Here is a 56,415-nt window from a genome sequence, read left to right as displayed (position 1 = left end):
GAAGTCCTCGAAGTGCAGGAGCGCGTCGGGGAACGTGGACGACGCCGTCTCCAGGTACTTCTCGATGAACGCGTCGTAGTCGGCGCCGCGGACACGGGGGTGCCGGTTGCCCAGATACAGCGGGTCCTCCAGCAACGATGCCCGATCCGTGCCGACATCCAGCGACACGGGAACGACGCGGCGCGGGTCGATGCCGGCGGCCGCCGTGTACACCGCGAGCTTGCCGACCGAGATCAGGATGCCGCCCACGCCCCAGTCACCGATGCCCAGGATCTCCTCCGCGTCGGTGCACACGATCAGGTCGACGTCCTCCGGCCCGAGTTGAAGCGTGGCGAAGGCCCTCTGCATGTCGTCGGGCCGGTCGATGGACAGGAAGATGCCGCGCGGGCGCCGGTACTCGTGGGAGTACTTCTCGATCGCCTCGCCCACGACGGGGTCGTAGACGATCGGCAGCAGCTCTTCGAGGTGCTCGGTGAGGAGCTTGAAGTAGAGGGTTTCGTTGCGGTCGTGCAGCTGTTCCAGGTAGACGTTCTTGGCCAGGTCGCTCCCCTGGACCTGCAACTGCCGGTGGGCACGTTGAGCCTGCCGTTCGAGCGCGAGCACTCCGGAAGGCAGCCGTCCGGTGAGGCCGAGGGCCTCCCGTTCCTCCTGTGTGAAGGCGACGCCTCGGTTGCGCAGCGGATCCACCAGGACGCTGGGGACAGCGGGGGCCCGCGCGTGGCTCTCGGTCATGGGATCCTCCTCCATGCGATGCCGTCTCATCTCCGACCGGGACGACCTGGGGCATGAACGCTCCCGCGCAGACGCAGCCACCGGCTCACGGCCCGGCCCAGCGTGAGTTCACGTGAGTTCAGCAGTGTGAAGGTTCGTCAGGACGGCGCGGCGCCGGTTGCTCGACCGCTCGCCGGAGCGGCGTGTGGTGAGACGCCACCGATTCCGCCGCGGCGCCTCATCCGCGGCTCCGTCTTCAGGCTAACCACCAGCCGACCGGCCAGCGACTTCAGCCAGGACGGTGTCCCTGGTCGTGGTGCAGCCGATCACGGTGAGGACCTGCGCCGGGGGCGCGTGTTCGCGTGGATACCGCTCCGTGCCGTGGAGCGGGCCCTGATGAGACTCTCCGACGTTCGGTAGCGCGGTCAGAAGCCGTCGACTTCGACGACGGCCGCCGCGAAGGCCTTCGGAGCCTCCTGCGGAACGTTGTGCCCTGCCTCCAGGGTCTTGTGCGCGTATTTGCCGGCGAACTTCTTGCGATAAGCCGATCCATTTCCCGGAGGCGTAAATGGATCGTGTGCGCCGTCGATGGTGATCGTCGGCACCTTGATGACAGGGGCTGTGGCGAGGCGTTCCTCGAGGGCGTTGTACCGGGGCTCGCCCTTGGTCAGGCCCAGTCGCCAGCGGTAGTTGTCGATCACGATTTTGACGTAATCCGGGTTGTCGAACGCGGCGGCCGTGCGATCGAAGGTCGCCTCGTCGAAGTTCCAGGTCGGGGAGTTGAATTTCCACACGAGCCTGGCCAGGTCGCGCCGGTACTTCTCGAGGCCGAGCACGCCCCTGTCGGTGGCGAAGTAGTACTGATACCACCACGCCCATTCACTCTTCGGTGGCGTCGGCATCTTGTTGGCCTCAACGTTGACGATCAGATACCCGGTCGTCGAGATCAGTGCCTTGCAGCGCTCCGGCCAGAGGGCCGCGATGATGTCGGCCGTCCGTGATCCCCAGTCATATCCGGCGAGGATGGCCCGGTCGATCCTGAGGGCGTCCATCAGGGCGATGAGGTCGAGAGCAAACGCCGACTGTTGGGCATTTCTGGGCGTTTCATCCAAAAGGAACCGCGTGGTGCCATGGCCGCGCAGATAGGGGACGACCACCCTGTACCCCTTCGCCGCGAGCAGGGGCGTGACCGCGACGTAGCTGTGAATGTCGTAGGGCCAGCCGTGCAGGAGTACGACCGGCCGTCCGTTCGCAGGTCCGGCTTCGACGTATCCCACGCTCAGGTCGCCGGCATTGATCTGCTTCACCGGACCAGAGAATCCACTGGTCCCCGGACTAGCCGCGGGAGACGCCGCAGGTGTTCCGGTTTCGGACTGCGCTTGCGCGTCACCGGGCATACCGAGTTGGGCCGCCACGGCAGTCGCGGCAGCGGCGCCAAGGAATTTACGACGGCTGTGGGTGATTCCCTCGGGCATTTCCATCGATGGACCTCCTCGCCTGAGGCGACACCAGGGGCCCGCCGATCGCGTGACACGGTGAACGTGGCACGGTGAATCGGCTGGCAATCGCGATTCGCCTGACGTCCGTACCCGGTTTCCGTCATTTTCGTGGGCCCTCGCGACGGCGCCTCGCCTCTGCCATGCAACACCCGTCGGAGTGACGGCGCAACAGCGGTGAGTGATGCGCGGATTGCGGGGGAGAGAGCGCCCGGAGCGGCACGAAGGGGGCGGGTGGCCGAGCCTGTGCTCGGGCGCATCCTCACCGGCCGCTGTCCCGCCCTTCAGGCCACGGCGGCCTGAAGGGCGGTGGACAGTGCCCAGGCCACGGTGAACCAGAGCGCGGCGCGGCGGCCCCTGGCGGCGAGCAGCGCCAGGTCGCCCGCGCCGAACCAGGCGAGTTCCAGGACCGCGCGGGCCTGGCCGTGGAGCGGGTGCGTCGCGGTCGGCGCGCCGAACTGCCCCCAGACCACGGCCAGGAGCACCACCGCGCCGGTGGCCAGCGCGAGGCGGAGGGGCAGGCGGGCGGTGCGGGTGAAACCCCAGTAACCCGCGGAGACGTAGACGGACATCTCCAGTAGGAACGCGAGGGTCGCGCTCGCCGCGGCGATGACCGCCCCGGCGGTCATCGGGCGATCCAGACGGCCGAGGCGAGGTGGAGGACGGCGAAGGCGCCGGCGCCGAAGGCCATGCCGCGGTTGCGGTACCGGGCGCCGATCGCGGAGTCGCCGACCTGGGCGAGCCCCGCGACCACCAGCATCGGCCACGCGGCAGCGTGGGACGCGCCGGCCAGCAGAAGCAGCGCGGTGGCCAGCCCGAGCGGGACGGCCCGGACCGCGTAGGCGCGGGCGTAGAGCTCGGTCCCGGCATTGACCGGCTCACCTGTCGGCAGTGCGAGGCCGGGGCGCAGCACCCCCGCGACACTCGAACCGGCACTGACGAGCGCCGCCGCGGCGTTGGCGACGAGCAGGACGTCCATTGAATTCCCCCAAGAATCATTCTGACTGTGAACGATAATTTGACGGTATCATTCTCTGCATGAGTGATGTCAAGGGAGCAGCCGGGCTGCGCGCCACGATCGCCTTCAACCTGGGCACGCTCGGGGCCCTGGCCGCCGAACGCTTCGCCGAGCGGATCGAGGCCTTGGGCCTCAAGCCCAAGCACGCCGGCCTGCTGGCCGCACTCGACGCGGGACCGGCCGCCTCCCAGCAGGACCTGGCCAGGCGACTCGGCGTCGCCCCGAGCCTGGTCGTCGCCCTCGCCGACCAGCTCCAGGAACTCGGCGCCCTGGAACGCATCCGAGACCCTCAGGACCGCCGCAGGCAGGTCCTCAACCTCACCCCCGAGGGCCGCACCCTGCTCTCACGCTGCGCCCACGCCGCCCGGAGCCTGGACGACGAACTGACGGCGGACCTGAGTGACACTCAGCGCAGCGCACTGGAACAGGGCCTTCGGCTCCTCGGCGGGCAACATCTCCCGCACTGACCCGGCCGCTCGCGCGGGCGCCGGGCGGCCCGGGCTGATCCCGCTCACCCGGCCCGAACTGCGCGACCTTCCGCGCGTCACCGTCCTGCCCGAGCCGCGGCGCGACCTGCCGCCCCGCCCGGGCTGCGGCTGATGCGGCAGCAAAACAAGCATGCATGATTGCTTTTTCCTCCGGCCGGTGCCACGCTGCTGCCCGGCGGCGCTCGTGCGGGGTGTCGTCAACCCACCGGCAGGGGAGGCGCATTGGCGCGCGCACGCTCGGTACTGCGGATCGGCAATGCCTCGGGGTTCTACGGGGACCGCTTCGCGGCGGTGCGGGAGATGCTCACGGGTGGGCCGCTGGACGTGCTCACCGGGGACTACCTCGCCGAGCTGACCATGCTGATCCTGGCCCGGGACCGGCTGAAGGACCCGTCGCTCGGGTACGCGAGGACCTTTCTGCGTCAGATGGAGGAGTGCCTCGGCCTGGCGCGCGAGCGGGACGTGAAGATCGTGGTGAACGCGGGCGGTCTCAATCCGGCCCGACTCGCCGACGCGTTGCGGGAGTTGGCGGAGCGCCTGGGCATCGGGGCGGACGTCGCCCACGTCGAGGGTGACGACCTGCTGCCGCGCCGGTCCGAACTGGGCTTGCCCGATGGCCTGTTGGCCGCCAACGCCTACCTGGGCGGTTTCGGCATCGCCGCCTGCCTGGCCGAGGGTGCGGACGTGGTGGTCACCGGACGGGTCACCGATGCCGCGCTGGTGGCCGGGCCCGCGATCGCCCACTTCGGCTGGACGGCCGCCGACCTCGACGCCCTGGCCGGGGCGGTGGTGGCCGGGCACGTCCTGGAGTGCGGAGCGCAGGCCACCGGCGGCAACTATGCCTTCTTTCGCGAGCACGACGTGACCCGCCCCGGCTTCCCGCTGGCCGAACTGCACACCGACGGCTCCAGTGTGATCACCAAGCACCCCGGCACCGGCGGCGCCGTCACCGTGGGCACCGTCACCGCCCAACTCCTCTACGAGACCGGCGGATCGCACTACCTCGGCCCGGACGTCGCCGCCCGACTGGACACCGTCCGGCTCGTCGAGGAGGGCCCGGACCGGGTGCGGATCTCCGGCGTGCGCGGCGAGGCCCCGCCGCCCACCCTGAAGGTCGGGCTCAACCGCCTCGGCGGCCACCGCAACGAGGTGGTCTTCGTACTCACCGGCCTGGACATCGAGGCCAAGGCCGACCTGGTGCAACGGCAGGTCGCCGCCGCCCTGCCGCCCGAGGCCCGCCCGGCCGAACTGCGCTGGACCCTCGCCCGCACCGACCACCCGGACGCAGCCGGCGAGGAGACCGCCTCCGCGCTGCTGCGGCTCACCGCCCGCGACCCCGATCCGACCAAGGTCGGTCGCGAACTCGGCAAGGCCGCCGTCGAATTGGGCCTGGCCGGATACCCGGGCTTCCACCTCACCGCCCCGCCCGGACCGGGCGCGCCGTACGGGGTGTTCACCGCCGCGTACGTCGACGCCAAGGCCGTCGAGCACACCGCCGTCCTGTCGGACGGTCGCCGGATCGCCGTCCCGCCCGCGCCGGTGACCTCCCAACCAGCCGAAGCCGAACCGGAGTTGCCCGAAGAGCTCCCGACCGGCCCGACCCGCCGCGCCCCGCTCGGCCTGGTGGCCGGCGCCCGTAGCGGGGACAAGGGCGGTGACGCCAACCTCGGTGTCTGGGCCCGCGGCGAGGACGGCTGGCGCTGGCTCGCGCATACCCTCACCGTCGACAAGCTGCGCGAACTCCTCCCCGAAACAGCCGGGTTGGCCGTCACCCGGCACCTGCTGCCGAACCTCAGGGCGGTCAACTTCACCGTCACCGGCCTGCTCGGCGAGGGCGTCGCCGCCCAGCACCGCTTCGACCCGCAGGCCAAGGCCCTGGGGGAGTGGCTGCGCTCCCGCCACCTCGACATCCCGACCACCCTCCTCGACAGCCCGACCGCGCCCGTTGACCCGACCACGCTCCTCGACAGCCCGGAGGCGCCGCTGTGACCGCCCTGACCACCCGCGTCGACCCGGCCGGGCCCGACTACGCCGAGCACCGCGCCTCGATGGTCGCCAAGCTCGCCGAGCTCGACGCCGAGCACGCCAAGGCGCTGGCCGGCGGCGGCCCCAAGTACGTGGAGCGCCACCGCAAGCGCGGCAAGCTGCTGGCCCGCGAGCGGATCGAGCTGCTGGTCGACCCGGACTCCCCGTTCCTGGAGCTGTCCCCGTTGGCCGCCTGGGGGAGCGACTACCCGGTGGGCGCGGCCCTGGTCACCGGCATCGGCGTGATCGAGGGCGTGGAATGCGTGATCACCGCCAATGACCCGACGGTGCGTGGCGGCGCCAGCAACCCGTGGACCCTGCGAAAGGCCCTGCGGGCCAACGAGATCGCGCTGCACAACCGCCTCCCGTTGGTCAACCTGGTCGAGTCCGGCGGCGCCGATCTGCCCAGTCAGAAGGAGATCTTCATCCCCGGCGGCGCCCTCTTCCGCGACCTCACCCGGCTCTCGGCCGCCGGAATCCCCACCGTGGCCGTGGTGTTCGGCAACTCCACGGCCGGCGGTGCCTACGTGCCGGGCATGTCCGACCACACCGTGCTGGTCAAGGAGCGCGCCAAGGTGTTCCTCGGCGGCCCGCCGCTGGTGAAGATGGCCACCGGCGAGGAGGCCGACGACGAGTCGCTGGGCGGCGCCGAGATGCACGCCCGGGTCTCCGGCCTGGCCGACCACTTCGCGGTGGACGAGGCGGACGCGCTGCGGATCGCCCGCCGGATCGTCGCCCGGCTCGACCACCGCAAGCCCGGCCCGGGTGTGGACCCGTTCGCCGAGCCGCCGAAGTACGACGAGGAGGAGCTGCTCGGCATCGTCCCGGGCGACCTCAAGGTGCCCTTCGACCCGCGCGAGGTGATCGCCCGGATCGTCGACGGCTCCGACTTCGACGAGTTCAAGCCGCTCTACGGCACCAGCCTGGCCACCGGGTGGGCCCGCCTGCACGGCTACCCGGTCGGCGTCCTGGCCAACGCCCAGGGCGTGCTGTTCAGTGCGGAGTCCCAGAAGGCCGCCCAGTTCATCCAGTTGGCCAATCAGCGCAACACGCCGCTGCTGTTCCTGCACAACACCACCGGCTACATGGTCGGCAAGGACTACGAACAGGGCGGCATCATCAAGCACGGCGCGATGATGATCAACGCCGTCGCCAACTCCAAGGTCCCGCACCTGTCCGTGTTGATGGGCGCCTCCTACGGTGCCGGCCATTACGGCATGTGCGGCCGGGCCTACGAGCCGCGCTTCCTGTTCTCCTGGCCGAGCGCCAAGTCCGCGGTGATGGGCCCGCAGCAGCTCGCCGGGGTGCTGTCGATCGTCGCCCGGCAGTCGGCCGCGGCCAAGGGGCAGCCGTACGACGAGGACGCGGACGTGGCGATCCGGGCGATGGTCGAGCAGCAGATCGAGGCCGAGTCGCTGCCGGTGTTCCTGTCCGGCCGGCTCTACGACGACGGCGTGATCGACCCGCGCGACACCCGTACGGTGCTCGGCCTGTGCCTGTCCGCGATCCACAACGCGCCGGTCGAGGGCGCGCGCGGCTACGGCGTCTTCCGCATGTGAGAGGGCTACCGACGATGACTTCCAAGACTCCGATCACCAACCTGCTGGTCGCCAATCGAGGCGAGATCGCCCGCCGGGTGTTCCGCACCTGCCGGGAGCTCGGCATCGCGACCACCGCCGTGCACTCCGATCCGGACGCCACCGCCCCGCACGTGCGGGAGGCCGACGCCGCCGTCCGGCTGCCCGGCGCCGCGCCCGCCGACACCTACCTGCGCGGCGAGCTGATCGTGCGCGCCGCGCTGGCCGCCGGGGCCGACGCCGTCCACCCCGGGTACGGATTCCTGTCCGAGAACGCCGAGTTCGCGCGGGCCGTGCTGGACGCGGGCCTGGTCTGGGTCGGCCCGCCGCCGGCCGCGATCGCCGCGATGGGCTCGAAGACCGCCGCCAAGCGGTTGATGGTCGAGGCCGGGGTGCCCGTCCTGGGGGCGCTGGCGGAGCCGACCGAGGCCGACCTGCCGGTGCTGGTCAAGGCCGCGGCGGGCGGCGGCGGCCGCGGCATGCGGGTGGTCCGTCGACTGGCGGACCTGCCCGCCGAGTTGGCGGCGGCCCGGGCCGAGGCGGCCAAGGCCTTCGGCTCGGACGAGGTGTTCTGCGAGCGCTACCTGCCCACCGGGCGGCACGTCGAGGTCCAGCTGCTGGCCGACGCGCACGGCACGGTCTGGGCGGTCGGCGACCGCGACTGCTCGCTCCAGCGGCGGCACCAGAAGGTGGTCGAGGAGGCCCCGGCCCCCGGTCTTCCGGCGGACGTCCGGGCCGAGTTGCACGCGGCGGCGGTGAACGCAGCCCGGGCGATCGGCTACGTCGGCGCCGGGACGGCCGAGTTCCTGCTCGCCGAGGACGGCCGGTGCTACTTCCTGGAGATGAACACCCGCCTCCAGGTCGAGCACCCGGTCACCGAGGCGGTCACCGGGTTGGACCTGGTGGCGCTTCAACTCGCCGTCGCGGAGGGGGAGGAGCTCCCCGGGCCCACCCCGCCGCCGACCTCCGGCCACGCGATCGAGGCGCGGCTGTACGCCGAGGACCCGGCGAAGGACTGGCAGCCCGCCACCGGCACCCTGCACCTTCTCGAACTCGCCCACGAACACCAGGAGTTCACCGGAGCCGGAGCCGGAGCCGGAGCCGGAACCGCCGCCGGTTCCGGCCTGCGCCTGGACTCCGGCGTCGAGTCCGGCAGCGAGATCACCCCGCACTACGACGCGATGCTCGCCAAAGTGATCGCCTGGGCGCCGACCCGCGCCGCCGCCGCCCGCAAGCTGGCCGACGCGCTCGCCCGCGCGAGGATCCACGGCCCGTCCACCAACCGGGAGTTGCTGGTCCGAGCGCTGCGGCACCCGGCCTTCCTCGCCGAACGCCTGCACACCGGCTTCCTCACCGAACACGCGGCCGAGCTCACCGCCCCGGACACCAAGGGCGTCGGACGCGCCGCGCTGGCCGCCGCCCTCGCCGACGCCGCCGCCTGCGCCACCGCCCTCCCCTCCGGCTGGCGCAACCTGTCCTCCCAGTCGCAGGTCAAGCGCTACCGGGCCGCCGACGGCACGGAGTCGGAGGTCCGCTACCGCCACACCCGGGCCGGCCTGCTGGCCGAGGACCACCCGGACGTGGAACTCGTCGAGGCCACCGCCGAGCGCGTCGTGCTGCGCGAGGGCGAGGTCCGACGTCCGTACCGCGTCGCCCGTTACGGCGGCCGGGCGCAGCAGGTGTACGTCGACACCCCGACCGGCAGCACCGGGCTCACCGCCCTGCCGCGCTTCCCCGACCCGACCGCCCAGACCGACCCCGGCGCCCTGCTCGCCCCGATGCCCGGCACCGTGCTCCGCACCACCGCCGCCGTCGGGGACGCCGTCACCGCCGGGCAGCCGCTGCTCGTGCTGGAGGCGATGAAGATGGAGCACCGCGTCACCGCCCCCGCCGACGGCATCCTCGTCGAACTCCTCGCCACCCCCGGCCGGCAGGTCGAACTCGGCACCCTGCTGGCCGTCGTCCAGACCACCGAAGCCTGAGGAAGGACCCCCGTATGTCCGCCATCGGCAGTCAGCTCCTCGAAACCCCCGAACGCAAGGCCCTGCGCCAGGCCGTCGGCGACCTCGGCCGCCGCTACGGCTCCGCCTACTACCTCGCCAAGGCCCGGGCCGGCGAGCCCGCCGAGGAACTGTGGTCGGAGGCCGGCAAGGCCGGCTACCTGGGCGTCAACCTGCCCGCCGAGTACGGCGGCGGAGGCGGCGGCATCACCGACCTCGCCATCGTCCTGGAGGAACTCGGTACCGCCGGCTGCCCGTTGCTGCTGCTGATCGTCTCGCCGGCGATCTGCGGCACGGTGATAGCCCGCTACGGCACCGAGGAGCAGAAGCGGCACTGGCTGCCCGGACTGGCGGACGGCAGCCGCAAGATGGCCTTCGGCATCACGGAGCCGGACGCCGGCTCCAACTCGCACCGGATCTCCACCGTCGCCCGCCGGGACGGCGAGGACTGGCTGCTGACCGGCCGCAAGGTGTTCGTCTCAGGCATCGACCACTCCGACGCCGTGCTGTTCGTCGCGCGTACCGAGGACGCACGCACCGGCAAGCTCAAGCCCTGCCTGTTCGTCGTCCCGCGCGACACCCCCGGTTTTGAGTACCGGGCGATCCCGATGGAGCTCGTCGCCCCGGAGAAGCAGTTCCAGGTCTTCCTGGACGACGTCCGGCTGCCCGCCGAGGCCCTCGTCGGCGACGAGAACGCCGGCTTGCTCCAGCTGTTCGCCGGCCTCAACCCGGAGCGGATCCTCACCGCTGCCTTCTCGCTCGGCCTGGCCCGCCAGGCCCTCGGCAAGGCGGTCGAGTACGCGAAGACCCGGACCGTCTGGTCCACTCCGATCGGCGCCCACCAGGGTCTGGCCCACCCGCTGGCCCAGTGCGCGGTGGAGATCGAGCTGGCCCGGCTGATGACCCAGAAGGCCGGGCTGCTCTACGACGCGGGGGAGGACCTGGCCGCCGGGGAGGCCGCCAACATGGCCAAGTACGCCGCCGGGGAGGCCGCCGCCCGTACCGTCGACCAGGCGGTGCAGACCCTCGGCGGCAACGGCCTCACCCAGGAGTACGGGCTGGGCGCGCTGCTGGCGGCCACCCGGGTCGGCCGGGTCGCGCCGGTCAGCCGGGAGATGGTGCTCAACTACGTGGCCCAGCACACCCTGGGCCTGCCCAAGTCGTACTGACCGTCCTGAGGCGCCGCCGTCCCGGCCAGGGTCACCGCAGGGCGATCAGGTGGGCGAACACCACGGTGTTGGACTCGTACCCGGTGCGCGGGTCGAACTTCCCGCCGCAGGTGATCACCCGCAGCTCGGCCCGGTTGGCGGCGCCGCCGTACACCTGGGCGTCGGGGAAGTCCCTCTTCGGGAACACCCGGACGGAGCCGACGGTGAACACCGCGGTTCGCCGGTCCTTGCGGGCCACCTCCACGGCGTCGCCCGGGCGCAGCAGCCCGAGCCGGTAGAACACCGCCGGCCCGATGCGGTCGTCGGCGTGTTCGACCACGATGGCGTTCCCGGCGGCACCGGGCGCGGCGCCGTCCCGGTACCAGCGCGGTGCCGGTCGGCGGGTTCTGCTCGATCGTCCAGTTGACCTGCCGGACGGTGTCGAAGGTGAAGGCGTCCAGGTAGAACTTGCAGACCTTGGGTTCGTCGCGGGTGTCGGTCACCGGCGTGGTGTCGCGGTGGACCTTGACGTCGCCGTTGTCGCCCGGCGCGGCCGGCGCGGCCGGGGCCCCGCCGAGGGTGAGCGCGGCCGCCACCGTGGCGGCGGCGAACAGGCGGTGGGCGGACGGCAGGGAGGAGGTGGTGGGTCTCACGGGGGTGCTCCAGGCTCCGGGGCTGCACCCGGGGGCGGGCGGCCGTGGTGCACACCGTCCGGGCGGGCGCCCCCGGTAGCAACTGTGCCACGCACGCTCCTCCCCCGGTTCCTCACAATGGACCAGCGACTCCCCTGACTGTCCGTATGCTCCTGAGCGCGCCCCGTACCGACTCCGTCACCGGTTTTGTTGCTGCATCAACTTCCTTGCTGGAGGCTCACCTTGGTGTTCCGAAGTGAATTCCCGGACGTCCCCGTGATCGACCTGCCGATCCACGATGCGGTGCTCGGCTCCGCCGCCGAGTACGGTGAGCGGCCGGCCCTGATCGACGGCCTCACCGGGGAGGAGGTCAGCTACGCGCGGCTCGCCGCCTCGGTCGAACGGGTCGCCGCCGGACTGGCCGGAGCGGGGGTGCACAAGGGCGATGTGGTCGCCCTGTTCAGTCCCAACTCGATCGTCTATCCGATGGCCTACTACGGCGCCACCCGGGCCGGCGCCACCGTCACCACGGTGTCCTCGCTGTCCACCCCCGTCGAACTGGCCGGACAGCTCCGCGACAGCGGCGCCCGCTGGCTGATCACCGTCTCCCCGTTCCTGCCGACCGCCCGTGCGGCCGCCGAACAGCTCGCCGCCGACGGCCGCCCGCTGACCGAGATCATCGTGCTGGACGGCGCGGACGGCCACCGCTCGCTCGCCGACCTGCTCGCCGCCACCGGCCCCGTCCCCGAGACCGTGATCGACCCGGGCGAGGACGTCGCCGTGCTGCCCTACTCCAGCGGCACCACCGGCTTGCCCAAGGGAGTGATGCTCACCCACCGCTCGATCGCCACCAACCTCGCCCAGACCGACGCCCTCTACCGCCCCGCCGTGGGCGAACGGGTGCTCGCCGTGCTGCCGTTCTTCCACATCTACGGCCTGTCGGCCCTGCTCAACCAGCCGCTGCGGTGCGGCGCCACCGTGGTCGTCCTGCCCCGCTTCGACCTGGAGCAGTTCTGCCGCGCGATCGAACAGCACCGGGTACAGGCCCTGGTGGTGGCTCCGCCGATCGCGCTCGCCCTGGCCAAACACCCGGTGGTGGACGGCTTCGACCTCTCCTCCGTCGAGTACCTGCTGTGCGCGGCCGCCCCGCTGGACCAGGCCCTCGCCGACGCCTGCGCCCGGCGCCTGGGCCTGCCGCACCTGCTCCAGGGCTACGGCATGACCGAGCTGTCCCCGGTCACCCACGTGGTCTCCCCGACCGAGCACGACCCCTCACCCGGCTCGGTCGGCCGGATGGTCCCCTCCACCGAACTGCGGGTCACCGCCCTGGACGGCAGCGGCCGGGACCTCGGCGCCGGCGAGCGCGGCGAGCTGTGGATCCGCGGCCCCCAGGTGATGAAGGGCTACTTCGGCCGCCCCTCCGACACCGCTGCCGTGATCGACGCCGAGGGCTGGCTGCACACCGGCGACATCGGCTGCGTGGACGAGCGCGGCTACCTGCACATCGTCGACCGGGTCAAGGAGCTGATCAAGTACAAGGGGTACCAGGTCGCCCCCGCCGAGCTGGAGGCCGTGCTGCTCGGCCACCCGCAGATCACCGACGCCGCCGTGATCGGCGTCCCGGACGCCGACGGCACCGAGTGCCCCAAGGCCTTCGTGGTCCGGGCCCCCGGCAGTGCCCTGACCGCCGAGGAGGTCACCGGCTACGTGGCCGGGCAGGTCGCCCCGTACAAGAAGGTCCGCGCGGTGGAGTTCGTCGACACCGTCCCCAAGTCCGCGGCCGGCAAGATCCTCCGCCGCGAACTGCGCGCCCGCGAGGCCGCACGGGCCGAGGCGGCGAGCTGAACGGGGGCCCTGACCGGCGAAGACCTCGGCGCGTCTGTGAGGATCGATCCGCCGCGCCCCGACCGGAACAGGAACCGCCGCCCGCCATGACCAGCCACCCCGCCGTCCGCACCCCCCAGCAGGACCGCAGCCGCGCGACCCGGGCCCGGCTGCTCGCGGCCGCCGTGGACTGTCTGGCCGAGCTCGGCTGGCAGGGCTCCACCGTCGCCGTGGTCGCCGAGCGGGCCGGCGTCTCCCGGGGCGCCGCCCAGCACCACTTCCCGACCCGGGAGGACCTGTTCACCGCGGCCGTCGAGTACGTCACCGCCGAGCGGCTGGCAGCCGTCCGCGCCCACGCGGACGAACTGCCGGCCGCCGGCCCCGACCGCACCCGGGCCGTGGTCGACATGATCGTCCGCCTCTACATCGGCCCGGACTTCCGCGCCGCCCTGCACCTGTGGACCGCCGCCGCCACCGAGGAGGCCTTGCGCGAGCGGATCGTCGCCCTGGAGGGCCGGGTCGGCCGGGAGGCCCACCGGGCCGCCGTGGAGTTCCTCGGCGCCGACGAGACCCGCCCGGGCGTGCGCGAATCGGTGCAGGCCACCCTCGACCTCGCCCGCGGACTGGGCCTGGCCAACCTGCTGACCGACGACAGTGTTCGACGTTCCGGAGTGATCCGGCAGTGGGCGGGCCTTCTGGAGAGTACGCTGCGCCCGGTACGCCCATGACGCCCGTGCAACCGGAGCGGCCGGACACCCCTCACCAAGGGGTCGCCGGGCGGCCGATGTCCGTGCAGTCTGGAGAAGAAACCCGGCCGGCACGGACCGCGAGGCCCACCCGGCCGGGCACGAGCCGAACCGGGGTGCTGCCTGAATGCACGGACACGAGTGGGACGCGACCGACGCCGCCGGCCTCGCACCGGGCGGCGCCTTCGCGCGCCCGGAGGGCCACCGACTGGTCCCGCTCGCGACGGCCCTGCTCCAGAGCGACGGCCTGATCCTGCACTGGAGCGATGACGCCGAGGCCCTGCTCGGCTACACCGCGGAGGAGGCCGTCGGCAGCTACGCCGCCCGGCTGCTCACCGACGACACCGACCGCCCCGAGGTGCTCGACATCTTCCGGCGGATCATGGCGGGCACCGGCACCTCCTTCGTCTTCCCGGTCCGCCACCGAGACGGCCACAAGGTCGAGCTGGAGTTCCGCACCTACCCGATCGCCGGCCCGAGCGGCACCCTGCTGCTGCTCGCCACCGCCTCGGACACCCGCGCCCTGCACGAGATCGAGGCCGACCTGGCCGTCCTCGACGGCATCTTCGGCCGCTCGCCGATCGGCATGGCCGTCTACGACACCCAGCTGCGCTTCGTCCGGATCAACGAGGCACTCGCCCGGATGAACGGCGTCCCGGTCGCCGGCCACCTCGGCCGCCGGATAACCGTCGTTCTGCCCGGCATCAACAGCGTCGAGATCGAGCAGACCATGAGACAGGTCCTCAAGAGCGGCAAGCCCGTCGTCGACGCCCGCTCGCACGGCCGCGTCCCCGGCGACCCCAAGCGGGACCGTGCCTGGTCCGCCTCCTACTTCCGGCTGGAGGACTCCACCGGAAAGGTCTTCGGCGTCGCCTCCTCGATCATCGACGTCACCGAGCGCTTCCAGGCCGAGGCCCGCGCCGCCCGCGCCCAGGAACGGCTGGCCACCATCGCCGAGGCCACCGCCCGGATCGGCACCACCCTCGACCTCCAGCGCACCGCGGAGGAACTGATCGAGGCCGTCGTCCCCCGGTTCGCCGACTTCGCCACCGTCGACCTGCTGGAACCCGTCCTGCGCGGCGCCGAGCCCACCGCGATCCCGTCCGACCGGTCCGTCACCCTGCGCGCCGTCGCCGTCGGGGAGAGCTACGAGTCCGGCCTCGCGCACGCCGTGGACGTCGTCGGCGAGACCTCCGAGTACGCCCCCGACCGCAGCTACACCCAGTGCCTGCGCAGCGGGCGGCCGTTGCTGCGCGCCCACGTGGACGAGGAGGTGCTGCGCGGACTGGTGTCCAGCGAGGACCGGATCGCCCCCGGGATGGCGGCCGGCATCCACTCGTACCTGATGGTGCCGATCACCGCCCGGGGCATGGTGCTCGGCGGCTCCGAGTTCATCCGGATGCGCAACCCCGAGCCGTTCACCGACGCCGACGTCGCGCTCGCCGAGGAACTGGTCGCCCGCACCGCGCTGGCACTCGACAACGCCCGGCTCTACCGGCGCGAGCGGGAGACCGCCCTCACCCTGCAGCGCAGCCTGTTGCCGCAGGAGATCCACCGCACCCTCGGCCTGGAGATCGCCTACCGCTACCTGCCCAGCAGCGTGGTCAGCGAGGTCGGCGGCGACTGGTTCGACGTGGTGCCGCTGTCCTGCGGCCGGGTCGCGCTGGTGGTCGGCGACGTAATGGGCCACGGCATCCGGGCCGCCGCCACCATGGGGCAGCTGCGCACCGTCGCCCGCACCCTGGCCACCCTGGACATGCCGCCCGAGCAGGTCCTCACCCGACTGGACGAGACCGCCTCGGGCATCGGCGAGGGCCAGTTCGCCACCTGCATATGCGCGGTCTACGACCCGCTGGAGCGGACCGTCCAGGTCGCCTCGGCCGGGCACCTGCCACCGGTGTGGGTCGACACCGACGGCACCGCGCGCACGATCGAGGTGCCGCCCGGCGTGCCGCTGGGTGTCGGCGGGGTCGCCTTCGAGTCGATCGAGTTCACTCTCCCCGAGGGCAGCATGCTCGCCCTCTACACCGACGGCCTGGTCGAGCGGCGCGGCCAGGACCTGGACGACGGCATCGACCTGCTCGCCCGCACGCTGTCCCAGACCGGCCGGACGCTGGAGCAGAGCTGCGACGCCGTCCTCGCCGCGCTGGTCACCGACGGCACCGAGGACGACATCGCGATGATCATGGCGCGGGCGCTGCCGGTGGCCGCCGACCGGATCGCCACCCTCCCGCTCACCGGCGGCGGCAAGCTGCCCGGCAGGGCCCGCCGCTTCACCCGCGCCACCCTGGAGGGTTGGGGCCTGAGCGCGCTCTCCGACTACGCCGAACTCATGGTCAGCGAGCTGGTCACGAACGCCCTGCTGCACGCCGAGGCACCGCGCCGACTGCGGCTGTTCCGCGACCGGGTGCTGACCGTCGAGGTCTCCGACGCCGGCGGCCAGACCCCGCAGCTGCGCCCCTTCGCCGAGCAGGACGAGGGCGGGCGCGGGATGTTCCTGGTCAGCGAGCTGGCCCAGCGCTGGGGCAGCCGGCTCACCCGGGACGGCAAGGTGGTCTGGGCCGAGCTGGAGCTGCCCTTCGGGGCGTCCTGAGGCGTGTTCGCAGGCCCCCGGGAACGGGCGTTCCGCAGACGAGAACGGCCGTTCCCGGATGGAAACGGCCGTTCTCGTTCGCGTTCCTACGCGTCGGCCTTCTGCGGCTCGGCGACCTCGACCGGCGCTGCCGCCGTCGGGGCGGACAGCCCGCGCAGCAGTCGCCAGGCCAGGACGGCCGCGCCCACCAGCAGCGCCCCGGCGACCAGCCCGGCGCTGTTCATGCCGTGCACGAAGGCGTCCTTGGCGCTCGCCAGCAGCGGCTGGGCCACCTCGGCCGGCAGCCCGTGCGCCGCCTCCACGGCCGAACCGAGCGACTCACCGGCCCGGGCCGCGGTCTCCGCGGAGGCCCCGGCCGGCACGGACAGCCCGTTCGCGTAGATCGAGCCGACCACCGAACCGACCAGCGCGATGCCGAGCGCGGTGCCCAGTTCGTACGCCGTCTCGGAGGCCGCCGAGGCGGCCCCGGCCTTGTCGGCGGGCGCGGCGCTCAGCACCAGGTCGGCGCCGAGCGTGTAGACCACGCCCTCGGCCGTGCCGGTCAGCAGGAAGGAGACGGCCAGCAGCAGGTAGGTGGTGTCCTGCTGCAGCCAGCCCAGCACCCCCGCGGCCAGACCCATGGCGAGCAGACTGGCCGTCAGCGCCTTGCGGACGCCGAAGCGCCGGGCGATCCGGGCGGTCAGCAGACCGCCGACCGCCGAGCCGACGAAGGCCGGTAGCTCCGCCAGGCCTGCCTGGAGCGGCTCGTAGCCGCGGACCAGCTGGAGGTACTGCGAGACCACGAAGATCACGCCGCTCAGGCCCACCAGGGAGATCAGCGAGGCGGTGACGGCGGCGGTGAACCGCCGGTCGCGGAACAGCCGGACGTCCAGCAGCGGGGTCTCCAGCCGCAGCTGGCGGCGGACGAAGACGGTCAGCGCGGCGGCGCCCAGGAGGAAGGTGACCGGGACGTCCCAGCGGGCGAGGCCGTGTGCGGCGCCCTCCTTGACCGCGTACACCACGCCGATCACACCGGCCATCGACAGCGCGACGCTCAGCACGTCCCAGCGGCCCGGCTTCGGGTCCCTGGACTCCGGCAGCAGCCAGGCGCCGGAGATCAGCAGCAGGAGCAGGACCGGGATGTTCAGCAGGAACACCGAACCCCACCAGAAGTGCTCCAGCAGCACCCCGCCGACCACCGGCCCGAGCGCGGCGCCGGCGGTGGCGGCCGCGCCCCAGATGCCGATCGCGGTGGCCCGCTCCCGGTCGTCCGGGAACAGGCCGCGGATCAGCGACAGGGTGGACGGCATGATCGTCGCCCCGGCGACGCCGAGCAGCGCGCGGGCCAGGATCAGCCAGCCCGGGCCCGGCGCGTAGGCGGCCAGCAGCGAGGCGGCGCCGAAGGCGGTGGCGCCGGACAGCAGCAGCTTCTTGCGGCCGATCCGGTCGCTCAGCGCGCCCATGCTGACCAGCAGGCCGGCCAGTACGAAGGAGTAGGAGTCGCCGATCCAGAGCAGCTGGGTGCCGCTGGGGCGCAGCGACTCGCTGATGGACGGGATGGCGAGGGAGAGCACGGTCGCGTCCAGGGCGACCACGGTGACGGCCAGCACCAGGACGGCGAGGCCGGTCCAGCGCTGGCGGGCGGTCAGAAGGGTGGGAGCTGTGAAGCTCATGGGATATCGGTTTCCGGTTTCCGGTCCGAGGTGCTGTGGGTCGGGCCAACGGGGATGTGGGCCGTGGGGGCGGGGGTGTCCGGCCGGCGCAGGGCGCCGCCGAGGAACAGCTCGGCGAGCGAGAAGGCGGCCTCGCGCGGGGCGAGCCGGCCGTCCTGGATGGCCCAGCCGATGCCGGCGACGAGGTCGAAGAAGGCCTCGCTCAGCCAGGCGGCGCTCAGTTCGATCCGGAAGACGCCCTGCTGCTGTCCGCGCAGGAAGAGCGCGTGCAGCCGGGCGATCTGGACCTCCCAGAGGTCGTTGATGTCGTCGTGGTCGTAGAGCTGGTTCTCGCCGGCCAGGAAGGCGCAGAGCATCGCGTCGGGGACGGAGGCGTCCACCAGGCGGCGCAGCGCGGCCTCGGCGTCGCCCTCCTCGGTCGCGGCGGTGTCCAGGGCGGCGGCGAAGCGCTCCAGGCCGAGTCGGCCGACCTCGCGGATCAGCGCCTCGCGCCCCGGGAACAGTCGGTGCAGGGTGGCGCGGCTGATGCCCGCGGCGCGGGCGATCTCGTCCATGTGGGCGGTGGGGCGGCGGGAGAGCACGCCGACGGCGGCTTCGAGGACGGTGTCGCGGTCGGTGGCCATGCATCAAGTCTAGACGAGATGAGACATCAATGTCTCAAAATTTGTTCTACTGTCTCAGGTGATTCGCGTCGCCCCGGCCTCTGGGCAGCAAAAACCGGGGACGGCGGGTGTGCCGTCCCCGGTCGGGGCGCTGGGTAGCCGTACGGCCGACTCAGCTCTGGTTGTGCGGCTCAGCTCTGGTTGTAGAAGCCGGTCTCGTCGAGCGGGCGGTCGATCACCATGACCTCGACGTCAGCCGGGGTGAGCAGGAAGACCCGGCGGGCGATCCGCTCGATGCCGCCCCGGGTGCCGAAGATCAGGCCGGAGGCGAAGTCGACCATGCGCTTGGCCTCCGCCTCCTCCATCTCGGTGAGGTCCATGACCACCGGGGTGCTCGCCCGGATGTGCTCGCCGACCGTGCGTGCCGCCTCGAAGCCCGTCGGCCGCAGGGAGACGATCTTCGCGGGTGCGGGGACGGCGGGAACCGTCTCCTGATCCACCCACTCGTCGTCGTACACAGCGGCCGGGTAGTTCCCCGAGGGCATCAGCCACCCGTTGTGGTGCTCGTCGCGAAGTGCTCCCATGCCGCGCCTCCCTGCCTCGTCCCGTCCTGGTCCCCCGGGGGGCGCGTGTCCTTCTTGACACGTCATCCACTCGTCGGAACTGTCCGAGTATCGCACTGTTCACCGGTCCCGTGCCCCGCTCGCTATCCCCGTACGAGTTGTGCCGCGCCGGAAACCCGGGCGGACCCGGGCAAAGGAAGCGACGCGGCGCAGCTCCGTACGGTTGCGCGCGTAGACCATATCGGTCACGGCCACCGCTTAATTGACCTTCTGTCAACAATGCGGAAACGATTTCATTCGCCGGTGGAACCGTCCACCAGTTCGCGCAGAAGATCCGCGTGGCCGTTGTGGCGCGCGTACTCCTCGACCATGTGGACGAGGATCCAGCGGAGTGTCACTTCCCGGTCGTGGCGCAGCCGCTTGCCGACGGTGTCCAGCGGCAGGCCGGCCGAGGCCTCGCGGGCGGCCGCGATCTCGGCGCGCCAGACGGCGAAGTCGGCGGCGACGTCGGCGGTGTCGACGTTGTCGAAGTCGCCGTCAGGGTCCTGCTCGGTCCAGTAGTGGCCGGTGGCGACCTCCTCGCCGCGCAGGACGCCCTGGAACCAGTGCCGCTCCACCTCGGCCATGTGCCGCACCAGGCCGAGCAGGGAGAGCGTGGACGGCGGGACGGAGCGCAGCCGCAGCTGGTCGTCGGTCAGGCCCTCGCACTTGAGGGCGAGGGTGCTGCGGTGGTAGTCGAGCCAGGAGGTGAGCATGGCGGCCTCGTCGGCGGCCGTCGGCGGGTCCACCCGCGGGTTGAGTTCGGTCATGCCGGCCATCGTGGCCCCCGGCGGCGCGGCGGCGCGACCGATTTGTCAGCCGGCCTGGATCCGGCGGCGGGCCGCGGCCGCGCGCCAGAGACCGACCAGGCTGCCGATCACCAGCAGGGCGATCACCCCGGCGGAGACCAGGAACGCGGCCGAGCCCGGCTGGTCCGCGCTGGCGGCGGCGGTGACGTAGACGGCGGTGGTGGGCACCACGCCGATCGCGGTGGCGAGGAGGAAGGGCAGGAAGCGGACCCCGGAGAAGGCCGCGCCGTAGTTGCCGGCCTGGAAGGGCAGGCCGGGCAGCAGCCGCAGCACCAGGACGCTGCGGAAGCCCTGCTCGGTGAAGCGCTGGTCGAGGGCGCCCAGCACCTTGCCGCGCAGGTAGGGCTTCAGCGCCTCCCGGCCGAGGCCGCGGCCCAGGGCGAAGGCCATCGCCGCGCCCAGGGTGGTGCCGAGCACGGCGAGCAGCACGCCCTGCTGGATGCCCAGCAGCAGTCCGGCGACGGCGTTCAGCGCGGGGCGCGGGACGAAGGCGAGCGTGCCGACCGCGTAGACCAGGGTGAACAGCGGTGCGAACCAGTAGCCGGGCATCCGGTCCGCCAGGCCGCCGGAGAGCAGGTCCGTCGGGCTCCACAGCAGCAGCGACCCGGCGCACGCCCCCAGCAGCAGCACCAGCAGGCCGAACCGCCACCAGGCCGAACGGGCCGGGCGCTCGGGACCGGGCTCGGGACCGGTCTCTGGACCGGGCTCGGTGGCGCTCGGCAGGGGGGAGGTCGTGAGGGCTTCGGGCACGGCCCGAGCCTAACCGGTGCCCGGGCCGGGCCGGTCTGCCGGTTCGCCGGTTCGCCTGGGCGAGGGTCGACGCCGGTGATCGCACTCGGCATGATGTCGGTCGGGGATCTTGCTGCGGTCAGGTCGGGGGTGCCGGTGTCCGGCTGGACGCACGGTCGGGTGGGGCTGGCCACACTCCCCGCCCGAACGGGGCGGACCCGGGCTCCGCGCGGTGCAGGGTGGGGAGCACCGACGGAAGGCGAGGAAGGGCGGCCATGGGGCGAGTGGGGGCGTGGGCGGCGGGGGCCGCGGTGGGATTCTTACGGGCCTGCGTGGTCGCGGCCGTGACCCTGTTGGTCCCGGCGGTGTGGGCGGGCGCGGTGGCGCTCGGGGTCCACTGGGGGCCGGCGAACCCGTGGTCCTGGCTGCTGCCGGTGGTGCTGGTGTGCGCGGGCACCCTGGCGCTGGGCCGCCCGGTGTGCCGGGCCGTGCGTTCCCTGGTCGCGCGGTGGGACGGCACCGTCATCGACGCCGGGTACCGGCAGGCCCCGCCGGTGGTCCGGATGTCCACCGGGTTCTGGTGGAACGGCTTCGGCTACGAGAAGTCCCGCCGCGACGCCCTGATGGACCAGCACTGGCGGATCCGCTGGCGCGACCCCGCCAACCTGCGCGACCTGCGGTTCGTCGCGATCGCGCCGATCACCGCGGGCCTGGTCGCCGCGCTGCCGCCCGTCGGGGTGGCCGCGGCGGTGCTGGGGCTCGGCCGGCCCGGGACCGTGGCCCGGGTGGTCGGGGCGCTCGGCGCGGTGCTCGCCGTCGGCTGCGCCCCGTACGCCTGGCGGGTGGTGACGCCGGTCGCCGTGCGCTTCCTGCGGCCCACGGCGGCGATGGCGCTGGCGGAGCGGGTGGCGGAGCTGACCGCCCAGCGCGCGGACGCGACGGTCGCCCAGGCCGCCGAGATCCGCCGGATCGAGCGGGACCTGCACGACGGGGCGCAGGCCCGGCTGGTGGCGCTCGGGCTCTCGTTGTCGACCGCGCAGCGGCTGGTGGAGCGCGACCCGGAGCAGGCCAAGGCGCTGATGCGGGACGCGCAGGCCGGGGCGAAGGCCTCGCTGGCCGAACTGCGCGGGCTGATCCAGGGGATCAGCCCGCCGGTGCTGACCGAGCGCGGACTGGTCGACGCGGTGCGGGCCCTGGCGCTGGACCTCCGCCTCACGGTGACCGTCGAGGCCGAGGCCCCGGTGCGGGTGGACGCGCCGATCGAGTCCGCCGTCTACTTCGGCATCGCCGAGCTGCTGACCAACGCCCTCAAGCACGGCCGGGCGACCCGGGCGGGCGTGACCTTCCGTCAGGACGAGCTCGGACTCGTCGTCGAGGTCGAGGACGACGGCTCGGGCGGCGTCCGGGAACGGCCCGGCGGCGGACTCGCGGGCCTGCGCCGCCGCCTCGCCGCCTTCGACGGAACCCTGGAGATCACCAGTCCGCCCGGCGGACCGACCCATGTCAGGATGACGGTGCCATGCGAATCCTTGTAGCCGAAGACCTCTACCTGCTGCGCGACGGGATGGTCCGTCTGATCGAGGCGTGCGGGCACGAGGTGGTGGCCACCGCCTCCACCGGGCCCGAGACGCTCGAAGCGCTGCGCACCCACCGCCCGGACGCCTCCGTGGTCGACGTCCGGATGCCGCCGACCCAGTCGGACGAGGGTCTGCGGGCGGCGCTGGTCGCGCGCAGGGAGCTGCCCGGGCTGCCGGTGCTGATCCTCTCCCAGCACGTGGAGCAGCTGTACGCACGGGAGTTGCTGGCCGACGGCTCCGGCGGGGTCGGCTACCTGCTCAAGGAGAGCGTGTTCGACGCCGACCAGTTCATCGGCTCGTTGGAGCGCGTCGCGGCCGGCGGGACGGCGATGGACCCGGCCGTCATCGCCAAGCTGCTGTCGGCGAGCCCGCCGGAGCGGGGGCTCAGCCAGCTCACCGAGCGCGAGTACGAGGTGCTGGGCCTGATGGCCGAGGGACTGTCCAACCAGGCCATCGGGCGGCGGCTGTTCCTCAGCGACAGCGCGATCAGCAAGTACACCACCTCGATGTTCGGCAAGCTCGGCATCGCCGACGACGATGACACCAACCGCCGGGTGCGGGCCGTGCTGACGTATCTCAACCAGACCTGAACCGCTCTTTCGCGCAAGGGAGTTGCCGGGCGGCGCGGACCTCACCACACTGGGTGGCCGGACGGAGGGGGTTGCGTGGAGTGGGCGTTCGCGGGGTTCTTCCTCGCCTCGGCGGTGTACCTGGTCTGGACGGTCCTGTGGTGCCGGTCCGCGCGGGCGGAGCTGCACCGGGTCGAGCGCAGCATCGCCGAGTGGGCCGGGCCCGAACTGGGGCTGCACGAACTGGCCGCGCTGGCCGACCACTTGGCGCCGCTGCTGCTCTTCGAGACGTACGAGCGCGGAGCCGTGGCCGTCAGCGCGTCCGGCCACCTGACGGCCGAAGGCCGGTCCGGCGGGCGCGGCTTCTGCTCCGCGCTGCTGGCGGCGATCGAGGCCCGGCCGGGCGGCGATCGAGGCCCGGCCGGGCGGCGATCTGCTCACGGTGGCGGCCGAGTTGAAGAAGCAGCCCGAACTGGTTGAGGTCCACCGGGAGTTGGCCGAGCGAGGGCTGCTCCGGGACGCGGAGCTGCGGCGCGGGGCGGTCCGCTCGTAGACGCCCCCCTCCGGGGGCGTACCAGCCCGCGTTCTTCCGGACGGCCGGGCTCGGGTCCCGGGCGTGGGACGTCCGCAGGGCGGCGATTGCGTCGGCGTCGGTGTGGGCGAACTCGCCGACCAGCTCGGCGGCCCTGGCTCGGACGCGCGGGTCGGGATCGGTGGCCAGGTGGCGCAGCGCCGGTCCGAGGGCCAGGCCCGCGCCCGGCGCGCAGGTGTCGCCCTTGCAGCGGTCGCAGGCGTCGGGGCGGTGAGGCCGGCCGCGAGCTGGGTGGGGCCAGGGGCGCCGTTGATCTCGTCCGGGCAGCCGTAGAAGCCGACGGAGCCGGCCAGCCGGAAGCGGGGCGCGGCCGCCCGGAAGGCCTGGCGGCCGCCGAAGCAGAAGCCGAGCGCGACCACCTCGGCCGGGCCGACCGCGTGCAGCCGGGCCAGGGGGGGGCGGTGAGGTCGGCGTCCAGGGTTTCCGAGGTGAGTGCGAGCAGGTGGGGGAGCAGGTTCGGCAGTTCGCCGAATTCCGGCGGGCGGTTTTCCGGGGCGGCTCCGGCGGCCGTAATAGTCCACGACGAGCGCCGGGTGGCCCTGTTCGGCGAGTCGGGCGGCGGTGTGCCGGTAGAACGCGGAAAGGCCCTTGTTGTCCGGCAGGACGAGCACGCCGACGCCGGTGGTCACCTCGGGGCGGGCCAGGAAGGCGGCGAAGTCGGTGCCGTCCGTCGAGGTCAGGGTCAGGTCGGCGGCCTCGGTCAGCGCCCACCGGGCGGGGCTGAAGGCGGGCGGAGCGGCGTCCGGGTCGTAGCACATGCCTCGGGAATTCCCCTCACTGATCGCGAAAACCGCCGGGCGCTGGAGCGCGTCCGACGGTCGGCGACATTAGCGGGGAATTCCCTCAAGGATTTTCCATCATGTCGTGGAGAGATCTTTTCCGGAAGTGCTTTTCGGTGACATTGTGGTCGCATTCTCGGTGAAATCCGGTTCGGCTCGGCGCAGTGCCCCGGCGCTCAGCAGCAGGGCGAAGGCGAGCAGGGTGACCAGCCCGAAGGAGACGGTCAGCGAGGTGGTCTGGGCGAGGGCGCCGATCACGGCGGGGGCGATCAGGCCGGAGGTGTAGGTGACGGTGGCGACGCCCGCGATGGCCTGGCTGGGGTTGCCGCCGATCCGTCCGGCGGCGGCGAAGGCGAGCGGGACGATCACCGCGACGCCGACGCCGATCAGGGCGAAGCCCGGGATGGCCACCGCCGGGTGGTCGGCGACCACCACCAGCACCCCGCCGACGGTGGCGATCGCCCCGCCCAGCCGGGTGGTGCGGACGGCGCCGAGGCGGCGGATCACCGCGTCCCCGGCGAGCCGGCTGACCGCCATGGTGAGCGAGAAGGCGGTGTACGAGGCGGCCGCGACGGTGGCGGAGGCGCCGGTGACGTCCTTCAGGTAGACGCCGCTCCAGTCCATCGAGGCGCCCTCGCCGAACACCGCGCAGAAGCCGACCAGCCCGATCACCAGCGAGCTGCGCGGCGGCAGTGCGAAGCGCGGCGGCGCCTGCGCCTCCTCGGGCGCCCGCAGGTCGGGCAGGCCCCGGCAGACCGGCTGGGCGAGGGCGAGCAGGACGAGTGCGGTGACGGCCAGCTGGAGCCGGGCGTCGAGGTCGAGATGGGCGGCCAGGATGCCGAAGCCGGAGGCCAGCAGGCCGCCCGCGCTCCACATCCCGTGCAGCCCGGACATGATCGAGCGGCCGAGCCGCTGCTCGATCTCCACGCCCTGGGCGTTCATCGCGACGTCCGCCATGCCCGCCGCGGCGCCGTACACCAGCAGCGCCGCGCACAGCACCGGCAGTGCGGGGGCGAGCGCGGGCAGGGTGAGGGCCAGGCACCAGAGCGAGATCAGCCCACGCATCGCCGCCCGGGCGCCGTAGCGGTGGACGATGTGCCCGGCCAGCGGCATCGCGAGGGAGGAGCCGACGGCGGGCATGACGAGCGCCAGGCCGAGCTGGCCGGGGGAGAGGTCCAGTCGGTCCTGGATCCACGGGATGCGGGTGACGAAGGTGCCGCCGACGGCGCCGTGCACGGCGAAGACCAGCGCGATGCTCGCCCGGGCCCGGCGTGGGGCCTCCAGTGGTTCGAGTGTCTTTACGGTCATGCGACAGTCCCTCCCGGTCGCGCGGGGCGGGGCGCGACGGTGCCCTGTGGGTGGTCTACGTGCAGGCCGATCGGTCCGCGCGGCGGGCGCGGCCGTCCGGCGGACGGTTCGATAAACTATCAGGAAGGGACCCTGATAGAAACACTCTGGAAGGATGAGCTGCCATGACCACCGCGCGTACGGCCACGCCGAGCACCGCCCGGGCGATCAACGACCGGCTGGCGCTCAACCTCCTGCTCGAACAGGGCCCGCTGACCGCGACCGAGCTGCGCGACCTCACCGGCCTGTCCCGGCCGACCGTCGCCGACCTGCTCGACCGCCTCCAGCGCACCGGCCTGGTCGCCGTCGTGGGCGAACGCGGCGAGCAGCGACGCGGCCCCAACGCCAGGGTCTACGCCCTGGTCGCCTCCCGTGCCCACATCGCCGCCTTCGACGTCCGCTCCGGCGGCGTCAGCCTGGTCGTCGCCGACCTGGCCGGGCGCGCCCTCGCCACCGCCGAGGTTCCGGTCGAGGGCGGCGGCGCGCCCGACACCGCCGGGGCGATCGTCGCCACCCTGCTGGAGAGCGCGCGCGGCGCCGGCGTCGAGCGGCTGCACACCGTCGCGGTCGGCGCCCCCGGCCTGGTCGACCCCGCCACCGGGCGCCTGCACAGCACCGGGAACCTCCCTCGCTGGCACGCCGAACTCCTCGCCGCACTGTGGGAGTTGCCCGACACCGAGGTGATCCTGGAGAACGAGGTCAACCTGGCCGGCCGGGCCGAGTACCGGGTCGGCGCCGCCCGGGACCGCGACACCTTCGTGCTGATGTGGCTCGGCCACAGCGTCGGCGCCGCCGTCATCCTGGACGGGCGGCTGCGCCGCGGCTTCTCCGGCGGCACCGGCGAGATCTGCTTCCTGCCCGTCCCCGGCACCGTCGGCCTGCCCAGCGCCGACAGCTGCGAGGGCGGCTTCCACGGCCTGGTCGGCAGCGCCGCCGTCTGCGAACTCGCCCGCGCCCACGGGCTGCCCGCCGACCCGGCCGGGGACGCGGGCGCCGCCGAGGCCGCGGTGCGCGCCGCGCTGGCCGCCGGGGCACGGGGCGAACCGTTCCTGGACGAGCTGGCCGAGCGGATCGCGCTCGGTGCGGCCGGCGTCTGCGTGGTGCTCGACCCCGGCTGCGTGGTGCTCGGCGGCGAGACCGGCCGGGCCGGCGGCGCCGAACTGGCCGGACGGGTGGAACGGCGCCTCGCCGGGTTCTCCCCGCTGCGCACCGAGGTGCGGGCCGGTGCGGCGGGAGGCGGCGCGGTGCTCGCCGGGGCCGTCCTCACCGCGGGCGACGCGGTCCGCCGGGACCTGTTCGGCGAGCCGTAGGGGAGTTTCCCGTCAGTGTCCCCGGTACGGCAGGATGGCGGCCGGGGGCGCGTACCTCCGTTACTCGAACCACCGTCAGGAGTCGCACATGGGCCAGCACGGGGTGCCGGTCAACCCGTACCGCATCGGCGAGGCCGCGGCGCTGCTCGGCGTCAGCTCGGACACCATGCGGCGCTGGGTGGACGCCGGGAAGATCGCCGCCGTGCGGGACGAGCACGGGCACCGGATCATCCCCGGTGCCGAGCTCGCCGCCTTCGCCCGCGAGCTGGCCCGGCCGGAGGTCGCCGAGGCAGAGGGCCGGCCGTCCTCCGCCCGCAACCGCTTCCCCGGGATCGTCACCGACGTGCGGCTCGGCGACGTGGCCGCGCAGGTGGAGGTGCAGGCCGGGCCCTTCCGGGTGGTGTCGCTGATCAGCCGGGAGTCGGCGGAGGAGCTGAACCTGGTCCCCGGCGCACCGGCCACGGCGGTCATCAAGTCCACCAATGTGATGATCGAACGACGCTAGCCCTGTCCTTCAACCGCCCCCTGGCTTTCTGGACTGATTCGATGAGTCTCGCCCGCACCGCCCCCGTGCCCGCCGACCGCCGCCCGGTGCTCGCCGTCGCCCACCGCGGCGACCCGTACCGCTACCGGGAGAACACCCTGCCCTCGGTCGAGTCCGCGCTCGCCTCCGGGGCCGACGCCGTCGAGGTGGACGTCCAGCTCACCCGCGACAAGGTGCCGGTGCTGCTGCACGACCGCACCCTGGAGCGGCTCTGGGGCGACCCGCGCTCCATCGACCGGGTCACCGTCGAGCAGCTGGACGAGCTGCGCCGGGGCGAGCTGGCGATCCCCACCCTCGCCGAGGCGGTCAAGAGCGTCGCGGACGCGAACGGCGCCCGGCTGCTGATCGACCTGGACGAGCCCGGCCCGGCCGCCGCCACCTGGTCCGTCGTCACCGGGCTCGGCGCCGAACGGCTGGTCGCCTTCTGCGGCCCCGTCACCGCCATGCTCGCGGTGCGCGAACTCACCCCGGACGCCTCCATCGCGCTCACCTGGAAGCAGCCCAGGATGCCCGCGCCCGCCCTGCTGAAGGACCTGCGCCCGGCCTTCCTCAACCCGCCGTTCGGCCTGGTCACCCCCGAGTTCGTCGGTGCCGCGGCGGACGCCGGGCTCGCCGTCTCCACCTGGACGGCCGACCTGCGGCGCACCATGCGCCGGCTGCGCGACACCGGGGTCGACTCCATCACCACCAACCGGATCTCCCTGTTGCGCTCGGTGCTGGACGGCCGCCGGTGACGGTGCTCGGCACCCGGGCGCTCGGCCGGGCCCTGCTGGCCCGTCAGCACCTGCTCGCCCGCACCGACCTGGCGCCTTCCGAGGTCATCCACCACCTCGGCGGGCTCCAGGCCCAGGCCGTACCCCAGCCGCCCTACCTCGGGCTGCTCTCCCGGCTGGACGCCTTCTCCCCGGAGCGGCTGAGCACGCTGATCGAACAGCGGGCGGTGGTCCGGATCGCCCTCCAGCGCGGCACCATCCACCTGGTCACCGCCGAGGACTGCCGGACGCTGCGCCCGCTGCTCCAGCCCGTCCTGGACCAGGCGCTGCGCACCACCTACGGCAAGCGGCTGGCCGGGCTGGACCTCGACGCGCTGGCGGCCGAGGCCCGGGCACTGGTCGAGGCGCAGCCGCGCACCTTCCAGCAGCTCGGCGCGCTGCTCGCCGTGAGCCGCCCGGACCGCGACCCGGCCGCGCACACCACCGCCGAGGCCTGGCTCGGTCGCCCTCTCGACCCCTCGCCGTCGGTGGACGACCTGGTGCTGCGCTACCTGGCGGCCTTCGGCCCGGCCGGCGTGGCCGACCTGCAGAAGTGGTGCGGCCTCAGCCGGCTCGGCGCGGTGCTGGGGCGGCTCGCGCCGCGGTTGCTGACCTTCCGGGACGAGCGGGGTCGGCTGCTGTACGACCTTCCAGAGGCGCCCCGGCCGGCGCCGGACGTCCCGGCGCCGGTGCGGCTGGTCGCGCCCTTCGACAACCTGCTGCTCTCGCACGCCGACCGCAGCCGGGTGCTGCCGGAGGAGTACAAGGGGCGGGTGATGACCCAGAACGGGCTCGTGCTCGGCACCCTGCTGGTGGACGGGCTGGTCGTCGGGACGTGGCGGCTGACGGGGGAGCAGGAGGTCGTCGTCCAGCCGTTCGTCCGGCTGACGCGGGCCGACCGGGAGGCGGCGGAGGCGGAGGCGCGGCGGGTGCTGGCCTTCGCGGGTGCGGGTGCGGGTGCGGGTGCGGGCGGGGACGGGGTGGTGCGGATCGAGGCGGCCGCTTAGCCGCAAAACGGGCAGATCGTCAGATTCTCTGTTGAGATGGGTCGGTTCGGACTCAATGACGATCCCCGGCGGAGGTGGCCGTGTCCGTGGAACGCCCGCCCGGTGGGCAGCCCGACCACCGCAGGCCGTACCTGATGCTGCCGCCGGCCGTTCGGGGGGCGGCGGCCTGGTCGGTGGCGGTGATCCTGCTGATCGCCGTCGCCTCGCTGGTGGTCTTCGCCCTGGTCGAGCTGCGGGCGGCGACCGTGCCGTTCGTCCTGGCGCTGCTCGGGGCCGCGCTGCTGCACCCCGTGGTGCCCTGGCTGGTCCGCCGGGGCGTGAGCCGGAGCCTGGCGGCCGGGCTGACCTGCATCGTGCTGGTCGCGGTGGTGGTCGGGGTGATCGTGCTGCTGGTCAACTCGCTGGTGAACAGTGCCCCGCACATCGCCGCGTCGCTCCCGGCGGCCGGCAACCGGCTGGCCGAGTGGCTGGGCCCGTTCGGGGAGAAGATCCAGCACGCCCTGACCAACGCCAAGGGCGAGACCAACTCGCTGCTCTCCACGCTCACCAGCGGCGTACTCTCCGGCCTGGGCCTGCTCACCCAGCTGATCACCGGCGGGGTGCTGGCGCTGGCCCTGGTCTTCTTCTTCCTCCGCGACGGCCACCGCACCGGCGACACCATCCGCTCCTACCTGCCCGGGCGCGGTGCCGAAACCGTGATCGCCTGCGCCGGGCGCGCCTTCGAGGCGATGGCCGGCTTCATGCGCGGCACCACCCTGATCGCCCTGATCGACGCCGGCTTCATCACCATCGGCCTGCTCGCCCTCGGTGTCCCCGGTGCGCCGGGCCTCGGTGCGCTGGTCTTCATGGGTGCCTACATCCCTTTCGTCGGGGCCTTCCTGTCCGGCACGGTGGCCGTGCTGGTCGCCCTCGCCGACGGCGGTCTCGGGACGGCGCTGTGGGTGCTCGGCGTGGTGCTGACGGTCCAGATGATCGAGGGGAACATCCTGCAGCCGATCATCCAGAGCCGTACGGTCGAGCTGCACCCGGCGACGATCATGGTCGCTGTGGTCGCCGGCGCCGGCATCGCGGGCATCATCGGCGCCCTGCTCGCCGTCCCGGTCTGCGCTGCGGGGAGCGGAGTGATCTCGGCGCTGCGGGGGCTGGCGGGCGGTCGCGAATGAGCCGGTTGCCCCGGGCGGGGCGGACGTGCGAGCATCATTAACGCGACGCATGTCGCAATAGCGTCCGAGGGGTGTGGATGGAACTGTTCGATGTGGCCGAGGCGGGGGCCGGGCCGTACGGGGTGGCCGTGGGGCCGGACGGGCGCGTGTGGTTCACGCTCGTGCACGCCGGGGAGATCGGGCGGCTGTCGGCGGACGGCTCGGTGGAGCGGTTCGGCCTGGGCGCGCCTGGGTGCGGACCGTCGGTGATCACCGCGGGGCCGGACGGGGCACTGTGGTTCAGCCGGATGCGGGACCACCGGATCGGACGGATCACGGTGGACGGCGAGGCGGGTTCGTACGGGGTGCCGACGGAGGACGCCGGGCCGTACGGGATCGCGGCCGGGCCCGACGGGGCGCTCTGGTTCACGGAGCTGAACGTCGACCGGGTTGGGCGGATCACCGTGGACGGGCAGGTGACGGAGTTTCCGCTGCCGCTGGCCGGGGCGTTCCCGTCGCTGATCACCGCCGGGGCGGACGGTGCGCTGTGGTGCACGCTCAACCAGGCGAACGCCGTCGCCCGGGTAAGCGTCGGGGGCGAGGTGACCGTCCACCGGCTGCCCACCGAGGGCACCGCGCCCGTCGGGATCGCGGCCGGGGCGGACGGCGCGCTCTGGTACGTGGGGATCGGCGGCGGGCTGCTCGGGCGGATCACCGTGGACGGGCAGGTCACCGAGTACCCGCTCGCCGACCGGGCCGCCAAGCCGCACGCGATCGCGGCCGGCCCCGACGGGCGGCTCTGGTTCACCGAGTGGGGCGCCGGCCGGATCGGGGTGCTGACTCCGGACGGGCGGCTCGACGGTTACCCGATCCCCGGCCCGGGCGCCGAGCCGCACGGGATCGCCGTCGGCCCGGACGGCGCGGTGTACGCCGCGCTGGAGCGCGGCCAGATCGCCCGGCTGGCGGGCTGAGCGAGCGCGACGGCGCGCTCGGGGCCCGGCGGGAGGTCCCGGTGCGGGCCCGGGAACTCGGGCCCAGCGGCCCCGGACGGGCGGGCCCAAGGGCCCTGGGGTGCGGAGGCGGTGCGTTCGGATCATGGAGCGCCATCATTCGTACGACGTTCCGAAGGAGTGCGTCCTTGAGCGCCACCCAGGCACAGGGCGACCCCACCTCACCGCCAACGCCCCTGCCGGCAGGGGCGGTTCGGGCCCGCCGACCCGGCTCGGCCGTGGTCAGGCTGCTGACCACCACCGACCACAAGACGATCGGCACCATGTACCTGGTGTCCTCGTTCGCGTTCTTCCTGATCGGCGGCATCCTCGCGCTGGTCATGCGCGCCGAACTCGCCCGGCCCGGCACCCAGATCCTCTCCAACGAGCAGTTCAACCAGGCCTTCACCATGCACGGTTCGGTGATGCTGCTGCTCTTCGCGATGCCGCTGTTCACCGGCTTCGCGAACTGGATCATGCCGCTGCAGATCGGCGCCCCGGACGTGGCCTTCCCGCGCCTGAACATGCTGTCCTTCTGGCTGTTCATGTTCGGCTCGCTGATCGCCGCCGCCGGCTTCGCCACCCCGCAGGGCGCCGCCGACTTCGGCTGGTTCCTCTACGCGCCGCTGTCCGACGCCGTCCACTCGCCGAGCGTCGGCTCCGACATGTGGATCATGGGCGTGACGCTGTCCGGCTTCGGCAGCATCTTCGGCGCGGTCAACTTCATCACCACCATCATCTGCATGCGGGCCCCCGGACTGACCATGTTCCGGATGTCCATCTTCTGCTGGAACGTGCTGCTCACCTCGGTGCTGGTGCTGCTGGTCTTCCCGGTGCTGGCCGCCGCGCTGCTCGCGCTCGAATGCGACCGCAAGTTCGGCTCGCACGTCTTCGACCCGGCCAACGGCGGGGCGATGCTCTGGCAACACCTGTTCTGGTTCTTCGGCCATCCGGAGGTGTACATCCTGGCGCTGCCGTTCTTCGGCATCGTCTCGGAGGTCATCCCGGTGTTCAGCCGCAAGCCGATGTTCGGCTACGCGGGCCTGATCGCCGCGACGGTGGCCATCGCGGGCCTGTCGGTGACGGTGTGGGCGCACCACATGTACGTCACCGGGCAGGTGCTGCTGCCGTTCTTCTCGTTCATGACCTTCCTGATCGCGGTGCCGACGGGAGTCAAGTTCTTCAACTGGGTCGGCACCATGTGGAAGGGCTCGCTGAGCTTCGAGACGCCGATGCTGTGGACGGTCGGCTTCCTGGTCACCTTCCTGTTCGGTGGTCTGACGGGCGTGCTGCTCGCCGCGCCGCCGATCGACTTCCACGTCTCCGACTCGTACTTCGTCGTCGCGCACTTCCACTACACGCTGTTCGGCACGGTGGTGTACGCGATGTTCGCCGGCTTCCACTTCTGGTGGCCCAAGATGACCGGCAAGAAGCTCGACGAGCGGCTCGGCAGGATCACCTTCTGGACGCTCACCGTCGGCTTCCACACGACGTTCCTGGTGCAGCACTGGCTCGGCGCGGAGGGCATGCCGCGCCGGTACGCCGACTACCTGGCCTCGGACGGGTTCACCACGCTCAACACCGTCTCGACCATCGGGTCCTTCCTGCTCGGGCTGTCGATCCTGCCGTTCCTCTACAACGTCTGGAAGACCGCCAAGTACGGCGAGCGCGTGACCGGGGACGACCCGTGGGGCTGGGGCCGCTCGCTGGAGTGGGCCACCTCCTGCCCGCCGCCCCGGCACAACTTCGTCAAGCTGCCGCGGATCCGGTCGGAATCGCCGGCCTTCGACCTGCACCACCCGGACATCGCGGCCCGGGACGTGCTGGAGAACACCGGCAAGCCGGCCAAGCACCTCGGCGACGTGGAGCCGGCGAAGTACGACCGGCCGCTGCCGCGGGCGGAGCGGGGGCGGGTGTCGTCCTCCTCCTCCCCGTCCGGCTCCGACGGCTGAGGCCGCACCGAGGCCGTACCCCCTGAACGCCGTCCCCGCCCGCGTCGCTGCCCCCGGGCGGGCGGGGACGGCTCCGTTGTCCCCGCTCCGTGAACTCCGTGCGATCCCCGTGCGAAAAGGAAGGCCGGCCCGTGACCCACACCGTCCTCGCCATCGGCACCGCCGCCCTCACCGCCAGCGGCTGCGTCTGGTACCTCCCCGCCATCGCCGACCTCCAGGCCGGCGCCGACCGGCCCCGCTCCACCCGTGCCGCGGCGGCGGCCTGCGTGATGTGGTGGGCGGGGCTGGCGTTGGCCGGCGCCCTGCTGCTGGCTCTGTCCGACTGGCGCCCCGCCGCCCAGGTGGCCCTCGCCGGGCTGGTCGGCGGCACGGCCCTGCGGGTGCGGGCCCTGTGGGACCGGCGCGGCGAGCAGCGGGAGACCGCCGCCCGCTGGGCCGCCCTGGACGTCGGCCCAGTGCCGCGTACGGGCCGCCCGGCGGCGGTGACGCTGGCGGGGTGGCTGGTCGTGGGAGCGGCGGTGGCCTCGCTGGGGGCGGTGGCGATCCTGCTGTCGAGCGGGGGCGGCGTCGTGCCGAGGGTGGTGCTGGCGGCGGTCGGCGGCGCCGGGGTGGCGCTCGCGTTCCTGCTGATGGGACTGGGGAACGTACAACGGCAGGGGCGCTGAGGGGGCGTTGCTCCCGAAATGGGGCCATTGGGCCCTGCTCCCGTGAGGCCGGGCGGGGGATGATGCGGTGGGCCCTGCTGGGAGTGTGCGGGGGTTGATGAAGGTGGAGCCGCGTGATGGCGACCAAGGCGGAGGGTACCGGGGGCTCGGCGCCGGTCCGGGTGTTCCTGCTGGACGACCACGAGGTGGTGCGCCGCGGGGTGCACGATCTGCTGGACGGCGAGCCGGACCTGGAAGTGGTCGGCGAGGCCGCGACGGCCGAGCAGGCCCTGGTGCGGGTGCCGGCGCTGCGGCCCGATGTGGCGGTGCTGGACGTGCGGTTGGGCGACGGGGACGGGGTGTCGGTCTGTCGTGAGCTGCGGTCGCGGATGCCGGACCTGGCCTGTCTGATGCTGACCTCCTTCGACGACGAGGAGGCGCTGCTGGACGCCGTGATGGCGGGCGCGGCCGGCTATGTGTTGAAGCAGATCAGCGGTACCGACCTGGTCGCCGCCGTCCGTACCGTAGCCGCTGGACGGTCGATGCTCGACCCCGGTGCGGCGACCCGCCTGCTGAACCGGCTGCGCACCGACGCCGCGCCCGCCCAGCCGGTGACCGCCGGGCCGGGGCTGACCGCGCGCGAGCAGGAGGTGCTGGCGCTGATCGGGGAGGGCCTGACCAACCGGCAGATCGGCGAACGGCTCTACCTGGCCGAGAAGACGGTGAAGAACCACGTCTCCCGGCTGCTCGCCAAACTGGGCGTGGAGCGCCGGGTGCAGGCGGCGCTGATCGCCACCGAACTGCGGCAGTCCTCCGCCGCGCAGCCGTCCGGGCTGCGGTTCGGTCGGGGCTGAGGGCCCATCAGCCCTGGGCCCCGGCGGGACCATCGGCCCTCGCGGGCTCGCCCAGCCCGGGCGACCATCGCAGGCATGAACAGCGCTTACGACCCGCACGACCTGCCCGTCCTCGACCGCGACCGGGCGCTGGAACTGCTGGCCCGGGCCGCGGTCGGCCGGGTGGTCTACACCATCGGTGCCCTCCCGGCCGTCCAGCCGGCGCCCTTCCGGCTCGCCCCCGGCGAGGACGGCGGAGTCCTGCTCTCGGCCCCCGCCGACTCGGAACTCGCCCGGGCGGTCCAGGGTGCCCCGCAGGTGACGGACAACGTCGAGCGCCTGACGGCCCAGTCCGCCGCCCTCGGCCTCCGTCCGGCGGCCGAGAGCACTTTCCCGGGCCTCGGCCAGGGACGCAGCCCCCGCGCCTGGCGGAAGTCCGTCGACCAGGGCCGCATCCCCTGGTGCCGGGACCCCCGCCGACGCGGCCGCCACGCGACGGGCGCTCGCCGCGCTCCCCGACCAGGACACCCCGCGCTCCGACCCGCAGTACCGCCTGCTGGCCTTCCGCGTCTGAGGGACGACGGGCGAGGGTGATCGCCCCGGAAGCCCTTCCCCGCTCAGGACCCGAGCGGTGCCTCCCACACCAGCCGGGTGCCGCCGCCCCCGCCGTCCGCCGGGCCGAGGGTGAAGGCCCCGCCGACCCGCTCGGCGCGCTCGGTGAGATTGCGCAGCCCGCTGCGCCGACCGCCCTCGGGCACGCCCACCCCGTCGTCGGCCACCGTGAGCACCACCTGCCCGGCCAGGGCGCGCAGGGTCACCTCGACCCGGGTGGCGCGGGCGTGCCGGGCGGCGTTGCTGAGCGCCTCGGCGAGGACGGCCACCACGTGCTCGGCCAGCTCCTGCGGCACGTCGGTGTCGAGCAGGCCCTCCATGCTGAGCCGGGGCGCGAAGCCGAGCGGCCCCTGCGCCTCGGTGACGACCCGGGTGGCGCGGGCGCGCAGGCCGCGGTCGGGTTCGCTGTGGGCGCGCAGGCCGAAGATGGTCGAGCGGATGATCTTTATGGTCTCGTCCAGGTCCGCCACCGCCCGGGCGACCCGGTCCGCGGCGGCCGGGCTCTCGATCAGCCGGCCCGCGCTCTGCAGCGTCATCCCGGTGGCGAACAGCCGCTGGATGGCCAGGTCGTGCAGGTCCCGGGCGATCCGGTCGCGGTCCTCCAGCAGGTTCAACTGCTCGGCGTCACGCCGCCGTTCGGCCAGCTCCAGGGCCAGCGCCGCCTGATCGGCAAAGCCCAGCAGCGGGCCGGTCTCCTCCGGCCCGAAGGCGGGCTGCCCCTGCGCCCGGGCCAGCAGCAGCACGCCGCGCCCGTATCCGGCGCCGGTGCCCAGCGGTACCGCGACGGCCGGGCCCAGCCCGTCGAAGCGGCCCGCCGGACCGGCCGGGAAGCGGGTGTCGCAGGCCAGCTCGTCGCTGGTCACCGGCGAGCCGGAGACGTACGCGGCGCCGGAGACGGTGCCGTCCACCGGCACGGTCACCCCCAGCCGGGCGTCCGGCGAGCCACCGAGCGCGACCTCGACCGTCAGCTCATCGGCCAGCTCCTCCGGGCCGGCCAGCGCCACCGAGACGTCCGCCAGTTCGGCGCCCGCGATCTCCCGGGCCCGGCGGGCGATCAGCTCGACCACCTCCAGACGCGGCGCGCCCGACAGCAGGCTGCGGGTGATCTCGGTGCTCGCCCGCAGCCAGCGCTGGCGCAGCTGCGCCTCCTCGTAGAGGCGGGCGTTGTCGATCGCGACCCCGGCCGCGACCGCCAGGGTGGAGATCACCGCCTCGTCGTCCTCGTCGAAGTCCAGCCCGCCGCGCTTGTCGGTCAGGTAGAGGTTGCCGAACACCTCGCCGTGCACCCGTACCGGCACCCCCAGGAAGGTGTGCATCGGCGGGTGGTTCGCCGGGAAGCCGACCGAGGCCGAGTGCTCGGACAGCACCGGGCAGCGCAGCGGCTGCGGATGGCGGATCAGCTCGCCGAGGATGCCCCGGCCGGACGGCGGCGGGCCGATCTCGGCGATCTCCTCGTCGGACAGACCCACCGTCAGGAACTGCGACAGCGAGTGCCCGTCCGGCCCGATCACGCCCAGCGCGCCGTAGCGGGCGTCCACCAGGTCGGCGGCGGCCTCCACGATCCGGTGCAGCGCCTGGGCGAGGTCCAGCTCGCGGCCGACCGCGAGCACCGCCTCCAGCAGGTTGTGCACCCGGTTCTGCGTCCCGCGCGCCGCGTCGATCCGCCACTGCAACTCCTCCAGCAGCTCGTCCAGGCGCAGCCGGGGCATCCGCGCGCCGCCGCCCGCCGCGCTGCCGTCCGCTCCGCCCACCGCTGTCCTCCTCGTTCTCGCCCTGACCGTCCGCCGCTGTGGGGCCGGGCGGCTTCGGTGCCGTCCGACCAGCGGGAACGCCGTGTGCACACGGTAGTGCCCGGGTGTCGACGCGGTGGAGGCCGGGGTCGCACGTAATGTTCCGGCGGACGGGTCTTTCGTCCCGTCGGCGCGGGGCTTGCGGCCTCTGGCGGGGGCAGGGTCCGGACGTCAGGGTGGGGACCAGGAGTGGACGGGGCGTCAGGGCGCACCGTTCCCGGCGCCGAATCAGTGGAGGAACCGTCATGACGTCAACCGTTGCGGCCGGGGTGGACGGCTCGCCCGCCGGCACCGCCGCCGCCCACTGGGCCGCCGAGGAGGCGGTACGGCGTGGGGCCTCGCTGCGGCTGGTGCACGCCTGGCCGTGGCTGACCGACGGGGTGTCCTCCTTCGCGGAGCCGGACGACCTGCCGGAGGCCGCCCAGCGCACCCTGGCAGGGGCCGCCGACGAGATCCGCGAGCGCCACCCCGGCCTGGCCGTGTCCACCGACGTGGTCCTGGACGCACCCGTGGACGGACTGGTGGCGGCCGCCGAGGACGCCGACCTGCTGGTGCTCGGCTCGCGCGGGCTCGGCGGCTTCACCGGGCTGTTGCTCGGCTCGGTGAGCATGGCGGTGGCCGGGCGGAGCAGTACGCCGGTGATCGTGGTGCGGGAGGGGCGGGCGACGGGGGGCGAGGTGGTGGTCGGCGTCGACGCGCACGGCCCCGAGGAGGAAGTGCTCGCCTTCGCCTTCCGCGAGGCCGCGCTGCGTGGCGCCCGGCTCCGGGCGGTGCACGGCTGGGACCTGCCGCCGCTGTTCGGTTACGCGGGCGGTGCCGTACCGGCGGGGGAGACCGCCCAGCTGGAGTCGCTGGAGGCCAAGCTGCTGTCGCTCGCCCTGGCCGGGCAGCGCGAGCAGCACCCCGAGGTCGAGGTGGTCGAGGACGTCCGACTCGGCGCCGCCCGCGGCCTCGTGGAGACCTCCGCCGGGGCCGCCCTGGTCGTGGTCGGCCGGCGCCGCCGCCCGATCGAGCTCGGCCCCCGGCTCGGCCGGGTCGCGCACGCGGCGCTGCACCACGCCGAGGCGCCGGTCGCGGTCGTCCCGCACGGCTGACGTGGGGGCGACGTCCGGGCTGACGCACGCGCGACGTACGGGCGGCGCGGTCACACCCCGCCGGCCGGCCCGGGGCACGCCCGGTCGGCCCCAGGGCGGCGGCCCGTCCGCGTGAAAGTGGTGTGCGGCCGCGCCCCACACACGGGCCGCCCACCACTGTCTCCAACGGGGCCCGGCACCGCCGAGGTTCACCCGACCCGGCGCCCGGCCCGGTACGTCGCCCGTTCTGCCGCCCGGCCTCAGCGCGGCCGCGCGCCCGGCGACAGCACCCGGGCGACCAGCCGCAGCGGGGGACTGTGCCGGAAGGTGAGGGTGAAGCCCACCCACTGGCCGGGCTTCAGCGGGGGCGGAGCGGCGATCATCAGGTCGGCGTCCTCGGGGGACATCGCCAGTTCGCCCCGGGCGGGCACCGGCAGGGCGGCGACCGGCTCCCAGCTGCCCGCCGCACCCTGGTGGAGGTGCCGCTTCAGGGTGATCGGGCCGCCGAACTCCCAGCTGGCGCCGGTCAGTTCGTCCGGGACGTCGCCCGGGTTGCGGACCGTGAAGAAGGCCGCCGTCGCCGGGGCGGCGCCGGCCGTGGGCAGCAGCACCCAGCCGGCGTCGGCCGCCACCGGCCGGGGTCCGCCGGCCCCGCCGACCGCCGTCCAGCCGGTGAGCAGGGTCAGCGCGAGTGCCGCCGCCGCGACCGGCGGGGCGACCACCTTGAACTGTTCGAACACCCTCGTCGCCTTCACCGTCGACCCCCCTTCTGGCGGCCACGCCCCGGCTGCCAGGTGCGCAGCCGCAGGCTGTTGCCCACCACCAGCAGCGAGCTCAGCGACATCGCGACCGCCGCCAGCATCGGGTTCAGCAGTCCGACGGCCGCCAGCGGGATCAGCACCAGGTTGTAGCCGAAGGCCCAGAGCAGGTTGGCCCGGATCGTCGCCAGGGTCTGCCGGGCCAGCCGCACCGCGTCCACCACGGCCTCGATGTCCCCGCGCACCAGGGTCAGCCCGGCCGCGCCGATCGCGGCGTCGCTGCCGGAGGCCAGGGCCACCCCGAGGTCCGCCGAGGCCAGCGCGACCGCGTCGTTGACGCCGTCGCCGACCACCGCCACCGTCCGTCCGGCGGCCCGCAGCTCGGCCACCACCTCGGCCTTGCGCTCGGGCGAGGCGCAGGCGTGCACCCGCTCGATGCCCAGCTCGGCCGCCACCGCGCGGGCCGCGCCCGGGCCGTCGCCGGTCAGCAGTACGGTCTCCAGGCCCATCCCGCGCAGCCGGTGGAGCGCCCGCCAGCTGCCCGAGCGCACCGTGTCGCCGACCGCCAGGACTGCGGCGCCCCGCCCGTCCAGCTCCACCAGCACCGCCGTGCGGCCCGCCTCCCCGGCGGCCGCCACGGCCTCGGCCAGCGCCGGGGACAGGGAGACGTCGTCCGGCCGTACCGCCCGGACGGCGCGGCCCTCGACCGTGCCGGACACCCCGAGACCGGCCGTGGCCGCGAAGCCCTCCACCGTCGGGAGGGGACCACACCGCTCCCGGGCGGCCGCCGCGACGGCCCGTCCGATCGGGTGCTCCGAGCGGTGCTCGACCGCGCCGGCCAGCCGGAGCACCTCCTCCTCGGTGAACTTCTCGGTGAACTCCTCTGCGGAGCCCCCGGCGACCGTCACCGTCGCCAGCTCCATCCGGCCGGTGGTGAGCGTGCCGGTCTTGTCCATCACCACGGTGTCCACCCGGCGCAGGCTCTCCAGCACCTCCGGGCCGCGCACCAGCACGCCGAGTTCGGCGCCGCGCCCGGTGGCCGCCAGCAGCGCGGTCGGGGTCGCCAGACCCAACGCGCACGGGCAGGCCACCACCAGCACCGCGACCGCCGCCGTGACCGCCGCCTGCGGGGCCGCGCCCGCGCCCAGCCAGAAGCCCAGCACGCACACCGCGACCGTCAGCACGCAGGGCACGAACACCCCGGCCACCGCGTCCGCCAGCCGCTGGGCATGAGCCTTGCCGGCCTGGGCGTCCGCCACCAGGGCGGTGATCCGGGCCAGTTGGGTGTCCGCGCCGACCGCCGTCGCCCGGACCACCAGCGCGCCGCCGACGTTCACCGTCGCACCCGCCACCTGGTCCCCCGGGCCGACCTCGACCGGTACGCTCTCCCCGGTCAGCAGGCTCAGGTCCAGCGCCGAACCGCCCTCGACCACCACCCCGTCGGTGGCCACGCGCTCCCCCGGCCGTACCACGAACTCCTGACCTGGCAGCAGGAGTTCGATCGGTATCAGCTGTTCCTCGCCGTCCTCCGCCCGCAGACACACCTGCTTGGCGCCCAGCTCGGCCAGTGCTCGCAGTGCGGAGCCGCTGCGCCGCCGCACCCGGCCCTCCAGCAGCCGCCCGGCCAGCACGAACAGCGGCACACCGACCGCCGCCTCCAGGTAGACGTGCGCCGTGCCGCCGCCGTCGGCGGTCAGTGAGAACGGCATCCGCATGCCCAGCCGGCCTGCCCCGCCGAGGAACAGCGCGTACGCCGACCAGCCGAAGGAGGCCACCACGCCCAGGCTGACCAGGGTGTCCATGGTCGCGGCGGCGTGCCGTAGCCCCTGCCGGGCCCGGCGGTGGAAGCCTGCCGAACCCCAGGTCACCACCGGCCCGGCCAGCGCGAAGCAGACCCACTGCCAGGCGGTGAACTGCAGCGCGGGCACCATCGACAGCACCAGCACCGGGACGGCCAGCAGGGCGGTGACCAACAGCCGCCACCGCTCGTCCGGTTCCTCCTCCGCCAACCCGCCGGGCACCTTTGCCGACGCCAACTCGGCGGTGTAGCCCGCCCGTTCGACCGCCGCGACCAGCTCCTCGACGGACACTCCGGCCGGGTGCAGCACCCGGGCCCGTCCGGTCGCCAGGTTCACTCCGGCCGTCACCCCGTCGATCCGGCCCAGCCGCTTCTCCACCCGGCCCACGCAGGCCGCGCAGGTCATCCCGCCGACCGCCAGATCGGTGGACACCAGCGCCCCGGCGTCGGCCCCCGCGACCGGGCTCACCGCATCCCGCCCATGTCGTGCCCGCCCATCCCGGGCGACGCCCCGCCGCTCCGGCTCGGCGTCAGCCCCGGCGCCACCGGCCCCGCCTGCCGCCCCACCGCAAACGCCACCACGAACACCACCACCAGCAGCAGGGCGAACCCCACCAGCACACTCAACGGCCGGACACCCGGCGACTTCGCATTCACCCCACAGCAGTCGGACGATCGGACTGCCTGGTTCCCGCCAGCTCCGAAATTCCCGCGCGAATATTCGGATGACGTCCCGACGCGGACCCGGTAGCGTCCGGGACGGCGCCTCCCGATGCGCCCGGCCCCGGTTACTTCCTGTCGAAAAAACCACACCGGTGCCCGTTTCTCTGATCCCGGGAGGCGCCCGCCTTGTCGCGCGCTCTCACTCTTCCCACCCACCAGGGGGACCTCTGCATGACCCGGTTCAATCGTTCGCGGACCAAAGCCGACACCAGGGCCGAGATCCAGCGGGACCTACCGGGACTCACCAAGGGCGGGGCCACCTCCTCACTGGCCGTCCACGGCCGTTGGCTCGGTCACGACTTCGAGTCGGCCGCACGCCGGGGCACCGCCTCCGAGCTGGTCGCCAACCACCAGGGCGGCCGCGGGTACACCCGGGAGCCGAAGAGCGAACTGTTCCTGCTCGCCGTCTCCCTCCTCGTCGACGGGCGCAGCTACTACGAGGGCTCCGGAGTCCGCGACACCCGCTTCCTGCGGCTGATCCGCGAACACGCGCTGAGCGACCCGCGCTGGACGGTCGGACTGCTGCGCTGGCTGCGCACCGAGGCGAACATCCGCAGCGCCGCGGTGGTCGGCGCGGCCGAGTTCGTCCACGCCAGGGCCGAGGCGGGCGCCGCCGGGCTCTCCCGCCAGGCCGTCGACGCCGTCCTCCAACGCCCCGACGAACCCGGGGAGTTGCTGGCCTACTGGACCTCCCGGTACGGCCGTCGGCTGCCCCAGCCGCTGCGCCGGGGCATCGGCGACGCCGTCCGCCGCCTCTACACCGGCCGCGCCCTGCTGAAGTACGACACGCCCTCGCGCCGCGTCCGCTTCGGTGACGTCCTGGAACTGACCCACCCCGCGCCCGACCCGGACAAGCCCTGGCAGGGCGGGCTGTTCCGGTACGCCCTGGACCGCCGCCACCACCCGGACAGCGCCGTGCCGCCCGCCACCGAGCGATTGCTGAACGCCCACCAGGCGCTGCTCGCCGTTCCGCAGGCCGACCGGCGCGCCCTGGTCACCGGCCCCGAGGGGGTCCGCCGCCTCGCCGAGGCCGGGATGACCTGGGAGGCCCTGGCCGGCTGGCTGCAGGGCCCGCTGGACGCCGCCGTCTGGGAGGCCGTCATCCCCTCGATGGGCCCGATGGCGCTGGTGCGCAACCTGCGCAACTTCGACCGCGCCGGAGTCCCGGACGAGGTGGCCCGGGAGGTGGCCCGGCGGATCTCCGACCCCGACGAGGTCCTCCGCTCGCGCCAGTTCCCGCTGCGTTTCCTGGCCGCCCACCGCAACGCGCCCTCGGCCCGGTGGACCGACGCGCTGGAGACCGCCCTCGGCCACTCGCTCGCCCGCGTCCCCGCCCTGCCCGGCCGAACCCTGGTGCTGGTCGACCGTTCCGGCTCGATGTTCGGCACCCCCGACCCGCACACCGAGCTGACCCAGGCCGACGCGGCCGCGATCTTCGGCACGGTGATCGCCCGGCGGGCGGAGGAGGCCGACCTCGTCCAGTACGGATCGTTCAGCAAGGAGGTCACGCTGGACCGGGACGAGCCGGTGCTGCGCACCCTTGAACGCTTCGAGGACCTCGGCGGAACCGAAACCGCTGCCGCGGTGAGCCTCCGTTACCGGAGCCACGACCGGGTGGTGGTGGTCACCGACGAGCAGGCCCACTGGTCCCGGGACGACCCCTTCCTGCCCGTCCCGGCCGATGTCCCCGTCTACACCTGGAATCTGCTCGGCTACGCGCGGGGGCACGCCGCCCCGGGCCCGAACCGCCACACGTTCGGCGGGCTCAGCGACGCCGCGTTCACGATGATCCCGCTGCTGGAGCGCGGCCGCGCCGTCGCCTGGCCCTGGGAGTGACCACGGCCGGACACCCGGCGACTTCGCACTCACCCCGCAACAGTCGGACGACCGGAGCGGCTGGCTCCCGCCTGCCGGCGAAATCCCCGGATCCGGTTCGCGGACGCGGTCGGGGATCCTCGGGGGGGCGTGCGTCACTGTCCCCCGATGTCGTTCGGCGCCGTACGATCACTTCGTGTGCCGAAGATCGGCACGGACGCATGAACACGCATGGGGGGACGGCGATGAAGCAGACGAAGAAGCGGGTGCTCGCCGTGGTGGCCGGTGTGCTGGGGGCGTCGGTGGCGCTCGCCGGGACGGCGTCGGCGCAGCCGGTCGACGCCGGGGGGTCGGCTCCGCACGGGCCGATCGGTCACCCGGGAACGGGCGAGATCCTGCCCGCCCCGGAGACGGAGGATGCCATCCTCTCGATTCCGGACTGGATCGGGAACGGTGGCGCGGTGATCCCGACGCTGCCGTTCACCGTCAAGGTCGGCTGCCGGGGCGGTGGTTCGGTGCAGGTGCACGTCGGAGGCCTGGCCCCGGCCGACTTCACGGTGCAGTGCCCGGTGGACGCCACCGGCGTCGGCTCCGTGGAGATCCCCGCCCGTGAGGGCCGGGACCTCCAGTTCACCGTGGACACCTCGGATCCGTCGATCCACTGGGGCATGTACGCCGTCCAGCCCCGCTGACCCGGGGCCGGATCACGGCCGCACGCTGCGCGGACCGGTCACCGCCGCACCCAACGCGCCGACCCGGCCACGCAGTTCACGGTCGGCGGTGACCACCAGGCACTCCCGCTCCGGCTGTTCGGTACGGGCCTCCCGCACCAGCTCCACGATCCGGTCGTCCCCGCTGCCGCCCGCCGCGACCACCCGCACCTCGGGCAGGCCGGTCACGCCCCGGGCGGCGCCCTCGACCACCAGCACCACTTCCAGCGGGCCGGGCAGGTCCGGCAGCCCCCGGGCGGCGAGCGGGACCAGCGCGTCCCGCAGCCGCTCGGCGGCGCCCCGCCGGTCGCGCCACCAGCCGTCGGGCACCGAGCCGACCACGTTCGCGCCGTCCACCACCAGCAGGGCCGGCGGCGCGGCCTCGTTCTCTCCCATGGCCGGCAAGCCTGCCACGGAGCTTGTCGGCCCGCCGAGCGTGCCGACGGACCTTCACCTCCGCCGAAGCGATCAGGTCAGGGTGATCCGGATGCCGACGGTGCCGCGCTCGCCGCGGCGCAGGCGGCTGCCGAGCAGGGTGAGCACGCCGAGCAGGCCGTACTTCTGCCGCAGCAGGGTGCGGTAGGCGGCGGTGCGTTCGGGGCCGAGGATCTCGGCGGTGGCCGGGTGCTGCTTGCCGGTCGGGCGGCCCTTGACGTCGCAGGGGCCGACCAGGACGTCCGCGCGGTTGCGGATCCGCTTGACCTTCCAGGAGCCCGCGACGGTCCAGACGCCGAGCGCCTCCCCGTCGCGCACCACCCACACCGGGGTCGGCACCGCGGTGCCGTCCTTCTTGAAGGTGGTGACGAGCAGGTAGCTTCCGGAGGAGAGGCTGATGATCCGGGCGAGTCGGTCCGAGGCGGCGGGGTCAGGCGTGGTCATGGCCCGAAGTGTAGAGGGAACGTCGGCGGCTCAGCGGGTCCGGCGGGCGCGGGCGTCGTGGAACAGGGCGCGGACGCGGCGGGTCAGGCGGCGGGGGCTGGGGCCGTCGACGCCGGTCGAGCCGATCTCGGCGGAGTCGGTGGAACCGGCACCGGGCTCACCGGGCGCACCGGTGGCGGGGGCGGACTCGGGGGCCGTGCGGCTGCGGGTGGCGGCGCGGGCGGCGCCCCAAACGGCGAGGGCGGTGCCGAGGACACCGGCCGACCAGAGCGCGGGGGTGAAGCCTGGTCCGCTGTTGTGGAGGACGGGCTGGCGGGACCAGGGCGGCAGCTGGTCGGCGGCCGCGGCCTCCGGGGCGACGCTGGGGGAGGCGGTCGTCAGGACGCCGAGGTCCTCGACCAGCCGGCCGACCGGCTGGACCTTGCCGGCTGCCGCGAAGCCCCAGTCGAGCAGGCTGGCGGCCTCGTCGTAGACCTTGCTCTGCGCGTCGGGGTGCATGACCGTCACCAGCAGGGTGCGGCCGTCCCGTTCGGCCGCGCCGGTGAAGGTGGCGCCCGCGTTGGTGGTGTAGCCGTTCTTGACGCCGATCAGGCCCGGGTACTTGCCGAGCAGCCGGTCGGTGTTGGCGATGTCGTAGGTGACGCGCTGGCCGGTGGTCTTGTCCAGCCCGCCGGGGAAGCGCGCGGTGCGGGTGGAGCAGTAGGAGCGGAAGTCGGCGTTGCGCAGCCCGGCTCGGGCGAACAGGGTGAGGTCGTAGGCGGAGGAGACCTGCCCGTCCATGTCGTAGCCGTCGGGGGAGACCACCTTGGTGTCCAGGGCCTGCAGGGAGTGGGCGCGCGTCTGCATCTCGGCGACCGTCTGCGGGACGCCGCCGTTCATGTTCGCCAGGACGTGTACGGCGTCGTTGCCGGAGCTGAGGAAGACGCCCCGCCAGAGGTCCTCGACCCGGTACGGCAGGTCCGCCTTGACGCCGACCAGGCTGCTGCCGACGCCGAGGTTGGCGAGTTCGGCGGGAGTGACCTGGTGTTCCAGCGAGCGGTCGAACTTGGGCAGCACGGTGTCCGCGAACAGCATCTTGAGGGTGCTGGCCGGGGGCAGCGGCCGGTGGGCGTCGCGGGCGGCGAGGACCTCGCCGGTGGCGGCGTCGGCGACCAGCCAGGAGCGGCCGCTCAGCCCGGAGGGCAGGGCGGGCGCCCCGGCCAGCGGGGCGACCTGGACGGTCGGGCGGCCGAGCCGCTCGCCGCCGACGGTGGAGCCGGCGTCCTGCGCGGAGGCGGCGGGGGCGCCGATGCCGAGCACCAGGGCCGAGGCCGCGGAGGCGGCGGCGAGGCCGGTGACGGAAAGTGATTTCTGCTGTATACGCTTTGGTTGCACATCGCGAACGTACCGGCGCCGCCACCGGGCCGCCGGTGCTGCTGCTCCGTCCGGAGCCACCGGGACGCGGGGCGGGGAGAGGGGCCGCGACTTTGGTGGCCCCGGTCCGCGCCGAAAGTCGGATGAACCGGCGGTCGCGGATTCCTAGGCTCGGGGGTATGAAGAACCTGCTCGGCTACCTCGGTTTCGTGCTGATCCTCGGCGGCGGCTCCGGCCTGCTGGCCGACCGGCTCGGGGGATTCCGGCTGTTCGGCTTCGTCCGCTTCCTGGTGCCCGACGGTCACGAGACCGTCGGGTACGCCGCGCTGCTGGTGCTCGGCGTGCTGCTGGCGATCCCCGCCGCCCGCCGGGGCTAGGCAGCGACCCCCGCGCCCGGCGCGGCTACGCGGGTGCGCCGACCGCGATGCCGTCGAGCAGCACCGCGAGCCCGGTGCGGAAGGCCTCCCGGCCGCTCTCCTCGGGTGCGCCGCCGGTGGCGCTCTGCAGTGCGGTCAGCAGCGGGAAGCGCGCCGGGAAGTCCGGCGCCAGCTGGGCGAGTTGGGAGGACCGGGTGGTCCACCAGTCCTCGTCCGTGACGCCGGTGGCGGCGGCCGCGCCGCGGGTGTCGGCGGTGGTGGCGGCCATGCCGTGGACGAACTGCCAGAGCGCGGCGACGGCCCCGCGCAACCGCTCGGGTGGGAGCGCGGCGGGTTGCAGGGCGGTCAACAGGCTCTCCATCGCGGCCAGTTCGGCGGGTCCGAGCACCGGGCGGGCCTGCGAGACCTGGAGCATCCAGGGGTGGCGCAGGTAGCAGGCGTACAGCTGCTCGGCCCAGGCTTCGACGGCAGCCCGCCAGCCGTTCAACAGCGTTCGGTCGCCCGGTAGTTCGGCGAGCGCCCGGTCGTACATCAGGTCGAGCAGTTCGGCCTTTCCCGGCACGTACGTGTAGAGCGCCATCGCGGTACGGCCGAGCCGTTCGCCCACGGCGCGCATGGACAGTGCGGTCATACCCTCGGCGTCGGCCACCGCGATTCCGGTGGACACGATCGCGTCCACACTCAGGCCCGGTTTGGGGCCGCTGCGTCCGGTGCGCGGTTCCTCGGGCGCGCCCCAGAGCAGGGCGAGCGAGCGGTGGGCGTCGCCCTGCCCGGCGTAGACGGTCATCCGGCATCTCCTTATGGTGTAAAGTGTCCTCGCGGCGGCAACTATTTATGCCGTAAGGTTATCAATCGAAGGGGTTTCGCGATGACACTGCCCGTCACCTTCGTCGAGGTCGTGGCGGTCCGCCGGATCACGCCGCGCACCACCCGGGTCACCTTCGAGGCCGAGACCCTGGCCGACACCGTCGGCACCGCGCCCGACCAGCAGCTCAAGCTCTGCTTCCCCCGGCCCGGGCAGCGCGAGCCGGTCCTGCCCGCGCCGCAGGACGACCCGATGGGCTGGTACCAGGCCTACGTGGCGATCCCCGAGGCCGAACGTCCGCTGCTGCGCAGCTTCACCCTGCGCCGCCGGGAGCCGGGCACCCGGCGGATCGAGATCGACTTCGTGCTGCACGGCGACACCGGGCCGGCCGCCGGCTGGGCGCTGCGGGCCGCGCCGGGGGACCGGCTCGGGATGGTCGGGCCGTCCGCGCTGTACGCCCCGCCGGTGCCGCTCGCCGAGGTCGCGGCGGACACCGACTGGGTGCTGCTGGCGGGGGACGAGACCGCGCTGCCGGCCATCGCGACGCTGCTGGAGGCGCTGCCCGAGGGGGAGCGGGCGTACGTGTGGATCGAGGTCGCCGACCGGGCGGAACGTCAGGAGCTGGAGAGCCGCGCCGATCTGGAGGTGCAGTGGCTGTACCGGGACGGCGCGGCCCCGGGCACCGTGCTGACCGAGGCGTTCCGGGACGCCGTGCTGCCGGGGGGTGAGCCCTTCGTCTGGCTGGCCGGGGAGGCGGGGGCGGTCCGGGCGATCCGCCGGTGGCTGATCGAGGAGCAGGGGGTGCCGAAGTCGGACATCGACTTCACCGGGTACTGGCGCCACCGGCTCACCCAGGACGACGCGCCGACCGCCGAGGACCTGGCGGACGCTCAGGAGCGGCTGGCGGCTCGTCCTGAAAGCAGCTCGTGAAATGCCGCCTGGTGAAACCCCCCGCGGAAACGCCCGGGCGGCCGGGGGTGTGGACGAACTCACCGGCCGCCCGGGCGGCCTCGCCGCCGTGCGTTGTTTCGATCGCGGTCGACGGGGGAAGGAAGGGTCGAAGTGTCGACAAGTAGGTAGCAGGCAGGTGGCGAGTGGATGGACAGTGGCGATGTTCCGCCACTGTCGAGAGTCCGCCACCGGCGCTTTTGCTGCCGCAGCGGGCAGTTTTGACCGTCCCTGACCGTCTCTGATCGGTGAAAAAGGGACGGACGCGGCGCGATTTATACTGTGAATTTTACTTTCTGATGGTCATTTTTACTTCCTGATGGGGATTTCCCCCCTTGTCGTGGTCGTGTCGGATGCGCTGGAATGCGACCGCTGTCGGGACGCGCGGTCCGGAGCAACCGTGCGTCCGACCAGGATCCGCGTGCGCTGGGCCGTGCAACCTGACGTCTCATCAGACGAAAGGATGTCCATTGATCGGCTGGCGGAAGACCCAGCTTGCAGCCGCCGTCACGGTCACCACCGCGTCCATGGTCCTGACTCTCGGGACCATCGCCAACGCAGCCCCGCTCCAGGACCCGCAGAACGCCCAGGCGGCGTCCGCGGACGGGGCGCCGGCACCGGTGATCGTGATCCTGAAGGACCAGATAGCGGACGCCCCGGCCGACAACGGCCACCTGGGCGACCGCCAGCAGAAGACCGCCAACTCCCAGGCGCCGCTGCTGGACAAGGTCAAGGCCAACGGCGGCACCAACATCAAGAGCTTCGTGGTCGGCAACGCCTTCTCGGCCACGGTCAGCCCGGCGCTGCGCGCCAAGCTGCAGGCCGACCCGGCGGTCGCCACCGTGGTGGCGGACACCCAGGTCCAGGTGGCCCCGATCGCCGCGACCAAGGCGAAGGACGCGGACGCGACCAAGGCCGGTGCGGCCAAGAGCGACGCCGCTCCGCAGGCCGTTTCGGGCAGCAACGGCCAGCCCGAGGAGAACGCGACCAACGCGGTCTGCCCCTCCGACCCCTCCAAGCCGCTGCTGGAGCCGGAGGGCCTGTACTCGGTGCGCGGCGTGACCGGCAACGGTCAGCCCGGCGCGGCCGACCTGGCCACCGGCAAGGGCGTCAAGGTCGCCTACATCGCCGACAGCCTCGACCCGAACAACCCGGACTTCATCCGGGCCGACGGTTCGCATGCCGTCGTCGACTACCAGGACTTCGCGGGTGACGGCTGGGGTGCGCCGACCGGCGCCGCCGAGGCCTTCGGCGACGCCTCGGCGGTCATCGCCCAGGGCCGCCAGACCTACGACGTCTCCAAGTTCGTCAACTCCTCGCACCCGCTGCCGGCCGGCTGCAACATCCGCATCAAGGGCCTCGCCCCGGACGCGGACCTGGTCGCGCTGAAGGCCGGCGGCGAGATGATGTCGAACTCGTCGATCCTGCAGTCCATCGACTACGCGGTGCGGGTCGCCCACGTCGACGTGCTGAACGAGTCCTTCGGTGGCAACGTCACCCCGGACAGCGGTGCGCACGACACCATCTCGCTCTTCAACGACCAGGCCGTCAAGGCCGGCGTCACGGTCTCCGTCTCCTCCGGTGACGCGGGCCTGAGCGGGACGATCGGCACCCCGGCCACCGACCCGAACGTGATCGCGGTCGGCGCCTCGACGGACAACCAGAACTACCAGCAGACCGGTTACGCGGCCTCCAAGTTCTCCAACAAGACCTGGAGCAACAGCCGCATCTCCGCGCTGTCCTCGGGTGGCTTCACCCAGGCCGGCCGGACCGTCGACCTGGTCGCCCCGGGTGAGTCGGACTGGGCGCTCTGCACCCCCGACACCACCAAGTACACCGAGTGCACCGACTTCAACGGCAAGCCCTCGGGGATCCAGCCCTTCGGCGGCACCAGCCAGGCCGCCCCGTTCGTCACCGGCGCCGCGGCTCTGGTCATCCAGGCCTACCGCGACACCCACGGCGGCGACTCGCCGTCCCCCGCGCTGGTGAAGAAGTTCATCACCGGTACCGCCACCGACCTCGGCGTTCCGGCCGAGGAGCAGGGCGCCGGTCTGCTGAACGTCCGGGCCGCCGTCGAGGCCGCCCGCGGCTACGACGACGGCGACGGCACCGAGGGCGCCAAGACCGTCGTGGTCAACACCGGCCAGCTGAGCATCTCCGGCACCCCCGGTTCGACCCACACCGCCGACATCTCCGTCACCAACACCAGTGACGAGACCCAGACGGTGAGCGCCGCGACCCGCAGCTTCGCGCCGCTGGCGAACAACCAGCAGACCGTCAAGATGGACTCGGCCTCCACGGACACCTTCAAGTACGCCACCAACGGTTCCGACTGGGTGCAGAAGCAGGTCAAGTTCACGGTTCCGGCCGGTGCCGACCGCCTGGCGGCGTCGATCGCCTGGCACGGCGGCCCGAACCCGGTCACCAACGGCCCCGTGGTCCGCATGACGCTGCTCGACCCGTCGGGCCGCTTCGAGACCAACACCCGTCCGCAGGGCGGCGCGACCCCGGCCAACTTCGGCCTGGTGGACGTCCCGCACCCGGTCGCCGGTGAGTGGACCGCGATCATGTACACCCCGGCGGGCAAGGCCGGTTACACCGGCGACGTCCAGTTCGGCACCTCCACCCAGCGCGCGGTTCCGGCCGGCGCGGTGAGCCCGAACAGCACCGACGTGAAGCCCGGTGAGACCAAGACCCTCAAGATCCAGCTCACCACCCCGGCGACCAGCGGCGACTCGAGCGAGGCGGTCACCGTCTCCAGCTCGAACGGCAACACCACCAGCGTCCCGGTGATCCTGCGCAGCCTCGTCCCGGTCACCAACGGCACCGGCACCTTCACCGGCACCATCACCGGTGGCAACGGCCGCGGCTCCTCGCCGACGCAGAGCTTCACCTACGGCTTCGACGTCCCGAAGGGCCAGAAGGACCTGCGGGTCGGCGTCACCGTCGCCAAGGACGCCAACCTGCTCATGCAGGGCGCGCTGATCAGCCCGAACGGCACCCCGATCGACATCGAGGGCAACGCGCTGTTCGACGCCCAGGGCAACCTGACCGGCACCTCCAACGGTGTCTCGGCCACCACGGTCAACCCGGCCGAGGGCCACTGGCGGTTCGTCCTGAACGTGCTCGGCCCGGTCAGCGGCCAGGAGCTCGCCCAGGACTTCACCGGCACCATCGCGTTCAACCAGAACCAGGCCACCGCGGCCGGTCTGCCGAACGACGCGAAGACCAAGCTGGCGGCCGGCAAGCCGGTCACCGTCCAGGTGAACTACACCAACAACACCGCGGCCACCCAGCGCATCGCGGCCGACGGCCGTCTCGACAAGCGCGTCGACCTGCCGCTGGTGCCGCAGGGCGCCTCGGCCTCGGTCAACCTGCCGCTGAGCCTCACCTCCTCGGTCCCCGGCTTCCTGGTGCCCCCGGGCACCGACCAGCTCAAGGCCGTGGCGGCGTCCTCGACGCCGGCGCAGATCGAGCTGAACGCCACCACCGGCTCGCCGGACCTGTTCGGTGACCTGAAGAAGGCCCAGGACGGCTCGACCATCTCGGTCGTCACCGACAAGGGCAGCGCCGAGCAGCCGGTCGTCCCCGGTTCCTGGGGCACCTTCGTCCAGCAGATCGGCCCGTTCGGCAACGGCAGCGCGCCGGCCGGCACCTCCACCATCACCGCCAGCGCGCACACCCTGGCGTTCGACCCGGCGCTGGCCTCCAGCACCGGTGACCCGTACGCCTCCGGTGTCGACGCCTCCGCTCCGGCTGCCAACCCGGTGACCGTCGCCCCGGGCGCCACCGGCTCGCTGCAGGTGACCGTGACCCCGACCGGCCCGAAGGGCAGCACGGTCAAGGGTGTTCTCTACCTGGTGTCCGGCCCGACCTTCGCGCCGACCGCCAACAACAGCCTGGGCACCACCGGTTCGGTGCTCGCGGCGATCCCGTACAGCTACACGGTGAACTGACGCTCAATCAGTTCAGCGCACGGCTGAGGCCGAGGCCGTCCCGGAATCCCCGGGGCGGCCTCGGCTGCTTTCCGCGTGTCCACGCCGCGACGGGAACGTGCGGGGATTGCGGTGGCGTCGGGCGGGGCAGGGAGTCGGACGGACTCACCGAACGGACCCACCGAACGGATCCATCGGAGCGAATCGGGAGCGGAGTTGAACGACGCGATCAAGCACAGCCACGTCGAGGTGAACGGCGTCCGGCTGCACCTCGCGGAACAGGGCGAGGGGCCGCTGGTCCTGCTGCTGCACGGCTTCCCGGAGAGCTGGTACTCCTGGCGGCACCAGTTCGCACCGCTCGCCGAGGCCGGGTACCGGGTGGTCGCCCCCGACCAGCGCGGGTACGCCCGCAGCTCGCAGCCCGAGGACGTGGACGCGTACACCCTGCTGCACCTGGTCGGGGACGTGACCGCACTGATCGGCGCGCTGGGCGAGGAGCGGGCCGTGGTGATCGGCCACGACTGGGGCGCGCCGGTCGCCTGGACCACCGCCGCGCTGCGGCCGGACCTGGTGCGCGGGGTGGCCGGGCTGAGCGTGCCGCCGCTGCCGGTGGGCGGGCCGCCGCCGCTCCAGGCCGCCCGGGCCAACTTCGGCGACGGCTTCTACCAGATCTACTTCCAGGAGCCCGGCCGGGCCGACGCCGAGCTGGCCGCCGACGTCAAGGCCAGCCTGCGCCGCATCCTGTGCGGCGTTCAGCCGGACGGCGTGCCGCGGCCGTGGATCGTCCCCGAGGGCAAGCGCCTGCTGGACACCGTCCCGGAGCCGGAGAAGCTGCCGGACTGGCTGACCGACGCGGACCTGGACGCCTTCACGGCCGACTACGCGACCCACGGCGAGCGCGCCTTCACCGGCGGGCTCAACTGGTACCGCAACCTGGACCGCAACGCCGAACTGCTGGCCGCCTTCACCGGGGTGACGGTCGAGGTGCCGGCGCTCTACGTCGCGGGCGAGCAGGACCTGGTCAACGCGATGGTCCCGCCGGAGGCCCTGGCCCACCTGCTGGGCCGGCTGCCCAAGCTGCACCGGCACGTCCGGCTGCCGCAGACCGGGCACTGGACGCAGCAGGAGCGCCCGGCCGAGGTGACGGAAGCGCTGCTGGACTTCCTGAAGACGCTGGACTAGGCCTTCCTCACACCGGCAGCAGGCGGGCGATCAGCTCGCCGAGGCGGCGGGCGTTGCGGCAGGGGTGCATCTCCACGACGTCCGCGTACGCGAGCGCGGCGGAGTCGCCGGTAGACCAGAGCGCGGGTTGTTCGGGGTTGAGCCAGAACACCCGCCGGGCCCGGCCGGCGATCCGGCGCAGCGCGTCCAGGTTGGGGTCGCGGTGGTTGTTGCGGGCGTCGCCGAGGACCAGCACGCAGGTGCGCGGGCCGACCGCGTCCAGGTGACGGTCGGCGAACTCGCCGAGCGCGGAGCCGTAGTCGCTGTTGCCGTGGTAGCCCGTCACCTTCGCCTCGGCGAGGATCCGGGTGGCCAGCCGGGCCGGGTCGGCGCTGTTGTCCCGGAGCAGGTCGGTGATCTCGGCGGTGCGGTTGACGAAGGCGAACACCCGGACCTTGCTGAACTGTTCGCTCATCGCCCGGACCAGCAGCATGGTGAAGTCGGCGAAGCCCGACACCGAGCCGGACACGTCGCACAGCAGTACCAGCTCCGGCCGGGCCGGGCGGCGCAGCCGGTACGCCGGGCGCAGCGGCACCCCGCCGGTGCCGAGCGAGCGGCGCAGGGTGCGGCGCAGGTCGATCTGCCCGCGGGCGGCGCGGCGGCGACGGGCGGCCAGTCGGGTGGCCAGCTTGCGGGCCAACGGGTGGACGGTGCGCCGTAGTTCGGCGAGCTGCTCGCGGCCGGCGTAGAGGAAGTCGATCCGGTCGGCGGTGGGGGCGACGGCGCGTTCGGCGATTCGCTCGGCGCCGCGCAGTTCGGCGACCCGGCGGCGGGCCTCGCCGGTGACCTGGGCGCGGAAGTCCCGGATGCGGCGGCGGATCTCGTCGGCGAGGACGCGGTCGGAGAGGTCCTCCGGTCCGCGGTTCTCGCGCAGGGCGGCGAGGATCCGGGCGAGCAGGGTCTCGGGGGAGAGGCGGCCGAGCGCCTGGTGGGCGGACCAGCCGTCCGACCCCGGCGTGCTCCCGGTGCCGTACCGGCCGAAGGCCTCGACCACCTCGCCGGCCAGCCTGGCCTGGGCGGCCCGGTCGTCGGCTGCCAGGGCGGCGGCGAGGCGCTCGCGCAGCCGGTCGCGGAGCGGGTCGGGGCGGCCGAAGCGCGGCGGCTCGGGGTCGTCCGGCAGCGGCGGCGGGTCGGCGCGCAGGGCCTCGGGGGTGCCGACGCCGAGCGGGAAGAACAGGTCGAAGGAGGCGTCGAAGACGGCCCGTTGGCCGTCCGAGCGCAGTAGGGCGGCGGCCAGGCCGGCCCGCATCTGCTCGCGGTCGGCGAAGCCGAGCACGTCGAGCACGGCGGCGGCGTCCACCGTCTCGGCCGGGCCGATCCGCAGGCCGTGCCCGCGCAGGGCGCGGACCAGGCCGGTCAGTCGGGCCGCGGTGTCGGCCGGCTGCGGCGCCGTCACGCGAGAGTGAGCTTCTGGGCGGCCTTCCGGACGTCGTCCTGGTGCTTGAGGACCACCCCGAGGGTGTCCTGGACGACCGTCTCGTCCAGGGTGTCCGCGCCGAGGGCGAGCAGGGTGCGGGCCCAGTCGATGGTCTCGGCGACGGACGGGGCCTTGCGCAGCTCCATCGCGCGCAGTGCGCCGACCACCCGGACCAGGGAGGCGGCCAGCGTGTCGTCCAGGCCGGGCACCTTGAGCCGGACGATCCGGCGCTCCAACTCGGCGTCCGGGTAGTCGAGGTGGAGGAAGAGGCAGCGGCGGCGCAGGGCCTCGGAGAGTTCGCGGGTGGCGTTGGAGGTGAGCAGTACGAAGGGGCGCCGGCTCGCGGTGATGGTGCCGAGCTCGGGGACGGTCACCTGGAAGTCGCTGAGCACCTCCAACAGCAGCGCCTCGACCTCGACGTCGGCCTTGTCCATCTCGTCGATCAGCAGCACGGTGGGCTCCTCGCCGCGGATGGCGGTGAGCAGCGGGCGGGTGAGCAGGAACTCCTCGCCGAAGATGTCGGTGCGGGCCTGGTCCCAGCCCTCGTCGCGGCCGGCGGTGATCCGCAGTAGCTGCTTGGCGTGGTTCCACTCGTAGAGTGCGCGGGCCTCGTCGATGCCCTCGTAGCACTGCAGCCGGACCAGCCGGGCCTGCCCGAGTTCGGCCACGGCCTTGGCGAGTTCCGTCTTGCCGACTCCGGCCGGGCCCTCGACCAGCAGCGGCTTGCCGAGCCGGTCGGCGAGGAAGACGGTGGTGGCCACGGCGGTGGAGGCCAGGTACCCGGTCGCGGCGAGTCGGTCGGCGGTGTCCGCCACCGACGCGAAGAACCCCGTGCCGTCGCCGTTCGCGCTGCTGCCGCTGGCCATCTGCCCGCCCCGTTCCGGTTCGCCGTGTTCGTGCGGCGCCACCCTACCGGCCGGTCACTTCCTTGTCTCGGGGGTCGCCGGGCGTGGGTGACGGGTTCGGCGCTAGGGTCTCGGAGGAGGGGGACGTGCGTGAGCGAACGTCCTTTGTGTGAGGGGGTAAGGGGAAATGACTCCACTGGGGCTGAGTGTGGCCACGTGGTGGTGGATCGCGGTTCTGGTGACGGCGCTGTTCTGGGCGGTGCTGGTGCCACCGCAGCCCACGCGGGAGTACCGGATGATGGCGGCGATCGCGCCGGTCGTCGGGGCGCTGCTCCAGTTCGCCCACTACAAGGTCAAGCACATGGATCCGGCCGAGGCCCTGCTGATGTACTCGACGGTGACGCTGACCTTTCCGCTGGGGCTGGGCGGGCACGTCCGGAAGCTGTCGGAGCGGGCGCTGGAGGCGCAGCGCGAGGGCCGTCCGGCAGATCAGGGCGTCCTGTATCCGGCAGTGATGGTGCAGCTCTTCCTGGCAATCGTGGGCGGGATGGTGGCCTACTTCGTGCTCAAGGTGTAGGCCGGCGGGTGCGGTGGAGCGGGCGGCGGGCAAGAGAAAAGCCCCCATCCCCTCCCCTCCCTCCCCCCTGCTCTCATAGACGAGGATAAG

Annotated in this window: 49 protein-coding genes and 3 pseudogenes (1 of these 52 only partly in view); 29 read left to right on the top strand and 23 right to left on the bottom strand. The window is 73.3% G+C overall.

Going from position 1 to position 56,415, the window contains the following annotated elements; translation table 11 throughout:
- From ACFQ87_RS21370 to ACFQ87_RS21355, 4 genes are all read right to left on the bottom strand, one after another.
- Nucleotides 1-732, bottom strand: partial view of an NAD-dependent malic enzyme gene (locus ACFQ87_RS21370; RefSeq protein ID WP_380612368.1) — the beginning only. The gene continues 942 nt to the left of window position 1, outside the view; 732 of the gene's 1,674 nt are visible here — the first part of the coding sequence; the start codon lies at nt 730-732; the stop codon falls past the left edge of the window.
- Between the two features lie 404 nt (nt 733-1,136).
- The gene (locus tag ACFQ87_RS21365; protein WP_380612367.1) at nt 1,137-2,192 is read right to left on the bottom strand and encodes an alpha/beta fold hydrolase; all 1,056 of its coding nucleotides are present in this window, start codon (nt 2,190-2,192) and stop codon (nt 1,137-1,139) included.
- A 299-nt stretch (nt 2,193-2,491) separates the two neighbouring features.
- The gene (locus ACFQ87_RS21360; RefSeq protein WP_380612366.1) at nt 2,492-2,836 is read right to left on the bottom strand and encodes a YrdB family protein; all 345 of its coding nucleotides are present in this window, start codon (nt 2,834-2,836) and stop codon (nt 2,492-2,494) included.
- Nucleotides 2,833-3,186, bottom strand: a complete 354-nt coding sequence (locus ACFQ87_RS21355) for a hypothetical protein (protein ID WP_380612365.1) — start codon at nt 3,184-3,186, stop codon at nt 2,833-2,835. Before ACFQ87_RS21355 ends, ACFQ87_RS21360 begins: the two co-directional genes overlap by 4 nt.
- 59 nt (nt 3,187-3,245) lie before the next feature.
- Between ACFQ87_RS21355 and ACFQ87_RS21350 the strand changes: the two genes are divergently transcribed.
- From ACFQ87_RS21350 to ACFQ87_RS21330, 5 genes are all read left to right on the top strand, one after another.
- Complete coding sequence (locus ACFQ87_RS21350) at nt 3,246-3,692, top strand: MarR family winged helix-turn-helix transcriptional regulator (RefSeq protein WP_380612364.1); 447 nt, start codon at nt 3,246-3,248, stop codon at nt 3,690-3,692.
- Between the two features lie 243 nt (nt 3,693-3,935).
- Nucleotides 3,936-5,702 carry an acyclic terpene utilization AtuA family protein gene (locus ACFQ87_RS21345; protein ID WP_380612363.1) on the top strand — a complete coding sequence of 589 codons (1,767 nt, stop codon included), beginning with the start codon at nt 3,936-3,938 and terminating at the stop codon, nt 5,700-5,702.
- Nucleotides 5,699-7,297 carry an acyl-CoA carboxylase subunit beta gene (locus tag ACFQ87_RS21340; protein WP_380612362.1) on the top strand — a complete coding sequence of 533 codons (1,599 nt, stop codon included), beginning with the start codon at nt 5,699-5,701 and terminating at the stop codon, nt 7,295-7,297. Before ACFQ87_RS21345 ends, ACFQ87_RS21340 begins: the two co-directional genes overlap by 4 nt.
- Nucleotides 7,298-7,311: 14 nt before the next feature.
- Nucleotides 7,312-9,297, top strand: coding sequence for a biotin carboxylase N-terminal domain-containing protein (locus ACFQ87_RS21335; protein ID WP_380612361.1), 1,986 nt, complete (start codon nt 7,312-7,314; stop codon nt 9,295-9,297).
- 14 nt (nt 9,298-9,311) lie between these two features.
- A complete protein-coding gene (locus ACFQ87_RS21330) occupies nt 9,312-10,484 on the top strand; it encodes an acyl-CoA dehydrogenase family protein (RefSeq protein WP_380612360.1) in 1,173 nt (390 codons plus the stop codon).
- A gap of 31 nt (nt 10,485-10,515) precedes the next feature.
- Here ACFQ87_RS21330 and ACFQ87_RS21325 read toward each other — a convergent pair.
- A pseudogene (locus tag ACFQ87_RS21325) lies at nt 10,516-10,812 on the bottom strand (sortase domain-bontaining protein); the annotation flags it as partial.
- Between the two features lie 526 nt (nt 10,813-11,338).
- On the opposite strand from ACFQ87_RS21325, the gene ACFQ87_RS21320 reads away from it, so the two are divergent.
- The 3 genes from ACFQ87_RS21320 (at nt 11,339) to ACFQ87_RS21310 (ending at nt 16,258) form a co-directional block, all read left to right on the top strand.
- The gene (locus ACFQ87_RS21320; protein ID WP_380612359.1) at nt 11,339-12,940 is read left to right on the top strand and encodes a 4-coumarate--CoA ligase family protein; all 1,602 of its coding nucleotides are present in this window, start codon (nt 11,339-11,341) and stop codon (nt 12,938-12,940) included.
- An 86-nt stretch (nt 12,941-13,026) separates the two neighbouring features.
- Entirely contained in the window at nt 13,027-13,647 is a 621-nt protein-coding gene (locus tag ACFQ87_RS21315; protein WP_380612358.1) for a TetR/AcrR family transcriptional regulator, read from the top strand.
- 145 nt (nt 13,648-13,792) lie between these two features.
- Nucleotides 13,793-16,258: a SpoIIE family protein phosphatase gene (locus ACFQ87_RS21310; RefSeq protein ID WP_380612357.1), complete on the top strand. Its 2,466-nt coding sequence runs from the start codon at nt 13,793-13,795 to the stop codon at nt 16,256-16,258.
- An 86-nt stretch (nt 16,259-16,344) separates the two neighbouring features.
- Here the strand turns inward: ACFQ87_RS21310 and ACFQ87_RS21305 are convergent, their stop codons facing one another.
- The 5 genes from ACFQ87_RS21305 to ACFQ87_RS21285 form a co-directional block, all read right to left on the bottom strand.
- Nucleotides 16,345-17,910, bottom strand: a complete 1,566-nt coding sequence (locus ACFQ87_RS21305; protein ID WP_380612356.1) for an MFS transporter — start codon at nt 17,908-17,910, stop codon at nt 16,345-16,347.
- On the bottom strand, nt 17,907-18,533 hold the full coding sequence (locus ACFQ87_RS21300) for a TetR/AcrR family transcriptional regulator (protein ID WP_380612355.1): 627 nt from the start codon (nt 18,531-18,533) through the stop codon (nt 17,907-17,909). The genes ACFQ87_RS21305 and ACFQ87_RS21300 overlap by 4 nt, the downstream gene beginning before the upstream one ends.
- A gap of 170 nt (nt 18,534-18,703) precedes the next feature.
- A complete protein-coding gene (locus ACFQ87_RS21295) occupies nt 18,704-19,096 on the bottom strand; it encodes a cell division protein SepF (RefSeq protein WP_380612354.1) in 393 nt (130 codons plus the stop codon).
- A 272-nt stretch (nt 19,097-19,368) separates the two neighbouring features.
- Nucleotides 19,369-19,884 (bottom strand): DinB family protein, encoded by a 516-nt coding sequence (locus ACFQ87_RS21290; RefSeq protein ID WP_380612353.1) that lies wholly within the window; start codon nt 19,882-19,884, stop codon nt 19,369-19,371.
- A gap of 45 nt (nt 19,885-19,929) precedes the next feature.
- Nucleotides 19,930-20,673 (bottom strand): TVP38/TMEM64 family protein, encoded by a 744-nt coding sequence (locus ACFQ87_RS21285; protein ID WP_380612352.1) that lies wholly within the window; start codon nt 20,671-20,673, stop codon nt 19,930-19,932.
- A gap of 254 nt (nt 20,674-20,927) precedes the next feature.
- Between ACFQ87_RS21285 and ACFQ87_RS21280 the strand changes: the two genes are divergently transcribed.
- From ACFQ87_RS21280 to ACFQ87_RS21270, 3 genes are all read left to right on the top strand, one after another.
- Nucleotides 20,928-22,187, top strand: a complete 1,260-nt coding sequence (locus ACFQ87_RS21280) for a sensor histidine kinase (RefSeq protein WP_380612351.1) — start codon at nt 20,928-20,930, stop codon at nt 22,185-22,187.
- Nucleotides 22,172-22,819 carry a response regulator gene (locus tag ACFQ87_RS21275; RefSeq protein WP_380612350.1) on the top strand — a complete coding sequence of 216 codons (648 nt, stop codon included), beginning with the start codon at nt 22,172-22,174 and terminating at the stop codon, nt 22,817-22,819. The genes ACFQ87_RS21280 and ACFQ87_RS21275 overlap by 16 nt, the downstream gene beginning before the upstream one ends.
- Nucleotides 22,820-22,894: 75 nt before the next feature.
- Nucleotides 22,895-23,278 carry a hypothetical protein gene (locus ACFQ87_RS21270; protein WP_380612349.1) on the top strand — a complete coding sequence of 128 codons (384 nt, stop codon included), beginning with the start codon at nt 22,895-22,897 and terminating at the stop codon, nt 23,276-23,278.
- A gap of 154 nt (nt 23,279-23,432) precedes the next feature.
- Here the strand turns inward: ACFQ87_RS21270 and ACFQ87_RS21265 are convergent.
- The 3 genes and pseudogenes from ACFQ87_RS21265 to ACFQ87_RS21255 form a co-directional block, all read right to left on the bottom strand.
- Nucleotides 23,433-23,519 (bottom strand): annotated as a pseudogene (locus ACFQ87_RS21265) (HEAT repeat domain-containing protein); the annotation flags it as partial.
- A gap of 104 nt (nt 23,520-23,623) precedes the next feature.
- A pseudogene (locus ACFQ87_RS21260) lies at nt 23,624-24,148 on the bottom strand (dienelactone hydrolase family protein); the annotation flags it as partial.
- Between the two features lie 99 nt (nt 24,149-24,247).
- A complete protein-coding gene (locus ACFQ87_RS21255; protein ID WP_380612348.1) occupies nt 24,248-25,477 on the bottom strand; it encodes an MFS transporter in 1,230 nt (409 codons plus the stop codon).
- A 164-nt stretch (nt 25,478-25,641) separates the two neighbouring features.
- On the opposite strand from ACFQ87_RS21255, the gene ACFQ87_RS21250 reads away from it, so the two are divergent.
- From ACFQ87_RS21250 to ACFQ87_RS21205, 10 genes are all read left to right on the top strand, one after another.
- Nucleotides 25,642-26,826, top strand: coding sequence for an ROK family transcriptional regulator (locus ACFQ87_RS21250; RefSeq protein ID WP_380612347.1), 1,185 nt, complete (start codon nt 25,642-25,644; stop codon nt 26,824-26,826).
- A gap of 88 nt (nt 26,827-26,914) precedes the next feature.
- Nucleotides 26,915-27,331, top strand: coding sequence for a molybdopterin-binding protein (locus ACFQ87_RS21245; protein WP_380612346.1), 417 nt, complete (start codon nt 26,915-26,917; stop codon nt 27,329-27,331).
- A gap of 41 nt (nt 27,332-27,372) precedes the next feature.
- The gene (locus ACFQ87_RS21240; RefSeq protein WP_380612345.1) at nt 27,373-28,104 is read left to right on the top strand and encodes a glycerophosphodiester phosphodiesterase; all 732 of its coding nucleotides are present in this window, start codon (nt 27,373-27,375) and stop codon (nt 28,102-28,104) included.
- Nucleotides 28,101-29,129, top strand: a complete 1,029-nt coding sequence (locus ACFQ87_RS21235; protein WP_380612344.1) for a winged helix DNA-binding domain-containing protein — start codon at nt 28,101-28,103, stop codon at nt 29,127-29,129. Before ACFQ87_RS21240 ends, ACFQ87_RS21235 begins: the two co-directional genes overlap by 4 nt.
- Nucleotides 29,130-29,209: 80 nt before the next feature.
- Nucleotides 29,210-30,292 (top strand): AI-2E family transporter, encoded by a 1,083-nt coding sequence (locus tag ACFQ87_RS21230; RefSeq protein WP_380612343.1) that lies wholly within the window; start codon nt 29,210-29,212, stop codon nt 30,290-30,292.
- A gap of 77 nt (nt 30,293-30,369) precedes the next feature.
- The gene (locus tag ACFQ87_RS21225) at nt 30,370-31,242 is read left to right on the top strand and encodes a virginiamycin B lyase (protein ID WP_380612342.1); all 873 of its coding nucleotides are present in this window, start codon (nt 30,370-30,372) and stop codon (nt 31,240-31,242) included.
- Nucleotides 31,243-31,409: 167 nt separating this feature from the next.
- Nucleotides 31,410-33,212 (top strand): cytochrome c oxidase subunit I, encoded by a 1,803-nt coding sequence (gene ctaD, locus ACFQ87_RS21220; protein ID WP_380612341.1) that lies wholly within the window; start codon nt 31,410-31,412, stop codon nt 33,210-33,212.
- A gap of 131 nt (nt 33,213-33,343) precedes the next feature.
- Nucleotides 33,344-33,877 (top strand): hypothetical protein, encoded by a 534-nt coding sequence (locus ACFQ87_RS21215; RefSeq protein WP_380612340.1) that lies wholly within the window; start codon nt 33,344-33,346, stop codon nt 33,875-33,877.
- Nucleotides 33,878-33,993: 116 nt separating this feature from the next.
- Nucleotides 33,994-34,710 (top strand): response regulator, encoded by a 717-nt coding sequence (locus ACFQ87_RS21210; protein WP_380612339.1) that lies wholly within the window; start codon nt 33,994-33,996, stop codon nt 34,708-34,710.
- A 75-nt stretch (nt 34,711-34,785) separates the two neighbouring features.
- Entirely contained in the window at nt 34,786-35,283 is a 498-nt protein-coding gene (locus ACFQ87_RS21205; protein WP_380612338.1) for a hypothetical protein, read from the top strand.
- A gap of 23 nt (nt 35,284-35,306) precedes the next feature.
- On the opposite strand, the gene ACFQ87_RS21200 is transcribed toward ACFQ87_RS21205, so the two are convergent.
- Nucleotides 35,307-37,010, bottom strand: coding sequence for a GAF domain-containing protein (locus tag ACFQ87_RS21200; RefSeq protein WP_380612405.1), 1,704 nt, complete (start codon nt 37,008-37,010; stop codon nt 35,307-35,309).
- Between the two features lie 326 nt (nt 37,011-37,336).
- On the opposite strand from ACFQ87_RS21200, the gene ACFQ87_RS21195 reads away from it, so the two are divergent.
- Entirely contained in the window at nt 37,337-38,185 is an 849-nt protein-coding gene (locus tag ACFQ87_RS21195) for a universal stress protein (RefSeq protein ID WP_380612337.1), read from the top strand.
- A gap of 239 nt (nt 38,186-38,424) precedes the next feature.
- Here the strand turns inward: ACFQ87_RS21195 and ACFQ87_RS21190 are convergent, their stop codons facing one another.
- The 3 genes from ACFQ87_RS21190 to ACFQ87_RS21180 are packed head-to-tail and all read right to left on the bottom strand — an operon-like array spanning nt 38,425 to nt 41,347.
- Nucleotides 38,425-38,904 carry a copper chaperone PCu(A)C gene (locus ACFQ87_RS21190; RefSeq protein ID WP_380612336.1) on the bottom strand — a complete coding sequence of 160 codons (480 nt, stop codon included), beginning with the start codon at nt 38,902-38,904 and terminating at the stop codon, nt 38,425-38,427.
- Between the two features lie 11 nt (nt 38,905-38,915).
- Complete coding sequence (locus ACFQ87_RS21185) at nt 38,916-41,189, bottom strand: heavy metal translocating P-type ATPase (RefSeq protein WP_380612335.1); 2,274 nt, start codon at nt 41,187-41,189, stop codon at nt 38,916-38,918.
- Nucleotides 41,186-41,347: a hypothetical protein gene (locus tag ACFQ87_RS21180; protein WP_380612408.1), complete on the bottom strand. Its 162-nt coding sequence runs from the start codon at nt 41,345-41,347 to the stop codon at nt 41,186-41,188. Before ACFQ87_RS21180 ends, ACFQ87_RS21185 begins: the two co-directional genes overlap by 4 nt.
- A 267-nt stretch (nt 41,348-41,614) precedes the next feature.
- On the opposite strand from ACFQ87_RS21180, the gene ACFQ87_RS21175 reads away from it, so the two are divergent.
- Together ACFQ87_RS21175 and ACFQ87_RS21170 are read left to right on the top strand one after the other, a co-directional pair.
- Nucleotides 41,615-43,279: a TROVE domain-containing protein gene (locus ACFQ87_RS21175; protein WP_380612334.1), complete on the top strand. Its 1,665-nt coding sequence runs from the start codon at nt 41,615-41,617 to the stop codon at nt 43,277-43,279.
- Nucleotides 43,280-43,503: 224 nt separating this feature from the next.
- On the top strand, nt 43,504-43,950 hold the full coding sequence (locus tag ACFQ87_RS21170) for a hypothetical protein (protein WP_380612332.1): 447 nt from the start codon (nt 43,504-43,506) through the stop codon (nt 43,948-43,950).
- Nucleotides 43,951-43,962: 12 nt separating this feature from the next.
- Here ACFQ87_RS21170 and ACFQ87_RS21165 read toward each other — a convergent pair whose 3' ends face one another.
- From ACFQ87_RS21165 to ACFQ87_RS21155, 3 genes are all read right to left on the bottom strand, one after another.
- Nucleotides 43,963-44,364, bottom strand: a complete 402-nt coding sequence (locus ACFQ87_RS21165; RefSeq protein ID WP_380612331.1) for an NTP pyrophosphohydrolase — start codon at nt 44,362-44,364, stop codon at nt 43,963-43,965.
- A gap of 72 nt (nt 44,365-44,436) precedes the next feature.
- A complete protein-coding gene (locus ACFQ87_RS21160) occupies nt 44,437-44,847 on the bottom strand; it encodes a PPOX class F420-dependent oxidoreductase (protein WP_380612330.1) in 411 nt (136 codons plus the stop codon).
- Nucleotides 44,848-44,877: 30 nt separating this feature from the next.
- A complete protein-coding gene (locus ACFQ87_RS21155; RefSeq protein ID WP_380612329.1) occupies nt 44,878-46,221 on the bottom strand; it encodes a D-alanyl-D-alanine carboxypeptidase family protein in 1,344 nt (447 codons plus the stop codon).
- A gap of 158 nt (nt 46,222-46,379) precedes the next feature.
- Here ACFQ87_RS21155 and ACFQ87_RS21150 point away from each other — a divergent pair, with 158 nt between their 5' ends.
- A complete protein-coding gene (locus ACFQ87_RS21150; RefSeq protein ID WP_380612328.1) occupies nt 46,380-46,577 on the top strand; it encodes a hypothetical protein in 198 nt (65 codons plus the stop codon).
- A 25-nt stretch (nt 46,578-46,602) separates the two neighbouring features.
- On the opposite strand, the gene ACFQ87_RS21145 is transcribed toward ACFQ87_RS21150, so the two are convergent.
- The gene (locus ACFQ87_RS21145) at nt 46,603-47,364 is read right to left on the bottom strand and encodes a TetR/AcrR family transcriptional regulator (RefSeq protein WP_380612327.1); all 762 of its coding nucleotides are present in this window, start codon (nt 47,362-47,364) and stop codon (nt 46,603-46,605) included.
- Nucleotides 47,365-47,445: 81 nt separating this feature from the next.
- On the opposite strand from ACFQ87_RS21145, the gene ACFQ87_RS21140 reads away from it, so the two are divergent.
- From ACFQ87_RS21140 to ACFQ87_RS21130, 3 genes are all read left to right on the top strand, one after another.
- A complete protein-coding gene (locus tag ACFQ87_RS21140) occupies nt 47,446-48,312 on the top strand; it encodes a siderophore-interacting protein (RefSeq protein WP_380612326.1) in 867 nt (288 codons plus the stop codon).
- 488 nt (nt 48,313-48,800) lie between these two features.
- Nucleotides 48,801-52,286 carry a S8 family serine peptidase gene (locus tag ACFQ87_RS21135; protein ID WP_380612325.1) on the top strand — a complete coding sequence of 1,162 codons (3,486 nt, stop codon included), beginning with the start codon at nt 48,801-48,803 and terminating at the stop codon, nt 52,284-52,286.
- Nucleotides 52,287-52,481: 195 nt separating this feature from the next.
- The gene (locus ACFQ87_RS21130) at nt 52,482-53,447 is read left to right on the top strand and encodes an alpha/beta fold hydrolase (protein WP_380612324.1); all 966 of its coding nucleotides are present in this window, start codon (nt 52,482-52,484) and stop codon (nt 53,445-53,447) included.
- 7 nt (nt 53,448-53,454) lie between these two features.
- Here ACFQ87_RS21130 and ACFQ87_RS21125 read toward each other — a convergent pair whose 3' ends face one another.
- Nucleotides 53,455-54,882: a VWA domain-containing protein gene (locus ACFQ87_RS21125; RefSeq protein WP_380612323.1), complete on the bottom strand. Its 1,428-nt coding sequence runs from the start codon at nt 54,880-54,882 to the stop codon at nt 53,455-53,457.
- Nucleotides 54,879-55,769, bottom strand: a complete 891-nt coding sequence (locus tag ACFQ87_RS21120; protein WP_380612322.1) for an AAA family ATPase — start codon at nt 55,767-55,769, stop codon at nt 54,879-54,881. Before ACFQ87_RS21120 ends, ACFQ87_RS21125 begins: the two co-directional genes overlap by 4 nt.
- A 166-nt stretch (nt 55,770-55,935) precedes the next feature.
- On the opposite strand from ACFQ87_RS21120, the gene ACFQ87_RS21115 reads away from it, so the two are divergent.
- Nucleotides 55,936-56,325, top strand: a complete 390-nt coding sequence (locus ACFQ87_RS21115) for a hypothetical protein (protein ID WP_380612321.1) — start codon at nt 55,936-55,938, stop codon at nt 56,323-56,325.
- Nucleotides 56,326-56,415: the final 90 nt, after the last annotated feature.

It is taken from the genome of Kitasatospora sp. NPDC056531 (assembly GCF_042794375.1).
In the GTDB taxonomy this organism is placed as follows: Bacteria; Actinomycetota; Actinomycetes; order Streptomycetales; family Streptomycetaceae; genus Kitasatospora.
The sequence above is the reverse complement of the archived record's forward strand: the minus strand, read 5'-3'. Positions and strand labels throughout refer to the sequence as shown.

Coding starts and splice junctions, on each gene's coding strand:
- ACFQ87_RS21365 (WP_380612367.1), bottom strand. CDS start 2,192: ATGGAAATGCCCGAGGGAATCACCCACAGCCGTCGTAAATTCCTTGGC.
- ACFQ87_RS21360 (WP_380612366.1), bottom strand. CDS start 2,836: ATGACCGCCGGGGCGGTCATCGCCGCGGCGAGCGCGACCCTCGCGTTC.
- ACFQ87_RS21355 (WP_380612365.1), bottom strand. CDS start 3,186: ATGGACGTCCTGCTCGTCGCCAACGCCGCGGCGGCGCTCGTCAGTGCC.
- ACFQ87_RS21350 (WP_380612364.1), top strand. CDS start 3,246: ATGAGTGATGTCAAGGGAGCAGCCGGGCTGCGCGCCACGATCGCCTTC.
- ACFQ87_RS21335 (WP_380612361.1), top strand. CDS start 7,312: ATGACTTCCAAGACTCCGATCACCAACCTGCTGGTCGCCAATCGAGGC.
- ACFQ87_RS21330 (WP_380612360.1), top strand. CDS start 9,312: ATGTCCGCCATCGGCAGTCAGCTCCTCGAAACCCCCGAACGCAAGGCC.
- ACFQ87_RS21315 (WP_380612358.1), top strand. CDS start 13,027: ATGACCAGCCACCCCGCCGTCCGCACCCCCCAGCAGGACCGCAGCCGC.
- ACFQ87_RS21310 (WP_380612357.1), top strand. CDS start 13,793: ATGCACGGACACGAGTGGGACGCGACCGACGCCGCCGGCCTCGCACCG.
- ACFQ87_RS21305 (WP_380612356.1), bottom strand. CDS start 17,910: ATGAGCTTCACAGCTCCCACCCTTCTGACCGCCCGCCAGCGCTGGACC.
- ACFQ87_RS21300 (WP_380612355.1), bottom strand. CDS start 18,533: ATGGCCACCGACCGCGACACCGTCCTCGAAGCCGCCGTCGGCGTGCTC.
- ACFQ87_RS21295 (WP_380612354.1), bottom strand. CDS start 19,096: ATGGGAGCACTTCGCGACGAGCACCACAACGGGTGGCTGATGCCCTCG.
- ACFQ87_RS21290 (WP_380612353.1), bottom strand. CDS start 19,884: ATGACCGAACTCAACCCGCGGGTGGACCCGCCGACGGCCGCCGACGAG.
- ACFQ87_RS21280 (WP_380612351.1), top strand. CDS start 20,928: ATGGGGCGAGTGGGGGCGTGGGCGGCGGGGGCCGCGGTGGGATTCTTA.
- ACFQ87_RS21275 (WP_380612350.1), top strand. CDS start 22,172: ATGCGAATCCTTGTAGCCGAAGACCTCTACCTGCTGCGCGACGGGATG.
- ACFQ87_RS21255 (WP_380612348.1), bottom strand. CDS start 25,477: ATGACCGTAAAGACACTCGAACCACTGGAGGCCCCACGCCGGGCCCGG.
- ACFQ87_RS21250 (WP_380612347.1), top strand. CDS start 25,642: ATGACCACCGCGCGTACGGCCACGCCGAGCACCGCCCGGGCGATCAAC.
- ACFQ87_RS21245 (WP_380612346.1), top strand. CDS start 26,915: ATGGGCCAGCACGGGGTGCCGGTCAACCCGTACCGCATCGGCGAGGCC.
- ACFQ87_RS21240 (WP_380612345.1), top strand. CDS start 27,373: ATGAGTCTCGCCCGCACCGCCCCCGTGCCCGCCGACCGCCGCCCGGTG.
- ACFQ87_RS21225 (WP_380612342.1), top strand. CDS start 30,370: ATGGAACTGTTCGATGTGGCCGAGGCGGGGGCCGGGCCGTACGGGGTG.
- ACFQ87_RS21210 (WP_380612339.1), top strand. CDS start 33,994: ATGGCGACCAAGGCGGAGGGTACCGGGGGCTCGGCGCCGGTCCGGGTG.
- ACFQ87_RS21205 (WP_380612338.1), top strand. CDS start 34,786: ATGAACAGCGCTTACGACCCGCACGACCTGCCCGTCCTCGACCGCGAC.
- ACFQ87_RS21200 (WP_380612405.1), bottom strand. CDS start 37,010: ATGCCCCGGCTGCGCCTGGACGAGCTGCTGGAGGAGTTGCAGTGGCGG.
- ACFQ87_RS21195 (WP_380612337.1), top strand. CDS start 37,337: ATGACGTCAACCGTTGCGGCCGGGGTGGACGGCTCGCCCGCCGGCACC.
- ACFQ87_RS21175 (WP_380612334.1), top strand. CDS start 41,615: ATGACCCGGTTCAATCGTTCGCGGACCAAAGCCGACACCAGGGCCGAG.
- ACFQ87_RS21170 (WP_380612332.1), top strand. CDS start 43,504: ATGAAGCAGACGAAGAAGCGGGTGCTCGCCGTGGTGGCCGGTGTGCTG.
- ACFQ87_RS21165 (WP_380612331.1), bottom strand. CDS start 44,364: ATGGGAGAGAACGAGGCCGCGCCGCCGGCCCTGCTGGTGGTGGACGGC.
- ACFQ87_RS21160 (WP_380612330.1), bottom strand. CDS start 44,847: ATGACCACGCCTGACCCCGCCGCCTCGGACCGACTCGCCCGGATCATC.
- ACFQ87_RS21150 (WP_380612328.1), top strand. CDS start 46,380: ATGAAGAACCTGCTCGGCTACCTCGGTTTCGTGCTGATCCTCGGCGGC.
- ACFQ87_RS21145 (WP_380612327.1), bottom strand. CDS start 47,364: ATGACCGTCTACGCCGGGCAGGGCGACGCCCACCGCTCGCTCGCCCTG.
- ACFQ87_RS21140 (WP_380612326.1), top strand. CDS start 47,446: ATGACACTGCCCGTCACCTTCGTCGAGGTCGTGGCGGTCCGCCGGATC.
- ACFQ87_RS21120 (WP_380612322.1), bottom strand. CDS start 55,769: ATGGCCAGCGGCAGCAGCGCGAACGGCGACGGCACGGGGTTCTTCGCG.
- ACFQ87_RS21115 (WP_380612321.1), top strand. CDS start 55,936: ATGACTCCACTGGGGCTGAGTGTGGCCACGTGGTGGTGGATCGCGGTT.